The sequence below is a fragment of the Sphingobacterium multivorum genome (genome assembly GCF_039511225.1).
Classification (GTDB): Bacteria; Bacteroidota; Bacteroidia; order Sphingobacteriales; family Sphingobacteriaceae; genus Sphingobacterium.
The window spans coordinates 1,268,125-1,324,007 of sequence record NZ_CP154261.1 but is presented as its reverse complement, the minus strand read 5'-3'; the positions used below and the strand labels follow the sequence as shown (position 1 = coordinate 1,324,007).

At 39.4% G+C, this 55,883-nt stretch carries 68 protein-coding genes (2 of these 68 only partly in view); 24 read left to right on the top strand and 44 right to left on the bottom strand.

Annotated features, from left to right (window positions below; genetic code table 11):
* From AAH582_RS05440 to AAH582_RS05325, 24 genes are all read right to left on the bottom strand, one after another.
* Nucleotides 1-2,159: the 5' portion of a hypothetical protein gene (locus tag AAH582_RS05440; RefSeq protein ID WP_343321423.1), read on the bottom strand. The gene continues 67 nt to the left of window position 1, outside the view; 2,159 of the gene's 2,226 nt are visible here — the first part of the coding sequence; the start codon lies at nucleotides 2,157-2,159; its stop codon lies off the left edge, out of view.
* Nucleotides 2,156-5,119, bottom strand: a complete 2,964-nt coding sequence (locus AAH582_RS05435; protein ID WP_343321422.1) for a hypothetical protein — start codon at nucleotides 5,117-5,119, stop codon at nucleotides 2,156-2,158. Before AAH582_RS05435 ends, AAH582_RS05440 begins: the two co-directional genes overlap by 4 nt.
* Complete coding sequence (locus AAH582_RS05430) at nucleotides 5,119-5,385, bottom strand: hypothetical protein (protein ID WP_343321421.1); 267 nt, start codon at nucleotides 5,383-5,385, stop codon at nucleotides 5,119-5,121. The genes AAH582_RS05435 and AAH582_RS05430 overlap by 1 nt, the downstream gene beginning before the upstream one ends.
* Nucleotides 5,385-5,837: a hypothetical protein gene (locus AAH582_RS05425; RefSeq protein WP_343321420.1), complete on the bottom strand. Its 453-nt coding sequence runs from the start codon at nucleotides 5,835-5,837 to the stop codon at nucleotides 5,385-5,387. Before AAH582_RS05425 ends, AAH582_RS05430 begins: the two co-directional genes overlap by 1 nt.
* Before the next feature lie 153 nt (nucleotides 5,838-5,990).
* Nucleotides 5,991-6,461: a hypothetical protein gene (locus AAH582_RS05420; RefSeq protein ID WP_343321419.1), complete on the bottom strand. Its 471-nt coding sequence runs from the start codon at nucleotides 6,459-6,461 to the stop codon at nucleotides 5,991-5,993.
* Nucleotides 6,449-6,775 (bottom strand): hypothetical protein, encoded by a 327-nt coding sequence (locus AAH582_RS05415; protein ID WP_343321418.1) that lies wholly within the window; start codon nucleotides 6,773-6,775, stop codon nucleotides 6,449-6,451. Before AAH582_RS05415 ends, AAH582_RS05420 begins: the two co-directional genes overlap by 13 nt.
* The gene (locus AAH582_RS05410; RefSeq protein WP_343321417.1) at nucleotides 6,766-7,257 is read right to left on the bottom strand and encodes a hypothetical protein; all 492 of its coding nucleotides are present in this window, start codon (nucleotides 7,255-7,257) and stop codon (nucleotides 6,766-6,768) included. Before AAH582_RS05410 ends, AAH582_RS05415 begins: the two co-directional genes overlap by 10 nt.
* Entirely contained in the window at nucleotides 7,247-7,672 is a 426-nt protein-coding gene (locus tag AAH582_RS05405; protein ID WP_343321416.1) for a hypothetical protein, read from the bottom strand. Before AAH582_RS05405 ends, AAH582_RS05410 begins: the two co-directional genes overlap by 11 nt.
* Nucleotides 7,669-8,193: an HK97-gp10 family putative phage morphogenesis protein gene (locus AAH582_RS05400; protein ID WP_343321415.1), complete on the bottom strand. Its 525-nt coding sequence runs from the start codon at nucleotides 8,191-8,193 to the stop codon at nucleotides 7,669-7,671. Before AAH582_RS05400 ends, AAH582_RS05405 begins: the two co-directional genes overlap by 4 nt.
* On the bottom strand, nucleotides 8,193-8,531 hold the full coding sequence (locus AAH582_RS05395; RefSeq protein WP_343321414.1) for a phage head completion protein: 339 nt from the start codon (nucleotides 8,529-8,531) through the stop codon (nucleotides 8,193-8,195). The genes AAH582_RS05400 and AAH582_RS05395 overlap by 1 nt, the downstream gene beginning before the upstream one ends.
* 18 nt (nucleotides 8,532-8,549) lie before the next feature.
* The gene (locus AAH582_RS05390) at nucleotides 8,550-9,116 is read right to left on the bottom strand and encodes a head-tail connector protein (RefSeq protein ID WP_343321413.1); all 567 of its coding nucleotides are present in this window, start codon (nucleotides 9,114-9,116) and stop codon (nucleotides 8,550-8,552) included.
* Between the two features lie 47 nt (nucleotides 9,117-9,163).
* The gene (locus AAH582_RS05385; protein WP_343321412.1) at nucleotides 9,164-10,378 is read right to left on the bottom strand and encodes a phage major capsid protein; all 1,215 of its coding nucleotides are present in this window, start codon (nucleotides 10,376-10,378) and stop codon (nucleotides 9,164-9,166) included.
* Nucleotides 10,369-11,088, bottom strand: coding sequence for an HK97 family phage prohead protease (locus AAH582_RS05380; protein ID WP_343321411.1), 720 nt, complete (start codon nucleotides 11,086-11,088; stop codon nucleotides 10,369-10,371). Before AAH582_RS05380 ends, AAH582_RS05385 begins: the two co-directional genes overlap by 10 nt.
* A gap of 235 nt (nucleotides 11,089-11,323) precedes the next feature.
* Complete coding sequence (locus AAH582_RS05375) at nucleotides 11,324-11,485, bottom strand: hypothetical protein (RefSeq protein ID WP_343321410.1); 162 nt, start codon at nucleotides 11,483-11,485, stop codon at nucleotides 11,324-11,326.
* Nucleotides 11,486-11,600: 115 nt separating this feature from the next.
* Nucleotides 11,601-12,464 carry a phage minor head protein gene (locus AAH582_RS05370; RefSeq protein WP_343321409.1) on the bottom strand — a complete coding sequence of 288 codons (864 nt, stop codon included), beginning with the start codon at nucleotides 12,462-12,464 and terminating at the stop codon, nucleotides 11,601-11,603.
* A complete protein-coding gene (locus AAH582_RS05365; RefSeq protein ID WP_343321408.1) occupies nucleotides 12,461-12,676 on the bottom strand; it encodes a hypothetical protein in 216 nt (71 codons plus the stop codon). The genes AAH582_RS05370 and AAH582_RS05365 overlap by 4 nt, the downstream gene beginning before the upstream one ends.
* A complete protein-coding gene (locus AAH582_RS05360) occupies nucleotides 12,677-12,853 on the bottom strand; it encodes a hypothetical protein (protein WP_343321407.1) in 177 nt (58 codons plus the stop codon).
* Nucleotides 12,850-13,062, bottom strand: coding sequence for a hypothetical protein (locus AAH582_RS05355; RefSeq protein WP_343321406.1), 213 nt, complete (start codon nucleotides 13,060-13,062; stop codon nucleotides 12,850-12,852). The genes AAH582_RS05360 and AAH582_RS05355 overlap by 4 nt, the downstream gene beginning before the upstream one ends.
* Nucleotides 13,063-13,216: 154 nt before the next feature.
* Nucleotides 13,217-13,543, bottom strand: coding sequence for a hypothetical protein (locus AAH582_RS05350; RefSeq protein ID WP_343321405.1), 327 nt, complete (start codon nucleotides 13,541-13,543; stop codon nucleotides 13,217-13,219).
* Nucleotides 13,544-13,554: 11 nt separating this feature from the next.
* Entirely contained in the window at nucleotides 13,555-14,937 is a 1,383-nt protein-coding gene (locus tag AAH582_RS05345; protein WP_343321404.1) for a phage portal protein, read from the bottom strand.
* Nucleotides 14,938-14,948: 11 nt separating this feature from the next.
* Nucleotides 14,949-16,382: a hypothetical protein gene (locus AAH582_RS05340; protein ID WP_343321403.1), complete on the bottom strand. Its 1,434-nt coding sequence runs from the start codon at nucleotides 16,380-16,382 to the stop codon at nucleotides 14,949-14,951.
* Nucleotides 16,354-16,878: a terminase small subunit gene (locus AAH582_RS05335; protein WP_343321402.1), complete on the bottom strand. Its 525-nt coding sequence runs from the start codon at nucleotides 16,876-16,878 to the stop codon at nucleotides 16,354-16,356. Before AAH582_RS05335 ends, AAH582_RS05340 begins: the two co-directional genes overlap by 29 nt.
* 114 nt (nucleotides 16,879-16,992) lie before the next feature.
* Complete coding sequence (locus tag AAH582_RS05330) at nucleotides 16,993-17,352, bottom strand: hypothetical protein (protein ID WP_343321401.1); 360 nt, start codon at nucleotides 17,350-17,352, stop codon at nucleotides 16,993-16,995.
* Nucleotides 17,353-17,400: 48 nt separating this feature from the next.
* Nucleotides 17,401-17,730, bottom strand: a complete 330-nt coding sequence (locus AAH582_RS05325) for a hypothetical protein (protein ID WP_343321400.1) — start codon at nucleotides 17,728-17,730, stop codon at nucleotides 17,401-17,403.
* A 104-nt stretch (nucleotides 17,731-17,834) separates the two neighbouring features.
* Between AAH582_RS05325 and AAH582_RS05320 the strand changes: the two genes are divergently transcribed.
* Complete coding sequence (locus AAH582_RS05320) at nucleotides 17,835-18,056, top strand: hypothetical protein (RefSeq protein WP_343321399.1); 222 nt, start codon at nucleotides 17,835-17,837, stop codon at nucleotides 18,054-18,056.
* On the opposite strand, the gene AAH582_RS05315 is transcribed toward AAH582_RS05320, so the two are convergent.
* From AAH582_RS05315 to AAH582_RS05265, 11 genes are all read right to left on the bottom strand, one after another.
* Nucleotides 18,044-18,892, bottom strand: coding sequence for a DUF6371 domain-containing protein (locus AAH582_RS05315; protein ID WP_343321398.1), 849 nt, complete (start codon nucleotides 18,890-18,892; stop codon nucleotides 18,044-18,046). The genes AAH582_RS05320 and AAH582_RS05315 overlap by 13 nt on opposite strands.
* A gap of 248 nt (nucleotides 18,893-19,140) precedes the next feature.
* Nucleotides 19,141-20,187 (bottom strand): AAA family ATPase, encoded by a 1,047-nt coding sequence (locus AAH582_RS05310; RefSeq protein WP_343321397.1) that lies wholly within the window; start codon nucleotides 20,185-20,187, stop codon nucleotides 19,141-19,143.
* Nucleotides 20,165-20,584: a hypothetical protein gene (locus AAH582_RS05305; RefSeq protein ID WP_343321396.1), complete on the bottom strand. Its 420-nt coding sequence runs from the start codon at nucleotides 20,582-20,584 to the stop codon at nucleotides 20,165-20,167. Before AAH582_RS05305 ends, AAH582_RS05310 begins: the two co-directional genes overlap by 23 nt.
* Nucleotides 20,577-20,933 carry a hypothetical protein gene (locus AAH582_RS05300; protein ID WP_343321395.1) on the bottom strand — a complete coding sequence of 119 codons (357 nt, stop codon included), beginning with the start codon at nucleotides 20,931-20,933 and terminating at the stop codon, nucleotides 20,577-20,579. Before AAH582_RS05300 ends, AAH582_RS05305 begins: the two co-directional genes overlap by 8 nt.
* A gap of 109 nt (nucleotides 20,934-21,042) precedes the next feature.
* Nucleotides 21,043-21,402, bottom strand: a complete 360-nt coding sequence (locus tag AAH582_RS05295; protein WP_343321394.1) for a DUF3127 domain-containing protein — start codon at nucleotides 21,400-21,402, stop codon at nucleotides 21,043-21,045.
* A 37-nt stretch (nucleotides 21,403-21,439) separates the two neighbouring features.
* The gene (locus tag AAH582_RS05290; protein ID WP_343321393.1) at nucleotides 21,440-21,646 is read right to left on the bottom strand and encodes a hypothetical protein; all 207 of its coding nucleotides are present in this window, start codon (nucleotides 21,644-21,646) and stop codon (nucleotides 21,440-21,442) included.
* Nucleotides 21,647-21,772: 126 nt separating this feature from the next.
* Nucleotides 21,773-22,192, bottom strand: a complete 420-nt coding sequence (locus AAH582_RS05285; RefSeq protein WP_343321392.1) for a hypothetical protein — start codon at nucleotides 22,190-22,192, stop codon at nucleotides 21,773-21,775.
* Nucleotides 22,192-22,848, bottom strand: coding sequence for a hypothetical protein (locus AAH582_RS05280; protein ID WP_343321391.1), 657 nt, complete (start codon nucleotides 22,846-22,848; stop codon nucleotides 22,192-22,194). The genes AAH582_RS05285 and AAH582_RS05280 overlap by 1 nt, the downstream gene beginning before the upstream one ends.
* A gap of 50 nt (nucleotides 22,849-22,898) precedes the next feature.
* On the bottom strand, nucleotides 22,899-23,591 hold the full coding sequence (locus AAH582_RS05275) for a hypothetical protein (protein WP_343321390.1): 693 nt from the start codon (nucleotides 23,589-23,591) through the stop codon (nucleotides 22,899-22,901).
* 245 nt (nucleotides 23,592-23,836) lie between these two features.
* On the bottom strand, nucleotides 23,837-24,133 hold the full coding sequence (locus AAH582_RS05270) for a hypothetical protein (RefSeq protein WP_343321389.1): 297 nt from the start codon (nucleotides 24,131-24,133) through the stop codon (nucleotides 23,837-23,839).
* A 34-nt stretch (nucleotides 24,134-24,167) separates the two neighbouring features.
* The gene (locus AAH582_RS05265; protein WP_343321388.1) at nucleotides 24,168-24,377 is read right to left on the bottom strand and encodes a hypothetical protein; all 210 of its coding nucleotides are present in this window, start codon (nucleotides 24,375-24,377) and stop codon (nucleotides 24,168-24,170) included.
* Between the two features lie 119 nt (nucleotides 24,378-24,496).
* Here AAH582_RS05265 and AAH582_RS05260 point away from each other — a divergent pair, with 119 nt between their 5' ends.
* The 4 genes from AAH582_RS05260 to AAH582_RS05245 are packed head-to-tail and all read left to right on the top strand — an operon-like array spanning nucleotide 24,497 to nucleotide 26,488.
* Entirely contained in the window at nucleotides 24,497-25,198 is a 702-nt protein-coding gene (locus tag AAH582_RS05260) for an XRE family transcriptional regulator (protein ID WP_343321387.1), read from the top strand.
* A gap of 2 nt (nucleotides 25,199-25,200) precedes the next feature.
* Entirely contained in the window at nucleotides 25,201-25,836 is a 636-nt protein-coding gene (locus AAH582_RS05255) for a hypothetical protein (protein WP_343321386.1), read from the top strand.
* A gap of 21 nt (nucleotides 25,837-25,857) precedes the next feature.
* The gene (locus AAH582_RS05250) at nucleotides 25,858-26,235 is read left to right on the top strand and encodes a hypothetical protein (RefSeq protein WP_343321385.1); all 378 of its coding nucleotides are present in this window, start codon (nucleotides 25,858-25,860) and stop codon (nucleotides 26,233-26,235) included.
* Between the two features lie 4 nt (nucleotides 26,236-26,239).
* Nucleotides 26,240-26,488: a helix-turn-helix domain-containing protein gene (locus AAH582_RS05245; protein WP_343321384.1), complete on the top strand. Its 249-nt coding sequence runs from the start codon at nucleotides 26,240-26,242 to the stop codon at nucleotides 26,486-26,488.
* 4 nt (nucleotides 26,489-26,492) lie between these two features.
* On the opposite strand, the gene AAH582_RS05240 is transcribed toward AAH582_RS05245, so the two are convergent.
* The gene (locus AAH582_RS05240; protein ID WP_343321383.1) at nucleotides 26,493-27,647 is read right to left on the bottom strand and encodes a phage integrase SAM-like domain-containing protein; all 1,155 of its coding nucleotides are present in this window, start codon (nucleotides 27,645-27,647) and stop codon (nucleotides 26,493-26,495) included.
* Nucleotides 27,648-28,112: 465 nt separating this feature from the next.
* Nucleotides 28,113-29,186, bottom strand: coding sequence for a class I fructose-bisphosphate aldolase (locus AAH582_RS05235; RefSeq protein ID WP_046674011.1), 1,074 nt, complete (start codon nucleotides 29,184-29,186; stop codon nucleotides 28,113-28,115).
* A 111-nt stretch (nucleotides 29,187-29,297) separates the two neighbouring features.
* On the opposite strand from AAH582_RS05235, the gene rsmI reads away from it, so the two are divergent.
* The 4 genes from rsmI to AAH582_RS05215 all read left to right on the top strand — a co-directional run bounded on the left by rsmI (nucleotide 29,298) and on the right by AAH582_RS05215 (nucleotide 33,757).
* Nucleotides 29,298-29,963: a 16S rRNA (cytidine(1402)-2'-O)-methyltransferase gene (rsmI, locus tag AAH582_RS05230; RefSeq protein WP_083663502.1), complete on the top strand. Its 666-nt coding sequence runs from the start codon at nucleotides 29,298-29,300 to the stop codon at nucleotides 29,961-29,963.
* Between the two features lie 36 nt (nucleotides 29,964-29,999).
* Complete coding sequence (locus tag AAH582_RS05225) at nucleotides 30,000-30,761, top strand: PH domain-containing protein (RefSeq protein ID WP_343321382.1); 762 nt, start codon at nucleotides 30,000-30,002, stop codon at nucleotides 30,759-30,761.
* A gap of 23 nt (nucleotides 30,762-30,784) precedes the next feature.
* Complete coding sequence (gene lnt / locus AAH582_RS05220; RefSeq protein WP_343321381.1) at nucleotides 30,785-32,410, top strand: apolipoprotein N-acyltransferase; 1,626 nt, start codon at nucleotides 30,785-30,787, stop codon at nucleotides 32,408-32,410.
* A 210-nt stretch (nucleotides 32,411-32,620) separates the two neighbouring features.
* Complete coding sequence (locus tag AAH582_RS05215) at nucleotides 32,621-33,757, top strand: cysteine desulfurase family protein (RefSeq protein WP_343321380.1); 1,137 nt, start codon at nucleotides 32,621-32,623, stop codon at nucleotides 33,755-33,757.
* A gap of 578 nt (nucleotides 33,758-34,335) precedes the next feature.
* Here the strand turns inward: AAH582_RS05215 and AAH582_RS05210 are convergent.
* A complete protein-coding gene (locus AAH582_RS05210; RefSeq protein WP_046674006.1) occupies nucleotides 34,336-34,755 on the bottom strand; it encodes a copper resistance protein NlpE in 420 nt (139 codons plus the stop codon).
* Nucleotides 34,756-34,839: 84 nt separating this feature from the next.
* Entirely contained in the window at nucleotides 34,840-35,172 is a 333-nt protein-coding gene (locus AAH582_RS05205; protein ID WP_046674005.1) for a tetratricopeptide repeat protein, read from the bottom strand.
* 401 nt (nucleotides 35,173-35,573) lie between these two features.
* Here AAH582_RS05205 and AAH582_RS05200 point away from each other — a divergent pair, with 401 nt between their 5' ends.
* The 5 genes from AAH582_RS05200 to AAH582_RS05180 all read left to right on the top strand — a co-directional run bounded on the left by AAH582_RS05200 (nucleotide 35,574) and on the right by AAH582_RS05180 (nucleotide 40,829).
* A complete protein-coding gene (locus tag AAH582_RS05200) occupies nucleotides 35,574-36,311 on the top strand; it encodes an electron transfer flavoprotein subunit beta/FixA family protein (protein WP_046674004.1) in 738 nt (245 codons plus the stop codon).
* 20 nt (nucleotides 36,312-36,331) lie between these two features.
* A complete protein-coding gene (locus tag AAH582_RS05195; protein ID WP_343321379.1) occupies nucleotides 36,332-37,306 on the top strand; it encodes an electron transfer flavoprotein subunit alpha/FixB family protein in 975 nt (324 codons plus the stop codon).
* A 115-nt stretch (nucleotides 37,307-37,421) separates the two neighbouring features.
* Nucleotides 37,422-38,048: a bifunctional nuclease domain-containing protein gene (locus tag AAH582_RS05190; protein ID WP_046674002.1), complete on the top strand. Its 627-nt coding sequence runs from the start codon at nucleotides 37,422-37,424 to the stop codon at nucleotides 38,046-38,048.
* A gap of 45 nt (nucleotides 38,049-38,093) precedes the next feature.
* Nucleotides 38,094-39,464, top strand: a complete 1,371-nt coding sequence (locus AAH582_RS05185) for a nucleoside permease (protein ID WP_046674001.1) — start codon at nucleotides 38,094-38,096, stop codon at nucleotides 39,462-39,464.
* Between the two features lie 39 nt (nucleotides 39,465-39,503).
* Nucleotides 39,504-40,829 (top strand): mechanosensitive ion channel family protein, encoded by a 1,326-nt coding sequence (locus AAH582_RS05180; RefSeq protein ID WP_343321378.1) that lies wholly within the window; start codon nucleotides 39,504-39,506, stop codon nucleotides 40,827-40,829.
* Between the two features lie 405 nt (nucleotides 40,830-41,234).
* Here the strand turns inward: AAH582_RS05180 and AAH582_RS05175 are convergent, their stop codons facing one another.
* From AAH582_RS05175 to AAH582_RS05165, 3 genes are all read right to left on the bottom strand, one after another.
* Nucleotides 41,235-42,794: a calcineurin-like phosphoesterase family protein gene (locus tag AAH582_RS05175; protein WP_343321377.1), complete on the bottom strand. Its 1,560-nt coding sequence runs from the start codon at nucleotides 42,792-42,794 to the stop codon at nucleotides 41,235-41,237.
* Nucleotides 42,795-43,142: 348 nt separating this feature from the next.
* The gene (locus AAH582_RS05170; RefSeq protein ID WP_343321376.1) at nucleotides 43,143-43,646 is read right to left on the bottom strand and encodes a hypothetical protein; all 504 of its coding nucleotides are present in this window, start codon (nucleotides 43,644-43,646) and stop codon (nucleotides 43,143-43,145) included.
* A gap of 91 nt (nucleotides 43,647-43,737) precedes the next feature.
* Nucleotides 43,738-44,310 carry a C40 family peptidase gene (locus tag AAH582_RS05165; RefSeq protein WP_046673998.1) on the bottom strand — a complete coding sequence of 191 codons (573 nt, stop codon included), beginning with the start codon at nucleotides 44,308-44,310 and terminating at the stop codon, nucleotides 43,738-43,740.
* Between the two features lie 307 nt (nucleotides 44,311-44,617).
* Here AAH582_RS05165 and AAH582_RS05160 point away from each other — a divergent pair, with 307 nt between their 5' ends.
* Nucleotides 44,618-45,514: an EamA family transporter gene (locus tag AAH582_RS05160; RefSeq protein ID WP_343321375.1), complete on the top strand. Its 897-nt coding sequence runs from the start codon at nucleotides 44,618-44,620 to the stop codon at nucleotides 45,512-45,514.
* Between the two features lie 177 nt (nucleotides 45,515-45,691).
* On the opposite strand, the gene mtaB is transcribed toward AAH582_RS05160, so the two are convergent.
* Nucleotides 45,692-47,014, bottom strand: a complete 1,323-nt coding sequence (gene mtaB / locus AAH582_RS05155) for a tRNA (N(6)-L-threonylcarbamoyladenosine(37)-C(2))-methylthiotransferase MtaB (RefSeq protein ID WP_046673996.1) — start codon at nucleotides 47,012-47,014, stop codon at nucleotides 45,692-45,694.
* Nucleotides 47,015-47,280: 266 nt separating this feature from the next.
* On the opposite strand from mtaB, the gene AAH582_RS05150 reads away from it, so the two are divergent.
* From AAH582_RS05150 to AAH582_RS05135, 4 genes are all read left to right on the top strand, one after another.
* Nucleotides 47,281-48,102: a thymidylate synthase gene (locus AAH582_RS05150; protein ID WP_343321374.1), complete on the top strand. Its 822-nt coding sequence runs from the start codon at nucleotides 47,281-47,283 to the stop codon at nucleotides 48,100-48,102.
* A 61-nt stretch (nucleotides 48,103-48,163) separates the two neighbouring features.
* Nucleotides 48,164-48,658: a dihydrofolate reductase gene (locus AAH582_RS05145; RefSeq protein WP_343321373.1), complete on the top strand. Its 495-nt coding sequence runs from the start codon at nucleotides 48,164-48,166 to the stop codon at nucleotides 48,656-48,658.
* Between the two features lie 4 nt (nucleotides 48,659-48,662).
* Nucleotides 48,663-49,307, top strand: coding sequence for a hypothetical protein (locus AAH582_RS05140; RefSeq protein ID WP_343321372.1), 645 nt, complete (start codon nucleotides 48,663-48,665; stop codon nucleotides 49,305-49,307).
* 22 nt (nucleotides 49,308-49,329) lie between these two features.
* The gene (locus AAH582_RS05135) at nucleotides 49,330-50,574 is read left to right on the top strand and encodes a serine hydrolase (RefSeq protein WP_343321371.1); all 1,245 of its coding nucleotides are present in this window, start codon (nucleotides 49,330-49,332) and stop codon (nucleotides 50,572-50,574) included.
* A 115-nt stretch (nucleotides 50,575-50,689) separates the two neighbouring features.
* Here AAH582_RS05135 and AAH582_RS05130 read toward each other — a convergent pair whose 3' ends face one another.
* On the bottom strand, nucleotides 50,690-51,697 hold the full coding sequence (locus tag AAH582_RS05130) for a D-alanine--D-alanine ligase family protein (protein ID WP_343321370.1): 1,008 nt from the start codon (nucleotides 51,695-51,697) through the stop codon (nucleotides 50,690-50,692).
* 146 nt (nucleotides 51,698-51,843) lie between these two features.
* On the opposite strand from AAH582_RS05130, the gene AAH582_RS05125 reads away from it, so the two are divergent.
* The 5 genes from AAH582_RS05125 to rpsA form a co-directional block, all read left to right on the top strand.
* Nucleotides 51,844-52,830, top strand: coding sequence for a PASTA domain-containing protein (locus AAH582_RS05125; protein WP_084823161.1), 987 nt, complete (start codon nucleotides 51,844-51,846; stop codon nucleotides 52,828-52,830).
* Between the two features lie 192 nt (nucleotides 52,831-53,022).
* Nucleotides 53,023-54,063, top strand: a complete 1,041-nt coding sequence (gene mltG, locus AAH582_RS05120; RefSeq protein ID WP_343321369.1) for an endolytic transglycosylase MltG — start codon at nucleotides 53,023-53,025, stop codon at nucleotides 54,061-54,063.
* Nucleotides 54,063-54,470, top strand: a complete 408-nt coding sequence (locus tag AAH582_RS05115) for an acyl-CoA thioesterase (protein ID WP_070564999.1) — start codon at nucleotides 54,063-54,065, stop codon at nucleotides 54,468-54,470. The genes mltG and AAH582_RS05115 overlap by 1 nt, the downstream gene beginning before the upstream one ends.
* A gap of 1 nt (nucleotide 54,471) precedes the next feature.
* Nucleotides 54,472-55,437 (top strand): YihY/virulence factor BrkB family protein, encoded by a 966-nt coding sequence (locus AAH582_RS05110; RefSeq protein ID WP_343321368.1) that lies wholly within the window; start codon nucleotides 54,472-54,474, stop codon nucleotides 55,435-55,437.
* A 224-nt stretch (nucleotides 55,438-55,661) separates the two neighbouring features.
* Nucleotides 55,662-55,883, top strand: partial view of a 30S ribosomal protein S1 gene (rpsA, locus tag AAH582_RS05105; protein WP_286849831.1) — the 5' portion only. The gene runs 1,710 nt beyond the window's last position; only the first 222 of its 1,932 coding nucleotides appear in the window; its start codon is at nucleotides 55,662-55,664; the stop codon falls past the right edge of the window.

The window sequence follows — 55,883 nt, the reverse complement described above, 5'->3', positions numbered from 1 at the left end:
TCAATTGCGATAAGGTTGACTTCATTCCTTTCGGTGTTGTATGTTGGCGTGAGTGGGATAAACCTGCCATCGGTCTCAACGATATCGTAGTTATCCAAATAGCTCCAGTCGTATCCCCTTGTGTTAATTGTACCATTGAAGATATCCAGTGGCATATTCCTTGATTTCATGATAGATCTCGCATACTGAGCTGTAAGCGATCCAACATAACCGTCGGTATCTTTGAATAGATAGTCTTCATTAGACTTGCCCCAGGTACGCATAAAGTTGCTGTAATAGAATCCACTGAATGCTGATGAAATCTTGAGTGAGTATTCCTCAACCTTAGCACTGTCATTCAATGTGGCTTTGTAAACATCACTATTGGTGTTTACGCTCATCCATATCTCATCAAGGACATAGTGCTGTGCTCCCTCGATCTTGAACTCCATCATAAGTTTGCCTACAGCTGAATTTGTTGAAGCGTTGAGGATTCCCGGATCGGGGATCTTAACCTCCATACGGCCGTTGAACTCAACATTGGCAATATCGTTAAGTTTGAGGTTGGCAACTGTGATTCTGATGTTTTCAATAGCATCCTGAGTCTTAGTCAGTCTTGCATAGTTTTCAGGAACGTCAGTGACATCATATATGATAAATGCTCTATATCCTGTTTGTCCGATAAGTTGCTGAGTGTTCGGAATAAGATTTAAGAATATTGTTACAGCTTCGTCAGGAGATTTAGCCTCGTTAAATGTATACTCATAATATTCTATAGATCCGTTTCTGAGAAAACTGAATTTTGCTAAGTCGCCAGGAAGGAAAAGTACATTGTCATAAAATAATACACAGAAATATGTCAGAGGTGGAACTATAAAGCCATAATTAAATTTCTGAAGTGTAGTTGCATTTTCCTGGTTCCACCAATACCCAAATTCATTTAAATAGTAGTCTACCGGATTCCCATCTTTTAATATTGTATATCTTACCGATACTTTCAATGGACTTTGTTCCCAATTAATAAATCCATATTCGTTAGTATTGAAACCACTTAATGGAAGTATAGAAAATCCCCATGATAAAGTATTATACAATAAATGGGCGTCAATAGGTAACGATTGTTCCATTCTAAATGATCCCTTAGTCCCGCTATTTAAATATAGCTCTACTGAACTACCTGGACGGCCAGTTATAGGACTATATTGTTGCCACCCAACGTTACTATCTTTAGTCCAATGAAGAGGGTTTATACCAAGTGACCACACATCCAAACTACCATTATAAATAATGTTTTCATTTTGGTCCTGCTCGTACTTAACCTGAGCACCTGAAAGTGCTGGTTTAATCAGAAACAATGAATCCTCTTTAGCAAATCCATAATCAATACCAATTGTCTTCTTGATATTTCTTGTATGTGTCGTAATAACCGGATCACCATAACTGTTGGCACATTCGCTATAATTAACTACATCGTTCATATGTTCCATGATATCAAGCACCCACCAAGCACCATCAGCCTGAAATATACGGCACTGTAATGCTTTGCATATTCCCTCAACAATATAATCGCAGTATTTAGCCTGTGTACCATAATCAGCAAATCCTTCACCGGTCTGCGCCCATGTTAAACTTGTCATAGGATCACCATTGATCAATGGATTATTATTACGTAAACGCATTGACCACCTTATCGGTATATCAATACCAAGTAATACATTGCTCATCAATATTCTACGTAGGTAATTTAATGGAATACGTGTTCCAAGCTCACCCCCAAACCCTACATAAGGAATACCGCTCAATAAATTGAGCCCACATGTTGCTGATATCTGAACGTCAAAAGGTGGAGCATTGAAAATACGTTGCATATTATCCACAATAAGATATCCTGAAAACTTCAGTTCATCATTACGATAAAGCATGTATCTGAACTGTCTATCCTTTGCGCGCTGTATCTCTCTTACATCAACCTGACCTGTGCTCACCATAGTGGTAAGCATATTCGTATTGACAACCGGTGATTCCCACAATTCATCTGTAGTACCATCAAATGACATGATGCCAGCTTCATCAGCTTTACCATTGACGAATATCGGATCACCTGTATAACCAGGTATGTCGATATCTACTCGCCACTGGGTTTCATCATAACTTTTATATGGTATTGTGTACTTTATCATCTCGCCCCTCCGTTCCTGTCTAAAATAACCTTGATATCTTTACCTGCTATAGTCGCAATAAGCTGTCCTGTAGCACTTCTATCCACCGCCGTGATAATACCATCAACTGTTCTTTGTCCAGCGATGTTGCTTTGGTATGAAAGAGCGTTTTGATATTGTAGAAGTAATGTTTGTTTCTTTGATTCAGATAACTGCTGCTCAGCAATCTTTTGCTGCTTCTGAGCATTTTTTGCTCCAAAGAAACCAGCAGCACCACCTACTACAGCACCTATTGCTGTTCCCCATCCAGGTAAAATCGCTGTTCCTGCAGCTGCACCACTGAGGGCTCCTCCCGCAATCTGTCCACCTGTACTTGTCTTGCCTGACATGCTGGAAACAAGTCCACCTGCAATACCCAATCCTGCAACAACACCTTTTGATACGCCTTCACTCAATCCTCCGATCTTAAATCCTTTGCCATCTTTCCCCTCAAACAACTTACTAAAACTGTTACCTAACTCAGTCGCTATAAGGTTCTGGAAAGTCTTGATGACACTATTTGATAACTTATTGAATGTGTTACTGAATACATCATAAAAATTGCTACCCAAATCGTCAATACTATCGAATATTGAGCTAAATCCCTGACGGAATCCAGATTCAACAACTTTAGACAAACGCTTATTCAGTTCGGCATCATCCCTATCTTTTTGGTTAGGAGCATTACCAGTAACTGTATCAAAACTCTGTTTCAGCCCCCCCATGATAGCACTGGTATCCTTAACACCCATAGCTTTAAGTGACTCGTCAATCTTTTTATAGATATCCTCAATAGCAGCCAATCGATCAGCTATAGCCTTCTTAAGTTCATCACCTTTTAAGTTCTTGGCGAATGGCTTATTTTCCAGCTTCTCTATTTTGTCATACATCTTCTTGACACCCTCATAAGCCTTAGCATCAAACTTCTCATTGATTGAAGCCTCAGCGAGCTTACGTGCTTCAGTTATTGCTTGAAGTACTGTAGAATTGTTCCTATATTGATTTTCTAGTTCGTTGAAATAGTTCTTGCTTGCATCAAGCTCCTGTTGTCTCGATTTCACCCTGGATATGCCCGCATCATTAAGAATCTTAGTGATAGTATCCTGAGTGGATGTATTGTAGTCTAACTCTATCTGTTTTGCCTCTGCTTCCCTATTAGTTACTAGATCAATCCTCGTCTTATTGATAGCATCCTGAGTAGCTTTTGCATTAGCAATATTTTTCCCTTTATTTTCTTTCTCAAGCTTATCGAGTTCATCCAAGAATCCTTGATACTTTTGCTTATTTCTAAGCAACAACTCATCTAATCCAGTAGCTTGTGACACCTGAACTGAAAATTGACCTTTCTGCCCTACACTTTGAACCTGATCAATTAAATTCTTTGGAACAGCTGTGGAAACTCTAGCACCTCCAACTTTTTTTAACCCCTTTTCAAGTTCAGCGAGCTGCTTTTTATACTTGTTCGTCTCCTGGATGTTAGCCTGAATATCTTCCTTAGTCTTTAAGAAAGGTCTTTCTTTGTTAAGCTGTTTAAGTTTATTCTTTACCTCACCAATTAAACCAGCTTGGTCTTCTAAAGGTGATTCAAGGCTTTTAAGCTCATTCTTAAACAATGTTGTCTGCTTAATATTTTCCTGGATATCCTCCTTTGTTTTTAGGAAAGGACGCTGAGCTTCTAACTTTGATATTTTATCCTGAAGCTCACCAATAAGGCCAGTATTCTTTTGCAATGCCGGAGCGGATTCTATAGCAACCTTATTAAACTCGTCCATGTTTTTACGAGCTTCGGCACTCGTAGTAATGAAAGTTTTAGTTTTATCATTAGCAGCAGAATACTCCCTTCCAAGTTGGTTGATAATAGTATTCAGCTGTGTAATAGCTAAGGAATTATCTTTTTGTACTTTGAAGTTTACGCCATTTACCGTTATTGTTTGTCCAACATATTTTGCAGCATCTCTCTCCAATAAGTTTTTAGCAGCAATAGCTCTATTGTACTCATGAAATAGTTTGGTAGCATCCTTTGTAGCCTGCAAACCAGCAACAGTATTTTTTACGTAATCTTCAGCTGCTTTAGCGCTCAGATTCTTTGCTGCTTCTGCAATACCAGCTTGAATTATACTATTCTTTAATCGGTCATATGCTCGCGCTCCCTCATCAGCAAGAATTGCCTCACGAGTCATGTTTGCAAAAATATCAGGATATAACTTCTGTAACCTCTCTACAGCAATTGTTTGCTGTTCGCGTGTTGATGTACCTGACTTGATTATCCCGAATAGGATATTCAGCTCAGTAAATTCTTTGGCATAATTAGCGGATGCCTCTGCTGAGCTCCTATTTACTGCATTAAGAGTTTTAAGGTAATTTTCAACGGCATCGCGTTGTTTCTGTATAGCATCAGTTAGATTATCTGTTTCCCTTTTGGTTTTTTGGGAATGCATCTGCCACATGGTAAAACCTGTGATCACTGCACTGACACCTAAGGAAATCAAGTTGCCCGTAGATAACAATGAAGAGAAAACGGATTTTATTGCAATAGCTGTACTACCAGCCTGTTGCCTTACTGATCCAAACAACTCAAAAGCCCTAGTAATATTGTTACCAACAGATCCAATATTATTGGCAGCATAGGGAAGATCCTGAATGATCCTTGTAAACTCTACAGCTACCCCGCTTCCTGCTTTTACTGAATTATTTAGCTTATTTACACTGACAACAGCTTCCTGTGATGATGTTGACACTTCTTTTGTGGAAGCATTAACTTTACGCAAAGAGGCATTATACTGTTCAAAACTGTTCCGCCTTGCTGCAGCATCCCATTGTTCAGTTGACAATTTAGCCGCCTCAAATGATTTAGAAACACTTGTCGCTGATTGCTCAGCCTGTTTCATTGCATTTGTCAACGAAGTAGCATCACCTGTTAATACTGTTTTTAATTGAGCCATTACATCCCCTCTATTAATTCCCTCGCTTCTTCTACCGTTGTAATCGGCCTTACAATATTCTCATCATCCATCCTCAGATGTATTACCTCAGATGGGCTTATTGCTTCTGTGGTCCCAAATCCTGAATGGTTAATAACTGTTGCAATCAATGTTCTTGCTATGTTCCAGTTATCCTCATCCTTTTTGTTCTGAGCTTCCATGACCAACATAACATCGTTTAAAGTCATGGTTTCAGTTTCTGCAAGCTTATAGCCTGCCTTTAACATCAGGATTGTGGCTTCACCCGTGGTGATGCCTTTTTTTTTGCTTTTGGAGCTTCTTTTGTTGGCTCAGGAATACCATAGTACACCCTCATCTTTTTACCCAGGTAATTACTATCTAGGTATTGGTCCATTAGCTTGTTGCTTTCTTCTTGATCAGCATTATCAAGAAGTATTGTAAATTCATCAACAGACAGTTTATCACCACCATTGATATTACAATGCAGATCATTTGCAGCCTTCAACATGATAGCCCAACGGTATGATGATTCCATCAGATCAATTTGACGAAAAGGTATTTTTAATCCATCCTCATCTAGGACAGGCTCCCCTTTTTCATCAACAATAAATTCTGGCAATAATGCCTGCTCGAAATGTTCGATATCATGCCCTGTTATCTCCTTGTACCTTCTGAACGCTCCTAGGCCAAATATGTAGCCCCTCTCTGATAACTTCATTTGCTTGTTTTTTCGTTAATTTTTTACTTGTCTGTAATAGCCATACCTTGTGCTTAATCGAACAAGGTTTACAGGATTCCACCCACACATCATAGAATATATGAACATGGGTGGAGTTTATCCTTTTGACCTTTGTTACCTCAGTAGCCATGACTATGGCGCTACAGGTACCAATGATTGAGTTGGCTGTCCATTACCAGGGAACTCATATTGTGCTGTTGCTTTACCGGTGATCGGAGCCTCAAGGTTGATAGATCCAATTACCACATTACCAGTAACAATATATTCGTTCTCCAAAGCATGCTGCCCTGGTGTTGTACAAACCTCAATCTCAGCATTAACATTACCAGCGATATTCATCGCGATGATGTCAGCTGGAGTAACTTCAGCTCCTGCCAAATCATCTAGGAACATTCGCTGATTTACAGAAACAGACCAATCCTGGGTGTTTAATGTCCTTTCGATCCATGTTCCCTCAGATTGAATAGTTTCAGCAGATGGCTTACAGCCTTCCTCCTCATCATAGTTGTTCGTAAAATTCAATGTACAATCGGCTTGGCACTTGAAATACTTATCCCCGATCTTCACTCTAAGCAGTTTACCTGCAATCCCTACACTAGCCATTCCTTAGCCCTCCTTATTATTTCTTTGTAATTATTATTGTCGTTAATCAACTTTACTGTGCACCTAACTTCTGAGAATCTTGTTACCACACCGTCATAGCTTCGTTGTACGCCATCATCCCCTTTCCAAGCTACTTGCACCTTATCATCTTTCGATAACTTCCCAAATGGATCTATAATGATCGCTACTCGGTGGTTTAGCATCTGCTTACCTGTAGGGGTATCAATGATATCTTTCTCTATGTCGATTGTTGAAACATTGCTTACTAATACAACTTTGTTGCCCACAACCACAATATTTCCGTTTAGCTCCATTCTGTTGTATCTACTATTGTTGGTTTGTCTGCATTTGCCGGCTGAGCATTTATGATCAACCAGAACTCTTCCCAATCCATGTTCAGTATTCCGCTTCCAATGATCACCATGTTGCCTGTTGCAAGACCGGATCTCGGTGCTGAAGCATCCCCTGATTTCAGGTACCCTTTACCTTCAAAAATCAGGAACTGATCAACTGAAAGTCTTGTACGGAAGGATACATTCAGCAGAGTGTCATTCAAATAGGCTTCAAATAGTGTCTTAAAGTCTTGAGGTGCCCTTGATTTAAGCAAAGCCATGTTGACTGTGATCTGCCAATTGCGTTTACCTGGGACATATTCAGCCCACTTTCCAGATTGTACCGATGAAACCGGTATCATATCTTTATCGAAGTTGAGTGTTGAATCAAGTTCACAGCTGATGAACTGTCCTTCTGCAGTCACACCCATCATCTTTCCGTAAAGCTTAGTCCTATCCTTCATCTACCGACACATCAAACATTAAAATCCTTCTCAATATGGTGTACGTTCCATCGTGGTCCGTTAAATCTTCCGATCCTGTGTAGTCAAAATCCACCAATCCTATGATCTGTGGCATTTCGACCATATTTTTTACAACCAGTATCTGTAATACCTGGTCTTCTAAGTCATCGAGTACATTAAAGTCTGTACCATCAACTGACCTGTATACTATTTCAACATGCAGCGTATTATCAGTACTGAAATACTGCTTACTGCTTGCATTGTCCCTGCGTTGGGTTGGAATGTAGTAATAGGTACCTGAGTTGCTTACTGGAGGTATTTTCGCATATCCTTTCAGTGCAACACCACCGAGCTTTATCTTTCCAAGCAATTTAGATAGTGTAGCGGTCCGTATTTCTGCATTCTTGTTTTTCATTTATCTAACCACCTTTGAATTACTGCATTGACATCTCTTTGAATTGTCGGCTCAACCTTTTTTATTGCTGGCCCCATAAATGGTCTTGGATGGATACCTATATTCATGATCTTAGCCATTATTGGCCATAAAGCCTGTTCAGGTATACCCTTTCTTTTTATCCATTCCGCAATAGCTTGTTTAAATGATTTGTAACTTGCTTTGCCTGAGTTTACAGAAACAGCTAGATCCCTTAAGTCAGGGGGTACTTTTGCCAATGTCTTTGTACCGAATTCTTGATAACTGGCATAGTCTGCTGTAACATCTATCATCCAGGTCAAATCTTTACCATCAGTTTTAATGCTATTTCTCAAAAAACCCTGATCAACAGACACCCTACTAACTGCTTCATTTCTTATTTCATTGGCCTTTACTTCAAACTCAGCTGATACCTCACCAAGGAGATCTCGTTGTCCTTTAGGACCTAGTTTTTTAATGAGCTTATCAAGTCCATCAGTCCTAATGTCAAATCTTTTTGCCATTACATCTGTGTTGTTTCGTTATGCATCCTCGCGATGATAACAGTTTTTGTCCTCAGTGAATCAACATTGAATGAATGGATCTTGAAGTTTCTTCCTCGCCATTCGATACGGTCACCGATATGATAAAATACCTCAGGATTATATCTCATAGTGAATATGGCAACTTGGCCAATATTATCCTGCGAGGCGATCACATCAATACTTGCGTCTTTTTCCTCCACTTCGCAAAAAGGAGAGTGTAACATCGTCCAAGTCTTGCTGATGCTCCCGTCTGGTAACTCTACCTCTGTGGCTCTTAGGACGTTTATCCGCTCGTTTAATCGGTTTGCTGAAATCATCTTTATTGTGCTTGTACATTACAAAAAGGTTACGTTTCCGTACTTCATTACCATTTTCTCAGCTTCATCTAGAAACTTTTGAGGCTCCTGGATAACATTGTTTACTGAGAATACCAAACTCTCACGAACCATATACAGCCCAGCACCATACCGGCATACAGCAACTACTATATCCTCAGGCAAACCAATAGGCCACTTGGTAGTGTATTCTATAGTCACATCAGTTCCACCACTGTTGGTTATGATGTCTTTGCCAAACTTGGTATAAGGTGCTGTTACCGTATCAACTGGACCATACATAACCTTCCAGTTATCAACCATAGATAAGGCCGTCATTCTTACAGTGCGTTCACCAAAGGATAGCTGTGCTACTCTTTCAAGGTGTTGACGCGCTGCCTTTAAGTAACGGCTCAACAAAGCATCATCCATGTTGTAATCAACACGGCAATGGGCTTTGAAATCTTCAAGCGTAACAGGTTCAGCAGCTAAGTCAGAAAGGAACTGGTATTCCACACCCCTTACTGGTCGATCACTGCCACTAACCTGCATATCGCATATCTTATCTATGTTTTTGTAATAGTCCATGTTGCAAAGAAGGGGAGGTTTTAAGCTCCCCTAATTAAGAATGAAGATTAAGGCGTAACAACAGTTGAGCCTTTGATGATCGATGTTTTGTCTAATACCAGAGTAGCGATTCTTTCCTCTGCACGTACAGTGATTAAGTTTTTGATAACGTTGTCACGGTCTTGCTCAAAGAATCGAACTTCAGGGGACAATCTGCTAGCAAACAATGATTGTCTAGCATCCATAGCGAAGAAAGTTCCAGCTGTAAATTGAGGCAATCCTATAACTGGGACACCACCTATTCGCAAAATTCCACCTTCGAATGTTACTACTCCTGCTGGTAAATCATATTCACCTGATCCTGTCGCTTTGTTAAATAGAATTTTCAAAGCCTCACGGTTATTCATAAGAATATGTGTAGGCATGTGGTAATTGTCTTTTAATTGACCTTGAGTAGCATCATAAACCTTCTCAACCAATGGGGCATTTGCTCCAGCACCATTGTCATAAGGTGTAGAGTTGGCATTCAGCGTAGCTAATATCATCGCATTCTCAGCCATGAATAAACCTCGTTTACCGTAAACCAATTGCTGCGGGATGTAAGTACTTAAGAAATTAACATCATCCAACATCTCACGCTTTATACGAGTAATACCAGCAATCCATTGAACTTTAGCTGATTTGTCCTCAAAGTTGAAGTCAACTTCTTGTTTTGATAACAACTCAGCCACTGCAGCCTCACCATCCCAAATAGCAGCTGCTCCTGCTGTGGCATTTGCGGTTGGATTTTCCTGTAGATAGTCAATAGTTTTACTTGTTGTAGAAATGTTAGGTAAGATATTACGTAACCAAAGTTGATCCCAAGGTGTTGCATAAATTCCAGGTAACAATTGTGATGTTAGCTTATCATACGCTCCAGCAGTAAAATTGTCGAAATCCATGTCTTTCAACTCCATATTGAAATCCAACTTTTCTGTTGACTTTTCAGCATGACCGGCAAACTTGTCTTTGCCTTCCATGATCATAGTACCAAAAGAAGTTTTAAAGTCAGAGACATTTTTATCTTTACCTTTACCACCCTCTTTATATTCTACTACGAATGTTTGAAAGTCTTTTTTTAGGGCTTCTAAATCAGTAGATAATCCACCCATTTCCTCAATCTTGGAGAATTTGGCAACTAAATCATCAATTGCCGTTTTTTGCTCCTGAATAGTCTTGTTAGCATCGGTTTTAAACGTTTCTAATCCCGTCTTTACCTCCTGCACTAATACGTCTAATTCCATTTGAATGTATTTTTTAATTCAACTAATAGTTTTTTACTCTCATCCAAACCGGTGCTACCAATGTGCGACCCACCCGCGTGGCCTTCATTGGCCGGCGCAAGAAATTCAGATATTGCTTTTTGAATAGTTTTGATTCTTATCTCCAATAGACCGAATGTCTCATCAGAGTATGTCCCATCACGGAATGCCTTGTACAAGTTGTCTAACTCGTCCATAACATCCTGCGGATTCTTCAATAGTGATTTACCCACACTAACAGTGTAAGTATCTTCGTTGGCACCCCATAACACAGATGATCCCTCAAACAATTGGATCTGTTTAATCAATCGGTATTCAGGGAACTTCTCAACCTCAATAGGTCTAAATCCAACGCTGTGCTGCTTGATAACACCATCCTGGTACAATTTCAATACATCATTACCAAGTGTGGTATCAGAGGCGATGGTTACAGCCTGAAGGTGATTACCAACAATTGATAACTGTTGAACTGATCCAACAATGTTTTTAATGGAAGCCCAGTGGTCAATAATGTGATAGATTAGGTTTTTCCCCTGGGGACCACGTTCTTTAATGGTCTTATCGAATGCATTCTTATGAATGACATCATCGTCAAAGTCTTTGTTACCAAGACCTGACCAATTGGCTACAATACGGCGAGAATTTGAATCTACATCAACAATTCCACCTTCAAAATCCTTATACTCCAACATGCCCATACATCACAATAAAAAAGCCCTAACATTGCTATTAGGGCTTCCTCCACAAGAGTAATTAAAAATCAAACTCACAAAAATCCCTCAGCACTAACCAAATATAATACAAAATTCTTATACTACAATATGTAGTATAAAATATTTTTATTTTTTTCATAAAAAAAGCCCTGGTGATGGGCACCAGAGCTTTAAACTAACCAATTATAAACCTAAATTATGAAAAGATGTCTTTTTATGATAGCCTTTTATTCTTACTATCTAATTCTTTTATCAGCCCTTCAACTGTTTTATTAATTCTTATAAAGTCAGCTTCAAGATTCTTGTTATTAGCTTTAATTTCCAATGACTTGATCTTAGTTTTCAATTCTTGCAATGTTTGAATCTGATTTCTCATAATCTTATTTCTTTGTGAAATACTAAAATAATTAGATTCAATCCAAAATCAAAACTTTTAAACACTAACATTTATATCAAATGTAGCAAAATTTATTTATACTACAAATTGTAGTTTAAATATTTACCGCTAAACTTTCAACAGGTATCGGACTATTGCGCCTTACTGGCCTTCCCTCTTCATCCCTCAATACCTCATACATTTCGGTACAGCGACAATTGATAACGTTTTCAGCACTCAGTACTGGATCACCTGGATATTGCCCCTGTTCCAGTTGTCCATTCTTATTGATAAGCCAATACGGATCTTCCAGATTGCGATAATTCTCAGTTGCAATAAGGCGATGTGACAGCCTTGTGCGCTTATCCGGTGTATCTAGCCATTTCTTTTGCCAGAGTAGATTAGACGACATCATTGACAGCCTTCTGCCCTTATTCATCGCCTGCATTGTCTCGGTGCGAGCAATGAGCACCGCCCGCTGCTGGTTGACTTCACCATCTGCGGCCTGTTCAATGGACTTGCTGATCTCTGCGATACTGCTTCCTTCAGGATCATTGAGCTTATCCTCTACAACCTTGGCAATAGCTCGCTGTGTCGTCTGTGCAATATCCTGGATCTTGGTAAGGATATTGAGGTTTAGCCATTCTCTTGCTGTATCGCGCCAAATCCTTATCCATTCGCCTTCCGGTGTCGTAATACCAAGTATCTGCATCAGTGTATCAAAGAAGTCCTTACGATCACTAGCAAGTGGCTTAACAAAGTCTTTCCATGCCTGCTCCGCTTCCCTCGGCAATACCTCAGTATAAAGCTTTATGAGCACCGGCCTGTAATCCTCAGGGTTCACAGTGTACTGACTTGGATATGCTGCTGCAGCTTCCTTGTATTGCTTTTTGAGTACAGCAAGGAACAAGCGGGCATATCGCCTTTCGTACACTCCTTGACGTTGCAGGAACTCTCTATGGATTGTTTTTGGGTTCATAACTGACCGTGTTTTTTTATATACAGTTGTGTATATAGAATATTTTGAATAGCATGAATATGATGCCTCAAATCGTTCATATCATCAGGATGCACATCATCAATAGCTAAAATGCTTTGTAATTCATTCCATAGATCACCAGTAAGTTTTAAGCAGTTTTCTTGAGCTGTTATAGGATCTTTCTTTGGTAGTGGTAGTTTTGGTGTCATCATCTACCCCCCTCTCATCACTCGGCACACACCATAAACCAAAAGACAAAGCACCAATAGCGCACTGGGTGCATGGTAAAGCTCAGGTAAATAGCAGATAGCCTGCCATAGGCCAAGCCCAATGATTACCACAAGCATAAAGAATGCTATCAGTAAGCTAAATTGTTCTACTTGTTTCATTTGTTCCTGTTATTATTTGTTTTTAATGCAGATGTATTACCTTTTACCTCAAAATAAGCATCATAAGCATCAATCAAATGACTACCCACCATAAAAGGCACACAGACAACCTCAACATCGGGAACAGATGCATTGATCTTTTCCTTGATGATCTGTTCTTGACGTGCTGTGAGCACTCCCGATACTCCGACTAATAGTTTCTGTTTCATTTCTTCTTAACTTTAGTTTTCGGCTTCGGCTTATCCTCAGTAACTACCTCAGCAACATTACATCGCACTAGATATTTGGCCTTTTCCTCAGTTTCCTCTATCACATCACCAGCCTTGCCAAGTACGTGATCCTTTAGCAGTTTTATTTTCATTGTTAGCTGGATCTATATGAAATACGATTGAATAAATTAGACTTATTAGTATCTATCAGATACCAATATCCCATTTGAAACTTTAAAGATTCCTTGAAACGTTCAATTCTGCCTTTGATTGGGAACATTAGTTTGAATTCTGACACATGTACTTTGTCAACTCTTTCTTTGTCCTGCATTAAGCTCCAATATGGATCCATAGCGCCCTGTATCAGCATTGCGCTTTCCCCTTTGTAAATAACAATATCTCCTAAATGAGGTCTATTAATCCTTTTAAGAGCAAACAATACATACTGGATTAGTACTACTAGTTTTCTAAGTGTTTTCATTTTTATTTTATTTAAAGTGCATCATTTTCATCCAACAAATTCAAATCAACCTCAGTCCCTGGATTGACCACATCAGCAAATGGAGCCATGCCCATAGGGACCAACATCACATCACCATCAGGAACCTCATCGTAATCCATGGCACGGCGCTTCTCGTTAACCTTAATCCACCAAGCAGTACCTAGCCATTCTGCAAGCTCCTTCATGTTCTGCTGTAACTCAGGGTAATATTGGGTATCGCTGATCACAACAAGTGAGTCATCACCATAAGCCTCCCTTACATAGAAAGTCATCGTATCATCGAAGTCACGTAGCAATGGTAATACACATGATGTTATCACCTGCTTATCTGCCTGTCCTTGTGATGCCGTGTTTTGGCTTCCTGTAATACGTTCTTTCGGATAGTTATACAACAACGCACATAACTCCTGTAGAAGGTCTCCTTTGGCTTCTATGAGGTTAAGATCAACAGGACTGATGCCTAATGCTGTAAACTTTACATCGGCAGGGGTTACTACCAACTTTCCGCCATTCACTACACCTGTATGTTTCTGCTCAAACTTATCTTGAATTGATATTGCTGTTTCTTCGTCTGGTCCATTGTCAGCATTACCTGATATAATACCAATGGGTCCCATATTCTTGAACAACGTCCCCTGTGCTCTTTCTGCCTGCTCAAACTGGCCAACAGTAGCACGCCCCGAACTAAGACGACCAAGGCCATAAAGCCACTGGTTACCCGTAACATCAGCAACTAGGTTTAACTCCTTGAAATGGGCTATTTGTTTTGGATCAATAGCATCATCAGCATAATAACTTACTTTGTAGCCTTTGACTGGATTAGTCCTGTCACCTGCAACGATATTGACACAAGGCGACGGAATACACCACAACCGCACAGGAGCAAAACCATCTGAATAGTTACCTCCCAATACCGATGCATACATGTAACTGTTACCTGTGACGATCTTATAGCCGTGTAGCTCACGTCTAAGCTGTTTTCCTGTTTGATAGGTGTTCGGTTTACCGTTAATGAGATTAGCGAACTCATGGCCTTCTATTTCATCAAATGCCTGAGCTTTAAGCACCATTGCTTTCTTGAATACTTCGTCACTCCACTGACCTTTGGTGATCGCCTGGAATGCCGCTGCTTTCTTCTTGTCCTTGATCCGGTATACGGTAACCGGTGCGTCACTTGCTTTGTCAGCTATATGGTCCGTAATCGCCCGGATATAGGAGTTTGCCTTCCATGCCTTGTTGATGTAGTTACGGCCATCGTCATTCATCTGCACCCACATATCCCCTATAAACTGCCAAGAGGGATATGGTAGACCATTCCCTTTCACACTGCCACCACTCATGAGTGACCTAATCCCTTTCACTATATCTACCATATTTCTTGGTGTTATACTACAAACATTGCTTTTTTACCTAATATTCTTTGAACCGCTTGCACTAGAGCATCTTGTAAGTCATCATGTTCATTGTTTGGAAACTTCAATATACCTTGTCTTTCACATGTGTATAAGAACTCAAGCAATGAAGCCCTGCAGTAAACCGAACCACGTTCAGCGTATGGAGTTGCCATGTGTGCCCTAGCTTCCTTGTCACCACCTATTACCTTGACTTCTTTAGCTGCAATACCTTGGTTGACTAAAGTCTGTTTAGCAGACTTACCACTTGCTTTAGCCTCAATGTAATGTGGTGACTTTCGTTTCTTCATGTAATCGATCAACTTTGGGAACTCAAGCCAATCAAAGCCCATATCAGTGATGTACATGTTCTTTTCATATTCCCCTGCAGTGACAAATGCACTCGCACTGTTCTTATCATTTTCAGTGTAGGCCAAATCCCAATCGGTTCCTATCTTCTTTATCTGATTCTGAGCAAGCATACCATCCAGTACATGATCATCAATTGGGATAATCCACCTTTTCCAGATACCACCATCGGAAGGAGCCGGATCTTGGTCGAACTGACCTGCATACCCATATTCACCTAGATCGAGCCTCTGATCCTTTAAAACAGCGTCAGAAAGCCTAACAGGATCGAGTAGACCATCAACATATCTTTCTGATAGTTCCTCGGGTACTGGACGAACTTTCGAAGTGATACGCCCTGGCAGTTTAAACCACCTTAGTGCCTTTCCCTTCTTACTCGTCCAATTACCTGTTGGATCTAGCTCATGTAATCGCTGCATCACTAGAACAGTTGGTGTAACAGCCTTATTAACCTTACGGCTTGACAGCGTTGTATCCATCCATTCGTTAGCACTCGACCGTTCGACATCACTAGATGCCTGTTTAGGGTTGAGCGGATCATCAATGATAATCAAGTGAGCGTGTATACCGGTTATCGTACCACCTACAGATGTGGCGTAACGTTCGCCGTTCTTGGTATTCTTGTACTGCGTCTTATTATCCTGGTCCTTCTTGATCTGAACCTCAGGAAACAACCGCCTGTACTTCTCTGACTTAATGATATCACGTGACTTAACCGCATGGTCTGTAGCTAATGAGGCCGAATAAGACCCTGTGATTATACGTAGTGTTGGATCAACAGTCCATGCCCATGCTGGCAACATAACAGTACATATCGTTGATTTGGTCGTGCCTGGGGGAATGTTGATAATCTCGTCATATAGCTTATCCTGTCTTCCTTTTACCCTAAGTACTGTTTCCTGTAGTTTTTCACATAAAAATGGAATATGCCAGTTGTATACAGGCATCTCAGGAATGATTACACTCCAAAACTCTTTTACAAACTCAAAGAACGATTCCCGACATATATCGGCTGTGAGTTGATCTTCATCAATCGATAGTAGTTCCTCCGCTGTCATCCCCTCTCACTTTCTTCTGCAAATCCCTCAGCGTAATCTTTTCTTCTAATGATAACTTGGATAGGTCAATTTTGGCTTCTGTCGTCACATCCGCTTTCACCTCTGCTTTGATCTCCTGTTTATCTGAAAGACCATTTAAACGCTGTGTGATGCTGGCATTGTAAACACCAAGCAATCCACCTATGATCTGATTCTCCCTGATTTCTTCCCTTATACGCGAACAGATAACTGTGAAGTCTCCATAAAGGCCATCATAATTATCAAAGTAATTCTGTACATCACCATAATTCGTTCTACAGAAACGTTTGAATCCTTCTAGGGTCATTGGTACTTTCATTGGATCAGATACACGGTTGGCATCCTTTCCGACATACTGAACGTTCATCCATTCTTTACCCTGTTCAATAAGATCTTCCTTGAACAGCTCAAATGCTGCTTCAAGTTCTTCAGGTGTCTTGAAAATACGTGTAGGATGGATATTCCCGTTCTTTGCCATTATAATTTACCTCCAACACAAATTTAACCAATAAAGTTTATACTACAAAATGTAGTATAATAAAAAAGCCCCAACTTTTCAGAAGGGGCCATAGTTATGTGGTAAGTTATGAAGTTACATTTCTAAGTCTTTTAAATTTATTTCAGTAATTATACCACCCTCATAACAGCTGTTATCTGTATAAAAAATTATCTTATCATTATAAGGGCTGGTAGGTTCTAAAGGCAATTTTATACCTAATACGAATAACTGTTCGCCATTATGAACGCCGTTAAGAGGATGGGACATAAATTTATGCCATTGTCTTTTACTCATGCTTTTTATACGTTCAAGTGAAATTTCTGAATACAAAACTTTTACATCCTTTGGTTGAATATGGTTATTGATGAATAAAATATAAACATTCAGAAAAGCATCTATAAACTTATCATAGTCCAAAAATTTATAAATGCCTGTATTGTTACCATTTTCCATAATACAAATATAATTTAAATAAGGCGGCTTTTACACCGCCCTTTTATTTTATCCTTTAATTTTCTTGTACAACTTGTTGATCCTTGATCTTACTTCCTCCGGCTCTCCTTTCTCAGCTGATAGCTTGTAAGCTTCTTGTAGGATTTCAAGTAACTGATCAGCTTCCTTGTCGTCTATAACCACCGATCGGCTTCCGTCTACTGGTTCCACTTCCATGTTGTACTTTTTGGTGTAGTGGTAGATCCGGTTACGCTTTCCGGTTTCCAGTTCCTCGATCATAAGGCTTTTCTTTTCCTTGTAATCTAATTTAAAGGTCTTCCCTTTTAACTTATCCAGGAAACGGAACTTTTGACCTTTTTGCAATTCAAATAACTTCATAACTTTTTTTGTTTTTGTTTACTCTACAAATATATAACATTTGTAATATATAATCCAAACAAAATATATATTTTTTGTAATATATTTTTTCATACCTTTGTTTTATGGACTTAAAGACGTTTTTAGACGAAAACCCGATTATCACTAAGGCGGAGTTAGCTAGGCTAATGTGGCCCGATAGTAAGAATGCAAGGATCAAGCTAGGCAATAAGCTTGCAGGAACCCAAAACAAATCTGGTGTGCAGCGTGTGACTGAGGATGACGAAGCAAGAGCCAAAGAGGTGCTTAAGGAGGTCATCAGCAAAATATCCGATTACACCAAGTAGTCCGCTAAATCTAAACCTTGTTCCCTTTCCTCAGCCGTTGCTCTATCCTCAAGTATACGGCTGATATTCCAACCATACTCCTGAGCCTTAACCTTCCATTTGTCGAATGCTCCTAAGTCAGGAAACAGCGTCACATTACGGTGTTTAAGTACTTTCGACTTATCATAGCCCAATCCCCCAACAGATCCGCTAGCTAGCCAAATGAAGTCAGGCAGAAATACCGAAGCAATACAGGCCGTTTTCTCGCTCTCTACAATAGCGATCCTTTTGTTTGGGTACTCTGATATCAAATGTTCGCCAAAATAGCACTGTGTTACCTCAAACGCGTTGTATTTTTGATTTAACTTATGATACCAGGTGGACGACTGTGATTTGTCCCTATGTCCATCCGGATTATATTTCATCAGTTTACCACCACGGCATCTGTCCTGAACATCAAACTGCCACCATATTGTCCAATTGATCGTACTGGGATTGGACTGGTCCATACCAATACGGTATTTTGATATCAGGTCAACCGTCGCCTGTGCTCCTAGCTTCTCAATGAAATACCTAATCAATGTATTTTGCTCAAGTTTATAAGAAGTCTTGATTGCATCTTCATAGTCAATGAACATCAGTGGTTTTTTGCTCACCTGCTTAGGCTCCACTATTACCTTTTCAATATTTGGTATGCTCAGGTATCCGCAATGTATTTCCCGGTCGCATCTTCCGTCATTTGTCATCAGGTAGTTTCCTTTGATGTCACGGTACCGAACAAATGTTTTCTTTCCGCAGTTAGGGCACTCAAACTTTTTGCTGCCCGTGTCAAGTTTATATTCGAAATCTACTGGCATAATTATCCTCCTTTTATCACGGTTCAGGGTTATCGTGGTTCAAGTACCCTTTATATATATAAGGGTACTTGAACCTGAACCATGATAACTGTTCGTGGTTCAATTAAACTTATATTGTTGAACCATGAAACTAAAACACTGATAAACACTTATTTATAGTATCATGGTTCAATACTTTTAATTACTTGAACCATGATACTTGAACCATGATAAAAAATACTACTTGAACCATGATCTGAACCATGATCCTAAAGATCTGATTGCCTGCCTATTAGACTATAAAAAGTATTCTTCCACTCCTTTTCACCATGTATAACATTTTGCTGCTTTAGGTGCTCTATAAATGCCTTAGCTTTAGCAACTCCAATGTTAATACCATGGGTACCATATCCTGCAATAATACCATTAACCAAGTCAGAATATTTCATTTTAGGATCGTTCTGGAATACCAATTTCAACATCAATCGATGCTCATCCAACGTATAATCCGATGGCTGTATCGATCTTTTGCCCACACTTACTTCCACATGCCCCATATAGTTCTGAATAAGCTGTGGTATACCATAACTATCACGTTCGAAAGCGAACTCCTGGAACGGCTCAGAACGTGTGTATTCAGGTGAACATACCACATTACCATAATCATCCTTGTTAACAGATATAACCGTCTCCGACTTGTTTACCATCTCAGTGCCCAAATGCCCTCTAGCCTGATCATTCCCTTTGTTGGTATGCAGAACCGTAAGGATATGGCAATCGTTGTCTATGGACAGTCTCATGATATCACCACTACGTATAGTAGCTTCATCAGGGCTGTTTATATCGTATACAAGATCCTTTATACCATCTATGATAACAAGGTCAGGGTTGAACATAGTTATAGCCTCCTGGATGATCTCATAGCGTTCCTTTGGATTATACCTTCGTACGTCAAGATATTTGAAGCTATCACAGGTTTCCGTGCCGGCTATATTGAGAATCCAGAACTGTGTCCGGCTTCCGTAATAGTCACCCTGCTCCGTATCAAGCCATAACACGGTAAGTCCACGGCCGATACACTGGGCCACCAGCCATGCTGTTGCTGTTGTCTTACCTACCTTGGCTTTACCGATGATCGTTGAAATGGATTTCTTGGTAAATACAGGAATGCCCGACAGCTCAAATACACTATCAGGACGTGGGATCTCTATACCCTGTGGAATGATGCTCGATAGAACAAGTTCAGTAATGGCAGCCTTTGAGTTGTCATCATCCGGAAACTCCTCATTTATGCTATGAACTAAATCTAATGGCATCGCGCTGTGTTTTAAGATGTGCTATCAATTTTATTACCCAATCATAGAAAGACTGGAAGTCCTTTGCTATCCAGTAAATACCCCCCGCATCCTCAACAGCCTTTTGGTAGATCTTCTGATCATCCGATTGCTTATCCTTTCCGATCTTGACCTCAATCTTTACACTCATGCCCTCAATGGTAGCAGATACATCCGCGGTACCGTTAGTTGATGTTGGCGGGATATACTGCACTGATCCTACTACCCTCATCTGCCCAATTACATTGGTTACCGTCTTCTGATTGCTTATTACCCGTCCCGATGAGCTGACACGTTCAGCCTGATATCCGATGAGCCTAAGGAAGCTAATTATAGCCTTTGTGAGATCGTTTGCCTTGCGGTCTGACCATTTATCCAAACAAGGATAAGGATTGTTCGGGTACCGCTTTATTTTGGATATCTTTTGGAGTTCTTTTGCGACTCTGAGCCCCACTCCCTTTTGCGCCAGGTGCGCTGCGTTCCATTCGTCCCTTGTTACTATCATTGTCGTTATTTTTTGTGGTTATTTTGACGGACTCAGGAGATTGATTATCTTTGTGGTCCGTTATACTCTTTGTGGTTATTGAGTATGCTGGCTTAGAAATGGCCATGTCCTGCACTAACAGAACATGGCCTCTTTTGTCTATTACTCTTACTTCATCACCCTTCTTTCCAAGTAAAACACTTGGATTCACATACAACACTATATCCTCTGTTAAGTAAGGCATAATCAAAAAATTTAATTATATTTGACCTTGGTAGGCAGCCGCCCAACCATCGTCAGTTTCTTTGTGGTTATCGAAATTGTCATGTACTTGGGTTCTGCCTACCATCCTTTTAGAATGGTAAGTCGTCATCGTCGCCTCCTCCCGAATTAAGGTCAACAGGTGCCGGCGCTGCTGCAGGGACTGATCCTGCACCGAGCTTGGTTACTCTCCATGCCACAAGACTATTGAAATAGGTGGTTACACCATCCTTATTTGTCCATGGCCGGCCACGAAGATTGAAAGATACCTCAACCTCATCACCTACTGATAGGTTATCGAACTTGCTTGTATTGTCCTGAGTCGCTTCGAACTTCAGGTACTCCACAAATTGCGGATTCTCAGCATAAGCGACAATCATATCGCGTTTTTTGAAAGACTCGGTTACCTGCTGAGTATCGCCGATCTCATGTACTTTACCTTTGATTTCCATTTTTACTTAAATTTTTATTAAACTTTTTACTTACTCTTTACTTAGGATCATTCTCAAAAAAATGAGGCGCTAAATCTCTTTTACTAGATACTTCACACATTAGATGATTTGGATATTTTTTTTCCAAACGATTCCATTCTAAATCAACACCTTTTTTGTTTAAATGGGATATATCCACCTGTGCACAACTAAGGTCAAGTCTTGATTTTTTAACCTCGATCCATTTGAATGTTTGTTTTGCCATTTTTGTCCTACTTGTTGTAATAGTTATACATCCATTGATATGAGGATATTACCCACATTGCAGTCACCCATTGATGACCTATTAGCATCACCAAGAAGGTGAATAGGTGTAATGCTGTTAGTGCTATCATGATGCTTTGTTTAATTCTATGTTGAAATACTCCTTTGTTTTGTTCCTTACGAACTGGGCAACTTCCTCCTGGTCTTTAAGAGACATATAACATATCTCATTGAATATGTCGCCTAAAACAAATGCCATAACCTCAATATCGTCCTGTCCTTTAGGATTCACGAATACCTGATTGATGACCTTGTTTATCTGCTTAAGATCACGCAATACCTTTGTACCCTTCTCAAGAATATATTTAGGTGCATCAATCATAGTGGCCTGCCCTTCCTGGAAGGACACAGCATTTTGTGTCATACGAATTTTGCCTATCTGGTTGCGTAAGGACTCCTCGAAGTACTTCGCCGAATTTATCACTGATATTGCCGCCTTAAACATGTCCAAGTATTCAGGGGGCACACCTTTGAATTGATTCTCCATTATGAAACCTGTCTTAAAAATGATTGTGAATAAAAACCTGTACTTTCAATATACTCCCGGCATACCAATACACGGTCCTGTATATCTTGGATGCGTTTTTCATTAAATGAAACATCAAATACCTTCAATCGCAGTATTGGAGGAAGATCTGAATACGTCATATCCTCTTTTACCTTTTGGTAAACTTCGGGTGGAACCTCTCCCCGATATCCTTCTTTCCATGATAACTTTGACATTTCCTTTTTCATCAGGTCCAAAGGAGCATCCATTAGACAATAAACCAATTTAGAGTTACGATATCCTGTAAGCTGCATATAACCGTTAAGCTGATCCTCATAACCATCAGTTGGTATTTCTTTGTCGTATAGAGGAAATGTGAAGCAGTCCCATGAGTTCTTAATGTCAGCGATGAACTGCTGGCGCTCATGCATGATATCCGGTGTTCCCTGAAAGATATCATCTTCGAACCATTCCTCATTCTTATAGACAATACCCCACTTTAGGTTTTCAGCAGCAAAAGCGATCGCGTCGTTCTCGCATGCATTACCTTTGTCAAAGTATTTTGATGCAAAGTCTTTTCTACGGTTGTAGATCTGCTCTTTCATCCATTCATCAAGGTATGTTTGACCTGTCTTACCAAGACCTTTAACGCCCATTATTTTACTTATACCTGAGCATCTAATTTTGAATTCTGGAAAGTCGTTCATTATGCTGCTCCTTTCAACTTTTTGCCCAAATCTGTTGCAAGGTCCTTATAAAGATTTTGGGCTCCTTTAGGAATTGATTTGTAAATTTCTCTGACTTCTTCCGGAGTGGAGCAGGCTTCAAAACTATCAATAATAGCCTGATCAATTTCTAAAGCCTCGTTGACAGCTTCTGATGTTTCTAATACAGGTTCTTTAACGTCAATATGAGGTATATCTACTATATTCATTTCTTCAGGTGTATAAACAGGTCCACTGAATACATCAGGGCAATACCATTTTACACCGTTTGATATGGCACGAGCAAACAACATATTTTTAGGGAACTTATCCAAGTTCTTTGTTTGGGCTTTTTTAGCATCATCAATGGTAAAAGTAGAATTTCCTATTTTCTCATTACCTTGATAAAAATCAATTGAACAAATTTTTTCAGACTGTTCGATAACTCTGTAGTCATATTTACCTGATCCTTTAACTGTAGACGCTATTAGTCCAGCGCCAATTGTTGGTTTGCCTTGAATAATATGCACACCTGACATAGCCGCAAATGGGGGTATCCCTAGTTCCTGCCCAGCCATTATTTTTACAAATGCTTGGCTTGCTTGCTTAGCATCAGTGAACATTCCGCTTTCTGCGAATAATTGAGCTACCGACATAACCTCGTTCGTTGGTAACAATTGTTGTAATTTATCCATATACTCTTTGTGGTTACTTTTCTAAAAATTAATTGATAACACTACTTTACCCTTTTTCACGATCTCAAACCGTGATCGATCCAACTCGAAAGTTGTTTTGCCTACCTTGAAGATTAGTTCTCTGCCGAATGGGTGTTTTAATAAAAAGATTCTCATAACTGTTTTTACTAATGTGGTTAAACCATTTGTTAATACTCTCTGTGCTTTTGGGGTTCCAGTCATCAGGATAAACCGAAGATTGTATTCTAGGCCCTGCGTTCTTTTGCTGTGACATATAAGTTCCTTTGTTCTGATAATAATGCTTTGTTCAACTGCATAACATCAAAGTGGTACACTGCCTTATGTCCCTTTTGGATCCTGGTCAATAAACCCGTTTTCTCCAAAAACTCTATCCGCTCCCTAGTGTGTATACGAATTGCCTGTGGCCTGCTTATAGTGGGACTGACCAATCCGGCATTAATCAATGCCTGCTGTCCTCCCAGCTCAGCAGACTTGGCCATCATGTCGGCTAAGTCATATTGATTTATTTCGTAAACTTTCATGTTATCTTTTTGTGGTTATTGATAATCTGACTTGTTATTTCACGCGCCATACGGCAAATGTGCCCGCTGGCTGACCTTTTTTAGAAGTAATAAATTCGAAACCTTTGTAACGCTTCAATTCACCTGCAACCTGTTGTACAGCTGTCCTATCAGATAAATCGAAAGTGTCACTATCAGACAAGGCTATTGCTTCTAGCTTGTCACTGATTTCTGATCTTTTTGTCTTAGGGATTTGTTTTTCCATAACCGTAATGAATTATTATGAATAATTATGTATTATTGTGGTGAACAGTTATACAAACATATCAATTATTGATATTATATCCAAGTGAAATATCAATAATTGATATACATATTAATTAAATGTCTATAAATCAGAGGTTTAAATTTATCAGAAAATCGCTTGGATTGACACAAGGCGAGTTTGCAAAGCAAATAGGTGTGAAACAAAATAGTATTTCACACATGGAAAAAGATGGAAATACCATAACAGATCCAGTCAAATTAATGTTAAAATCAATATTTGATATAAATATCAATTGGCTAGAAACTGGAGAAGGAGAAATGAAATTAAATTCATTTAAAAACGAAATAACACCAGTTCCTTACGACGACTACATGATGGTTGAATATGTTGACCTGTCTGTATCAGCTGGCTATATGGGAGGATGTGACGTGAATTTATTACCTGAAAAAAAGAAAAGATTAGTACCTAAAGAATTCGAAAAAGGGAATTATTTAGTTGTCCGTGTGGATGGGGATTCTATGGACAATGGGACAAATTATTCTATTCCTAATGGAACTGAAGTCCTAGTAAAAGAATTAGAACAATCATTGAGTGATAAATTACCAATAAGGAATAATTTATTTGTAATATGCTCAAGGGAAGGAAATGTCCTAAAACAAATAGTTGAACATAATATTGAACATGAGTACGTTAGATGTAGATCTTATAATGAGAATTACCCTGATTACAACGTACCATTTGATGAAATTATGCAAATATTCGTCTATAGAAAAATAGTCTCTATGAGACCACCAATACCAGATATAAACAGTAAATAATTATGAAAGTATTTTTATTCGTTCTTTGTTCATTTATGGCATTTAAAATGGTTTCAAGTCAAACAATAAAATTGCCATCAAAAATAAGTCCAACCACTGATAAAAGCGTCAATATTAAAATTGATGGTTTCTATGGTATTTTATTTGGAACAAGTAAAATATCAAGCAAAGATATAATGAAAAAAAAAGGATGGGTAATTGATGAAGAATCAACTGACTATATTCTTTTTAAGAAAAACAGATATCTTGGAAGAGATGCTATTCTAATTCTGAAGTTTGTAAATAATTCTCTTTATGAGGGCGTAGCGATATTTGTTCCAGATTTAGAGGCAAAAATACTAGATCTTTATAATGATGTAAAAAATGATGTTTCATTAAAGTATGGACTTGCTAAATCATATGAATTGTACGATTATCCATATGAGAAAGGAGATGGACATTATTTGACTGCAATTGAAGTAGGAAAGGCTAAATTTTCTTCATATTGGCATGAACAAATTAATGGTTTAGATACAGAAGGAAATATTATAAGTTTAAAAATAACTTCAAATATGTCAGTAGTACTTGTCTTTCAAGATGACAAAAGAATTAACGATGTTATATTAAAACAAAACGAGAAAAAAATTGAAGATTTATAGTAACCTAACAAAATTTAAATTATGAAGTACCTATTATTAATAATAATCGCTATAACAAGTTTTTCATGTAGCAAGAGCGATACTCAGGTTGAGGATAATACGAAAAAAGTAAAGGTAGAATTGACTTATCTAACTGGCACCCATAACACTACTGGCACATATAGTATAAATGGTGTAAATGGTGGTTTTTCTAACGAGTATCAAGAATATACAGTAAAAAAAGATTTAAAAATTGGCGATGAAATAAAAGCAACTCTAAGTAGAACATCAACCAGTGGAACAGGAAAATTTGGCATTCTATTAATGGTAAACAATAAACTGGTTAAGATCGCAGAAAGCGAGAGCTCACTCAAATTGGAAATAAACTACAAAATAACAGAGGAAGATACAAAACAATAAATACATGGCGCTTAAGGACAAATCAAAGAACGCAAACACAGAAATCGATAGACCATATGAAGAAATTGGCGCTAGACTCAAATCCTGGAGAATCGAAAAAGGACTCAAACAGGAGGAAGTAGGCGAACAATTCAAATACAAACATGTGTACTGGTATGAAAGTGGCCGCAGACAGCCAACTATCGAATACCTTATACACATCAAGAAAACATATGGTGTTTCTATCGACTGGGTATTGACCGGCGAAGAGTAAATCCTTAATCCCTCAGCAGCGAAATCACATCGGACTGGATGCGATCCACAAGACTCCAGTCCGAATCTATGTAAACGTGTCCTATCCTACTACCTCCATTATTCAAAGCCATTTCAATATTGCCAACTGAATGCCCGAATTTGTTATGCGCTAGTGTGGCAAAAATATGCCGTGCATGGTAGAAAGTAATATCAAGGTCCTTAGCACCAACGAACATGCTCAATGTAAATGATGAAAAATTCTTATAGGTTTTCATTTTCGGTACTAGATCAACCAACAGTTTCTTTGCTTCATCCGGAACATGCACACTGATGTATGCGTTATCCTTTCGCTTGTTCCTGGTCTTAGCTCTCTCGTAACTTATACGGCCATTCACAATCTTCCAATCATGATGGAATATATCCTTTGCATTCATGCCACACATGTAAAACGATAGGAAGAATACATCCCGAAATAGTTTCTTTGTTCCTACAAGTTCCTTATCCCGGAATTCCTTTAACTGCTCGATGGACATATCCTGTCCTTTCTTACGGACCGGAGCTGCTTTGGGGATATCATAAAAATCAAAAGGGCTGTGTGTTATTACAGTTTGGAACTCTGTGTTGTATTTTCTCTTTATACTGTTGAACATGCTTTTAAGAAAAGACATGTAAGCATTAACTGTATTTTTCTTTAGCTCACTTTTTACCATATAGGTCTCCAAGCCCCGAAGAAGTCCTGCATTAAAATCTTTAATAGGCAAACTATCTTTCTTAATGAAAGCTTTCAGAGTATTAAGGGCAGCAGTAAAATTATACTTAGTGCTTGTTACATCAATCTCATTTATGATGAATTCAGCTTCTGTTACAAAATCAATTTCATCAAAAGATCCAGCATCCTTAGAATTTATCAAATACTCCATAAGCTCATGCGCTGTCATTGAATCAGCCCTAGCGCCTATTTTATTGAGCTTTTCCCTGTATTTTATGATATCAGCATATATATTATCTAAAATATTGGTGTCCTTAATAGATAAATCTTTTTTTAACTGCTTCCTGGATACGAAATATGGTGATTGAGAATACACCTGTTTCCGCTTGTGAGTGATCCTGAACTTGATATTTACTGTTCCGTCTTCCTTGAAATGATGCTCGAAAATTTTATATGCGATTGTGGCCATTTTGTAATACTGCTGTAATACAAATATACAAAACACGCACGTAAGGTTAGGTGTATCTTGTTATTTAGAATGGTATTTATTAGGTCAAAAAGTGGCTTACCCCTCTTAAAATGCTACAATCGAAAAAAATATTTTAATATTATATTCTAATTGCAACATAATAATGTGTTATTTAAAATAGTGAACAAACTTAGATAAATTTGCCTTTATTTACAAGCTATTTTATTCCTATACCACTATCCAAAAGGCTTTTTGACTGCTTTACGGCGCGCTATTTCCATCGCACCCGGTTAACATTCATCAATCCATTGAAGGTCTGTCTTCAATGGAATAGATCTTTACAAACCCTTATCCAAAGAAAGAGCGTATCGATTAAATGCATAATCGATACGCTCTACAATTTGATTTATACTTGCAAACCCTATGCTGAGACTCAACCTGATGAACTCAGGAGTCGCGCATTTGCTAAGCTATGCTTACTTCGTCGCATAAATAAACATCCTGAATAGCATGTAATAATGCAACACCTTCATTCATTGGTTTTTGAAAAGCCTTACGGCCGGAGATCAAACCTGTTCCACCTGCCCGCTTGTTGATAACCGCTGTTTTTACAGCTTCTTGTATGTCATTCTGCCCCGAAGCCCCGCCAGAATTGATCAAGCCTGCCCTACCGGCAAAGCAATTGAGTACCTGGTAGCGGCACAGATCAATAGGATGATCGGAAGAAAGCTCGGTATACATGCGTTCATCCAGCTTTCCATAACTACTTTTACCCATATTCAGTGCTTTAAAGCCGCCATTCAATTCGGGTAGTTTTTGTTTAATAATATCCGCTTTGATCGTTACGCCCAAATGATTGGCCTGCCCTGTCAGATCCGCTGCTAAATGATAGTCTTTATCACCCTCTTTAAAAGCAGAGTTGCGCAGGTAACACCACAATACTGTTGCCATCCCTAAGGAATGCGCTTCTTCAAATGCTTTTGCCACCTCTATAATCTGACGGTCGGATTCCTCAGACCCAAAGTAAATCGTTGCTCCTACCGCAAGAGCCCCCATGTTCCAGGCTTCGCGAATTGTTCCGTACAAGATTTGATCGGCTCGATTAGGATAGGTCAATAGTTCATTATGATTTATTTTTACCAAAAACGGAATCTTATGTGCATACTTTCGGGCAACAGCGCCCAAAACACCAAAAGTAGAAGCCACAGCATTACAATTTCCCTCCAGAGCCAGTTTGACAATATTTTCTGGATCAAAATACTGTGGATTTGGCGCAAAAGAAGCTCCTGCACTGTGTTCGATTCCCTGATCAACAGGCAATATCGAAAGATACCCGGTATTGGCTAATCGACCCGTTCCAAAAAGCTGCCCTAAACTCCGTAAAACCTGAGGACTACGGTCACTCGAACTGTATACTTGGTCAATAAATGCGGCTTGTGGAAGATGAAGCATTGTTTTGGAAACTGCGGGTTGATCAAATTCTAACAAATAACTCGCTTCAGCACCTAGATGTGCCTGTATTTTTTCAATGTATTGCATAATTTATTTAAAATAAAGTGATGGAGTTTACCATAATCTTTAAAATAAAACTCCAAAAAGCACAGAATGTTTTAGCGCATATTATATAGTAAAAAAAACTTAACTTTGACCATGTTATATTTAGTTCCAACACCTATTGGCAATCTGGAGGACATGACGTTCCGTGCGATCAATGTCCTGAAAGAAGTGGACCTCATCTTGGCAGAGGACACAAGGACCAGCGCTCCGCTTTTGAAGCATTTTGGAATCGACAAAAAAGTATTTGCGCATCATCAGCACAATGAACATAAAGCGGTATCAGAAATCATTAAATTCTTGAAAGAAGGGCAAAACATTGCATTGATTTCGGACGCAGGGACACCGGCGATCTCAGATCCGGGTTTTTTATTGGTACGTGAGGCGATCAAAGAAGGACTCGAAGTGCAGTGCTTACCAGGCGCAACAGCATTCGTACCCGCGCTTGTCAATTCGGGGCTTCCCAACGACCGTTTTTGCTTTGAAGGCTTTCTACCCGTAAAAAAAGGGAGACAAACACGCTTAAAAGCTTTGGCAGAAGAAAAAAGAACGATGATCTTCTACGAGTCGCCACATCGTATTCTCAAAACCATCGAAGAATTTATCACCGTTTTTGGAGCTGAAAGACAAGCTTCGATATCGCGAGAACTAAGCAAACTTTATGAAGAAAATGTTCGCGGGACATTAACTGATTTAAAATTACACTTTGAAAACAATCCGATTAAAGGAGAATTTGTATTTTGTGTAGCAGGATTGGAATAAATTTTGACAATCTTTAGGTATTAAAAAGTATTTGACATGAACATGGAACAATTTGCACAGGATGGGCAGGACATAAAAATCATTGAAAAATTGGTGACTAAAGTCCAAGATATGCTTACTCCAGGAGAAAAAATAGATTATATTGCAGTTCAAAAGAAACCTGCTGTAACCATTTTACCGGATAGTATCACGATTAGTAATAAACGCATTTTTATGTGCGAATTTACCAAACTGGGCTTGGCGACTGATTTTGAAATCTTTGGCTGGCAAGACATCAAGGATATCGCCTTCAAAGAGGAGATATTTGGTTCAAAAGTGACCGTTATCCCTTTTACAGGAGAAAATCTGAGCATAGATTATATCCCGAAAGTTCAAGCAAGAAAGCTTTATCAATATATTAAAGCTGCACTTGAAAATTATAAAAAAGCCGAACTGGCCGCCGAAAAAGAAAAAATAGTCATTGCTCCAACAGTTGCAAAGGAAGTGATCATCGAGCGACAAGAAAGTAATACAGCGGTTCAGCCAGCAGTTAAAGCGCCTGCTCCGTCGGCACCACAGTCCTACGTATCGGGCCAGCAAACTCCACCGGCGTCAATTCAGGCACAGCAACCGACCGGATCACCCCCTACTGTTCCTCCCGTTTCGGCAGCCCCTATCGTCCCACCCGCTCCCGCCAAAGAAGAGGAAGATGATGAGATTACCTTAAAGCTCAAAAAATTAAAAACACTCTTCGACAAACAATTGATTACCCAAGAGGAATACGAGAGTAAAAAGAGAGAAGTTTTATCCAGTTTATAATCATAAATGGGAGAAAATATATAGTGAAAAATAACTATCTACTGGCACTTTTAAGTGCCTTTTTATTGTGGTTCGGCTGGCCTCCAATCCCCTATTCCAGTCCACTGTTATTTATTGGGTTTGTGCCACTACTCATTGCAGTGGAAAATATTATCCGGAGTGAAACTTTCAAAAAGAAAGGCCGAAAAATATTTCTTACTGCAGGACTCACCGCAGTTATCTGGAACACGGCCTCCATTTACTGGGTATACAACTCCATTTCGGCAGTTATGCCGCCTTTTGCAGCTGTTATCATCAGTCTGATCCCTTTTTGCCTTGGCGCCGCTTTAATGGCGCTGGCGCTCAGGCTATATATGCAATTACGACGTAAAACGAACATCCTGTTATCCCTTTTCGGATTAATGGGATTCTGGATAAGCTATGAATTTCTACACGAATCCTGGGATTTAGCCTTCCCCTGGATGACTTTGGGTAATGGTTTCGCCAATTTCCATCAATTGATCCAATGGTATGACATCACAGGGGTCTATGGCGGAACAATATGGATCTGGCTGGTCAATATCTTAGTATTTACACTTTACCTCAATCGAAAAGGACTTTATCCGATCAAACATAAGATTGTCCCGATTGCTTCTTTGGCTGCAGTCTTATTAATTCCCAGTACCTACTCGCTGATACGTTACTTCAACTACGAAGAACATCAGAATCCGGCACAGATTGTCGTCGTACAGCCTAATATTGACCCTTATATTAAATTCAATTTAAGTCCTGAAGAACAATTAAATACCTTATTCTCTTTATCAAATTCGGTCGCCAAACCCAATACAGAGTTTTTTATCTGGCCTGAAACTGCGCTTTCACAGAACGGCGATTTTGATGAGGAAAACTTTAGGGAAACTTATTCTTACCAGCGCATTTTAAAATTTTTAGATCAATATAAAAATGGCAATGTACTTTCCGGTATTGAAAGTTATCAATTGTACAACTATGCAAAAACACCTACTGCGCGTGAAATAGCTCCTAATGTATACCAAGATAATTTCAATGCTGCAACATTGATCGATTACTCCTCCAAACTACAGTTTTATCATAAGTCCAAACTCGTGCCGGGCGTAGAGCAAATGCCTTTTGGCGCAGCGATGAACTTCCTGAAACCTTTATTTAAAGCATTCGGCGGTACGACAGGTGGCTACGGAAAACAGACTGAACCTTCGGTATTCTATGCCCAGAGCGGTATTGGTGCCGCCCCCGTAATCTGTTACGAATCCATCTGGGGAAATTATGTTTCCAAGTACGTCAAGAAAGGCGCTCAGTTTATAGCGATCATCACCAACGACGGCTGGTGGGGCAATACTTCGGGTAAAGACCAGCATTTACAGTATGCCAAACTGCGCGCGATTGAAAACAGGCGCTGGGTTGCCCGATCAGCAAATACAGGGATTTCAGGCTTTATCAATCAACGTGGCGATATTGTACAACAGACCAAATGGTGGCAGCCTGCAGCCCTAAATCAGGAAATTAATTTAAATGAAGAAATTACGTTCTACACGAAAGCGGGTGATATCGCTGCCTACTTGGGTTTGGCGCTCGCACTAGGAGGAATGATAATACTCATCTTCGTCAGACCAAAAAAGAACTTATCTAAATAGAAACGTGGCGCCAAACTGAAATAATAGATTGGCGCTATTTTTTTAATCATAACTGAAAAATACGCATCTTATTCCTTTCCAGGCAAAAAGAGCCTAATTCTGATGAGCCCCCGCTATGCCAGCACTATCATCTATAATTAGGAAAATAAAATGATAAAAATAAGTCATTTAATACCTTCAATTTACTTGAGAGATTTGTAATTTTGCAGCATGCAAGTATATTTTGATAATGCAGCGACTACAGCCTTAGATCCTGAAGTAATAAAAGTAATGGTCGATGTGATGGACAATAACTTTGGAAATCCATCTTCTATCCATAGTCACGGACGACAAGTAAAAACAATTGTAGAAAAAGCACGTAAAACGATTGCCAATCTACTTCATGTATCTCCGGCAGAGATATTCTTCACATCGGGTGGAACCGAGGCGGACAATATGGCTATCGTTCGGTCAATCGCCGACTTTGGGATAACCCATGCCATCACCTCACCGATAGAGCACCATGCTGTATTACATACGTTAGAGGAGCTTGAAAAAGCCGGTAAGGTGCACCTCGACTTATTGGAAGTTGACGGAAAAGGTAATTTAAATCTCAACCAGCTGGAAGAACTTTTAAGTACCAATCCGCGTACCTTCGTTTCCATTATGCATGCCAATAATGAGATCGGAAATCTCAACGATATTCAACGTATCTCCGAGTTATGCCAAAAGTATAATGCGATATTCCATTCGGACACTGTACAGACCATGGGGCATTATCCACATGATCTTGGTAGCCTCAAAATAGATTTTATAACAGGGGCTGCCCATAAATTCCATGGCCCGAAAGGAGTTGGTTTTCTTTACATCAATGCGAATAACAAGATTAAACCGTTAATCTATGGTGGAGCACAAGAGCGCAACATGCGTGGTGGAACAGAAAATGTCTATGGAATAGCGGGTCTTGCCAAAGCTTTAGAACTTGCCTATGAGCACATGGAAGAACACCACGCTTATATTCAAGGACTCAAATCTTATATGATCGACGAGTTGCAAAAAGCAATTCCTGAGATTGATTTTAACGGTGTTATTGAACCTGATAAATCACTGTATACCGTACTAAATGTTTCTTTCCCATGTAGTGACCTTGCCGACATGCTTTTGTTCAACCTGGATATTGCGGGTATATCCTGCTCTGGTGGCAGTGCATGCAGTTCAGGAACAGATATAGGCTCGCATGTATTGGGTGCAATCAAATCCAGCTCGGAACGACCTTCAGTTCGTTTTTCATTCTGCAAGCATAACACCAAAGAAGAAGTTGACTTCGTCGTAGCAACCTTAAAAGAACTTTGCACTAAAAACAACTAATATTTTAATAGTTGACAACAGACAACGAATAAAATCGCTCAATGTAGAGCTAATTAAAAATTCAAGCAAGAATTCTTAATTAGCTCTACATTGAGTTAGATAAGTTTAATCTTGCTCCAGCGCGCTATTAGAGCAGCAAGCTGGAGTAAGAGGACTTCCTCATCCAACAGCAAGTTACACTGCATATTTGTATTCGCTAAACCGTTCTGGATACGTCCTCCCCCATTTTCGACAACTACCCTAATTACCTGAACTTATCCATCATACCAACTGATGTCTAATAACAATTTTCAATCAGTTTTTAGACAGTGATCAGTCACTCATTATTCAGTTCATACTGAGCAAGCACTGAACGAGCACTGAACAATCACTGAACAATCACTGAACAAGCACTGTTAAAAGAGCCTATTTGATCCTAACTTGATGCGATTAAAAATTAAAGAGAAGAAGGGAAGAAAACTTTCTGTATAATCCCAATTAAAGATTGTAATACTGGAAAAAGTGAATAATTTCAAAAAAATAAAAAAGCCGAAAATAGATTCGGCTTTTTTATTCTTCATACATCTTTTATGCTAGATTCAATTTTTTGTCAAGACATAATATCTGGAAATATCTCCCGTAATGTCATTTCCGGAAAGATCCAATTGACTCAGTATTCGATTTCCTAATTTAAACTTATAGTCGACGCCGTCCAGTGTAATGATGTTGCCATCCAATTTCCATTTTCCTTCACGCATAAACACATCATCACTTTTATTAAGGTATTTAGATGAATATTGGTAGGTGTTGTCCGCATGCAATGAAATAAGTGTTTCTATACCATCACAATCCGCACAAGGCATCACACCTTTGTATTCACCAATCACTACTTCCGCCTTATCCCTACCTTTTAGGTCCTGTAAATTATCTTTATAGACCGCAACACTTTGTTTGGGATTATCACATCCCACCATTCCAATTGTCAATAACAAACCCACAATCCAAATATACCTTTTCATCTCATTCCAAATTCAAAAAAATCAGCATCTAACAGTTACACCAATAAATTCATAACAAATTAAATACCAAAAATTTAGAAAAGATTAAAAATCATCTTCATCATCGTCTGTCAAGAATGACAGTGCACCTTGTAACTCGCCCAAAGCATGGAAATTACGCGTCTTGCGAGCGATCTCAATCCCGGATCTATAGGTATTAATCGCGGACTCCTGTCTATTCAGTTTTTCGTACAATTTACCCAAATGATAATACGTTCCTACATAATCTGGATTCGTATGTACTAAATTCTCAAATCTTACCATGGCCTCTTGTTCATCTTCCTGCTTGAGATATTCAGCTGCAATCGCGTATTTTAAAAATGGATCTTCGGGGCTCTCTTTCAAAAATTCATTCAGTTGATCCAATCGTGTCGACATATCTTTTTTATTTCAAACTTAGACAAATTGCATATTATATGCAATTTAATTGTATATCCATTAAAACAATTCCCCGCTTCTCCATATCACACGAAAGGTTCTTGTAAACAGGAACCCCGAATGAGGTGCGATGTTATATAAAATTACTATGCTAGCATATAAAATGACAATTTACTGACGTAATAAATCTATTGTCAAGAACCGGCTATTTAAAATAAAAAATTACAAAAAAGACAACAAAACACCTCAATATTATATCACATCAAAAAAAATACAAGAAAACAACTGGCAAAATTACAAATTCATCAAAATCACAAGACAACTTTTTAACAGCATTTAAAACGCCTTAGCACTTTTTAATTGAAAGAAAATATGGTAAGTTTGAGTAAAACCAATCGTATATGAAAATATTAGTTTGTATAAGTAATGTCCCTGACACTACATCCAAAATCACTTTTACAAATGACAACACTGCATTTAATACAGCTGGTGTACAATTCATTATAAACCCTTATGATGAAATTGCTTTATCCAAAGCAGTTGAGTTGGCCGAAGGTGGAAAAGGAACCGTAACTGTCATCAATGTGGGCGATGCATCTACTGATGCAACCATTCGAAAAGCATTGGCAATTGGTGCAGACAATGCTGTACGGATTAACGCCGTTCCGCGCGATGCTTGGTTTGTTGCGAATCAGATAGCACAATATGCCAAAGACAATGCATTTGATTTGATCTTAACCGGCCGCGAATCAATCGACTATAACGGTGCTCAAGTGGGAGCAATCGTAGGAGAACTGCTGCATATCCCTTCTGTTTCCATTGCCAAAAAAGTTGACATTGCAGGCGACGCAGTCACAGTTGAGCGCGAGATTGAAGGTGGAAAAGAAGTATTGACAGCAAAGCTACCCATCGTCATTGGCACTGCCGAAGGTGTTGCCGACCCCAAAATACCGAATATGCGTGGTATTATGAGCGCACGGACCAAACCATTGGATGTGCTGGAACCTTCCGCAATAGACGTTCTTGAACACATTGTCAGCTATGAGACGCCTGCTCCACGGGGTACGGTCAAACTTGTTGACGCTTCCGAGGTAGAAAAATTAGTTTCCCTTCTTCATGATGAAGCTAAAGTTATTTAATCTTTAAACGCTAAAACACTATGTCTATACTCGTATATGTAGAAAATACCGATGGAAAATTCAAAAAATCTGCTTTTGAAGTTGTTTCTTATGCAAAATCCATCGCCGATAACATACAGACTGATCTTGTGGCTATTTCAATCGGAAATGTCGCTGAAGGCGAACTTGCTGGTTTGGGCAAGTACGGTGCTTCCAAAGTATTAAATGTCAATAATGAACAACTTGCTTCTTTTATAAACCAAGCGTATGCAAGCATCATTGCTGAAGCCGTAAAAAGTACCGGTTCAAAAATACTTGTGCTGTCCAACTCATTCTCAGGTAAGGGACTCGCTCCACGTATTGCAGCCAAATTGGAGGCTGGTCTGGCCGATGGCGCACTCGAATTGCCCACAATCAATGGCGACAAACTGACTGTCAAAAAAACAGCGTTCTCCAATAAAGCGTTCGCTACGCTCGAACTAACCTCGGATATAAAAGTCATCGCACTTAGTCCAAATGCATATGAAACAAAAGAGACCGGTGGTAGCGCAAATGTCGAAACTTTTGCTCCGAATATTGACCAAACAGATTTTACAACTATGGTCAAAGAGATTGTTCGTGCAACAGACAAAATATCCCTACCGGAAGCTGAAATCGTCGTCTCTGCCGGCCGTGGTCTAAAAGGACCTGAAAACTGGGGGATAATTGAAGAACTCGCCGATGTGCTTGGCGCAGCTACAGCCTGTTCAAAACCAGTATCCGATGCTGGCTGGCGCCCGCATTCGGAACACGTAGGCCAAACAGGTATTGTAGTGAGTCCCAATCTCTATATCGCAATTGGTATCTCCGGAGCGATCCAGCATTTGGCGGGGGTAAGCTCTTCTAAAACAATCGTTGTCATCAACAAAGATCCAGAAGCGCCCTTTTTCAAGGTGGCCGACTATGGAATTGTAGGCGATGCCTTCGACGTCGTTCCGAAATTAACGCAGGCATTGAAGGCTTACAAAGGTATTTAAAGCTTTCATCCGATATATTCTCCCCATTTATCCAAAATGAATGGGGAGTTTTTAGTTGTTATAATTGCATATAAAAGCAAATTTATCTAAGTTTGTAGACCGCTTTGGAATTAAAATGAAGAAAATCAGATTAGATATCGTTGGTTTATCCTATAGTCAAACACAGTCTGGGGCTTACGCCCTTGTATTGGGAGAAGTGGAGGGCAACAGAAGATTGCCCATCATCATCGGCAGCCATGAGGCTCAAGCTATTGCTATTCGGATAGAGAAAATGATTCCTAGTCGTCCGCTCACACACGACCTATTTCAATCTTTTGCAGATTCTTTTGGTATTAAACTCATTGAAGTACTGATCTATAATTTGATTGAAGGGATATTTTATGCTAAAATTATCTGTTCCGACGGCAACAAGATTGTAGAAATTGATGCCCGGACATCCGATGCCGTTGCACTGGCTGTACGGTTTGAAGCTCCGATCTATGCCTACGAATTTATTATGTCCTCTGCTGGAATTATCATTGAAGGACATGAGTTTGCATTTTTGGAAAACCTGGACAAATCCAACAAAGTTCAGGATCCAAGTGTTGTTGAGGTCGAAGAAAAAACACCTTCAAAATCCCCACAAAATCCTTTCTCCTCGTTGACAGATGAGCAACTGGAGCAAGCACTTAATCAGGCATTGACCGAAGAAAACTACGAGCAGGCTGCCTTGATTAGGGATGAGATTTCCAAAAGAAAATAACTCCTTTCATTAAAGCGAAATAAAAATTTTAAATAACATCGATTTATGTCTATTAAATTAAGATTGACCATTATGAGCTTCTTTCAGTTCTTTGTCTGGGGAGCATGGTTGATTACAATAGCAAACTATTGGTTTGGCACAAAACAATGGGATGGTACACAATTTGGAGCTATTTTCGCAACCATGGGGATCGCTTCTTTATTTATGCCTACCCTGATGGGAATTATCGCCGATCGTTGGATAAATGCCGAAAGATTATATTTTATCCTTCACTTATGTTATGCGGGTGTTTTATTCTATTTACCGCAAGTAAATGATCCAAACACTTTTTTTTATGCAATGCTAGCGGCGATGTGTTTTTATATGCCCACTTTGGCCCTATCCAACTCCATTGCATATACGGCATTGAATGAAAATAACTACGATTTGGTCAAGGCATTCCCCCCTATCCGGGTATTCGGAACGATAGGCTTTATCGTCGCCATGTGGATCACCAATTTAACCGGCAACAAGGCTACAGCTTACCAATTTTATATCGCCGGAACCGCAGCGCTGGCTTTAAGTCTCTATGCTTTTACGCTACCTAAATGTCCACCAAAAAAGTTACAACAGGAAGATGCTTCCTGGACACAACTATTAGGCTTAGAAGCATTTAAACTTTTCGGAAATTATAAAATGGCTTTATTTTTTATTTTTTCCATGTTCTTGGGGGCCGCACTCCAATTGACCAACGCCTACGGTGATGTATTCTTGGATGAATTTAAATTCTATCCTAAATTTGCAGAATCTTTCGTTGTGAAATATTCGACCATCATTATGTCGATTTCCCAGATATCCGAGACACTATTTATTTTGGCTATTCCATTTTTTCTTAAAAGATTCGGTATAAAAAAGGTCATGCTGATTTCGATGTTAGCCTGGGTATTACGTTTTGGATTATTCTCCTTTGGTGACCCTGCAGGCGGACTTTGGATGATTGTATTATCCTGTATCGTCTATGGTATGGCATTTGACTTCTTTAATATCTCAGGTTCATTATTTGTCGAAACCTCGACAACATCAAGTATACGCAGCTCGGCACAAGGTTTGTTTATGATGATGACAAATGGTTTTGGTGCCGTTGTAGGCAGTTTTGCATCGGGTTGGATCATTGACCACTACTTTACCAAAAGTTTTCAAAACAGCAAAGATCTCGCACAATATTTAGATACAACAATCGACAATACCCACTTCCTACATTTTCTGCAGGAAAAGAGTATCTCAATCTTACCTGACGGCATGTTAAGTGGTAACCTCATGCTAAAAGACTGGCATGACATCTGGCTAGCTTTTGCCATCTACACCTTGGTTATAGCAGTCCTTTTTGCGGTCTTCTTTAGACATAAACACGAGCGTGAACCGCTCAATTCAAAATGACAAAAAGCCGCTAATTGCGGCTTTTTGTATATTTGTAACATGCAAAGCACAGCAACGGAATTATTCAAAGATTCTCAATCCCACATCTATAATTGGACATTTCAATGGATTAAACAACTTGGCCTTGATAATCAGGGCAGTCATTTTGTTAACTCGATCCTTTTACTCCTACTGGTTGTCTTGTTTTTGATCATCATTGACTATTTCACCAAAAGAACATTACTCCTGTTAACAATCAAAGCCATTAGACGCAGCACAAATCGCTTTGATGATCTATTGATCCGCAATAAAACACTGAAACTTGTTGCTCATTTTGTCCCGATCTTAGTGGCACAATATATCATGCCCATTATCTTCATGGGGTTTCCAACCTGGAAAGAAAACAGCAATAAAGTACTTGACATCGCGACGACTGCCGTCAGTTTGCTGATTATTCATTCGCTTCTGAAGAGTTTACGGGATATGCTGCGCATGAAAAAATCTTTTGCCGACAAACCCCTGGAGAGTTATTTACAGGTCTGTCAAATCATCCTATTATTTATCGGTGGGACGATCTGTTTCTCCATACTGACAGGAAAATCTCCCTGGTCCTTCTTATTATCCTTAGGTGCTGCGTCAGCGATATTGATGTTGGTATTCAAAGACACTATACTGGGATTTGTTGCTAGTATACAAGTTTCGGCCAACGACTCCATCCGTGTCGGAGATTGGATAGAGATGCCCAAATATGGCGCCGATGGAACGGTCAAAGAGATTAACCTCAATAATGTAAAAGTACAGAACTTTGATAAGACCATTACGACGATACCGACACATACGCTATTGTCGGATTCGTTCAAAAATTACAGGGGCATGCAGCAGTCGGGCGGTAGGCGCTTAAAGCGGGCCATAAATATCAAAATTTCCACGATTCGATTCTTGGAAAATGAAGAAATTGAAAAACTCAAAAATATACAGATCCTGCGGCCTTATATCGAAGAGCGCGCCAGGACAATTGACCAATTCAACACCCAACAGCAGATAGATCAGTCAAGCCCCATAAACGGTCGCAAAATGACCAATTTAGGGATGTTCAGAGCTTACACACTCACCTATTTACGTCAAAACCCCAATATCCACAAGACCATGCCCCTGATGGTGCGTCAGCTTGCTTCAACCGAACACGGTGTTCCAGTCGAACTTTATTTCTTTGTAAACGATATCCGCTGGGAATATTACGAAGGAATTGTTTCAGATGTATTCGACCACCTATTTGCCGCCACAAAATACTTCGACCTGGAGATCTTTGAAAATCCGGCATCGGATGATTTCCGTCATGTTATGCGGCAACAAAGCCTACATGACTTCGCAGACCGACAACGATAAAAGCGAACGGAATGTTCTTTCTGGCCAATAACATCAGACACTTTCAGAAGAAATACCACGGCCCAACTAAGTGTTCATCTACTAACTAAAGTTCATATACCAAACGAATTGCCCTACAAAACCTTGTCTGTACAAATCGAATGAACTTTAAGAACAGGCCACCCAAAAGCATTTAAATACTGGCGCCGTAATTTAGCCTGAACGGTCCAAAAACAGTGAAAGGTAATCTGGGGAGATTACCTTCACTTTAAAAACAAACTAAATTTTCAGACGTGTTTCACAACAGATCTACACATTAACCCTAACTCTTTATGAATCAAAAATTACTCTACACAAATATAGGATGGTTATGTTAAGTGCATCTTAAGCTATCTTTAAACTTAAAACAACTCTACAAATGGTTATTTATCTCACCTCAATAGTCTTCGTTGCCAGGTGTACTCTATTGAAAAGATCAACCGCCTGAACCTCAATCTGATATTTACCAGCTTTAAGTTTTGGCAAATTAGCCATCCACAAGTGGCTGGATTTTTCAGGGTTTGAAGGTCTACGCGTATTCTTTAATTCAGTTGCTGTATCGTACTTAGCAAGAGAATTTAGAAATGCTGGATCGTTTTCATTGACAAAATCCATTTCCTTCCATTCGCCCTGATTAATTCTATACGTTACCTTGTCACCTTCCTTTCCAATGAAAAAATTAGCGTATATCGGATATCTCTTTGTGTATTTTTCTGGGACTACCGTAGCGCCATATAAATCGATCTGATACGTTGCTGGCTTACCGACAACCTTATAATCAAAACTGTATTGGTTGCCCTCTATTTTTAAAATGGCATACCCTTTTGGTGTACCATCGCGCATTGTAGAAACAGGAATTCCTTTGTCATTCAACTCCCCCGAATACCAGTCGCCAGAGGTTGTACCTACGTTATATTCGTGATGTGGCTTTTCTTGTTTCCATCCGTCTTTTTGTCCATAAAAATATTGCCGCTGAAAGTGTGTATGTGCCGATAAAGACAAGCTGTGCTTAAAGGGAGCCAAAATATCGAACAGACGTTGTCTATCTTCGTTACGAAAGACATCCGAGTTTTGATGATATAAAGGAATGTGAAATGCCAACACAATCAATTTGTCTTTAGCAACGTTTCTTAAGTCATTTTCCACAAAATCAAGCTGATCTTTACGGAATCCGCCTAAATAACCTTTACCTGTCCGTGGATTCGGATAAATGATATTATCAAGAATGATAAAATGCGTATTTCCATAGTTGAACGCATAATTATTGGGGCCAAACGTCCGCTCGAACGATTCATCGGAGAGGCTATCCACTTTAGCATCATAGTTCATATCGTGGTTTCCCATGACATTATACCATGGCAGGCCCATCGTGGAAATCACCGATTTATACTTTGGCTGAAGTGAAAGATCGTCACCTACCAAGTCGCCCAAGCTTATTCCGAATTTCGCAATTGTCTTATCGGAAATTTCATTGATCACACCATTTTTGAAATAGGCCAGTTCTTCCTCCGTGTAAGCCTGTGGATCACCAAAAACAAAAGCTGAAAAATTAGGATCCTCATCTTGTTGATACAATGCAAAATTTACAGCAGCAGGGATTTTTCCTGTAGCAGCAACAGCAGGGTATTTTGAAACTGGACTACCGTTTACCTTATGGATATAATAGAATTTTGGGTGGTTATTTTCATCCAAGGGCAAAGCATAGCCTGTTGGTTTAACCACAAAAATGATGTTGTCATTTCCAACGGGCAATTGGTAATTACCATCTTTATCAGTCGTTGTCACTTCACGCCCGTTACTAACAGAAACAGACGCAATGCCTTGTTCGTTTTTATCTAATTTTCCGTTCTTGTTTACGTCCAGATAAACTTTTCCTTTTGCAAAATCTTGCGCCTGCACAGCGTTTACGCATGCCCAGGAAATTGCTAGTGCCAAAAATGCTTTCATATGAAATTTTGTTTTGGCGCTAAAGTATTCGATTCAGGTTAACGGAGTATAAAGAGAATATAAAGAATTTATCAAAAAAACAAAGGAAGCCATTTAATACTCCTGTATTAATTAATCCATATTTGGCAGTATCGTTATAGGGACCTTATCCGTGTTTTATACGTATTCATCCGAATGAGGTCCCTATCAGGTCCCTATTAGCTCCTATAAAATCCCTATTAGAAATAATATTGTTAGCTACTTAAATCCTTCTTCCACCCTTTGTTTTCAGACGGATATTTGGCACAAAAAAAGAGAAACCATTGCTTTGCTTGATTTCTCTCTTTACCCTTAGGGTTTATTTCTTAACTATCTGGCTTGTGCTGTCGCCAACATGCGGTTGACTTCATCGATCATTGATTTTGCAGCGTCGTGCATACGAGGGTTACCTGCAAAATCTGCATCCAAAGTAATATGCTTGGACTTATCTTTATAGTTGAATTCCAAATAAAAACGTGGGACTTTGGAATTTGTTGAATCCTGCTGCCATTCGGATCCGGTCATATCGGTGTCCAAGTTCCAAAAGCCGAGTTCCATTGCTTTGCGGTGGAGGTATAATAAATCGTCTTTTGTAAATTTTACAGTATCGGTAATTAGAGAATCTTTTTTGTCTAAATATTTATAGATACGTGTTTTTGAATTGTATTCGTTGACCATGTGGTTCGGCTCGCCATATTTGAATTCAATGGATTCAAAATCGGCAAAACGAAAAGGGGCATTTTTGATCATATTACTGTAGTAATAAACACAATACATCAAAAACGGCACAATAATACAAAGGCCCAAAAAAATCTTCTTACTCTTGATTGTCATTTCTATAAAATTTTGACAAAAATAAGGATTTATACAGGGTATAAAAGTTTATATCAAGATATGACATAAAACCTACATGAAATTCACGCGTTTAGATATTGGGAGAGCCCGCGTCAACAAAGGTCTTCGCATACCAACTGTCGGAAAGATCAGAGATAATAACACCTTTGCGGGTCGAAACATGAACGAACTTGTTATTATGCAGGTATACACCAACATGATCTATTCCATTTCGTCCGAAAGAAAAAAACACGAGATCTCCTTCTTCAAGTTTATCGACCTTTTTTCTCTTTACTATTCCTTCCATGTCACGCGAAGTCCGCGGCAAATTCCCTTTGTATACTTCAATATAGAGCAAATTAACAAATCCCGAGCAATCTACCCCCGATTTGGTCTGTCCACCCATACGATGCGGTATCCCCATCCAATCGTCAATAAAGGAATAAAGGTGCGGATTTAATTTTTTGGTACTCACATTGAGTAAGTCTGCATAATTGTCAAGTTTGGATCCCGAAAAAGTTTTTCCACGCGCTGAGCTCGCATCTGTCAAAACCGAACCATTGGAAGAATGTGTTTTTGAGCTAAGTACCTTTTTCTTCGTTGAACAACTGCTCAAAAATAGAACTGCACCTAAAAAGAAGATAAAATAAGATCTGACACCCATGCTGTTCGATTTACGTTCTTGCTTAACAAACTTACTTGCATAACAAACTTAATTAAATTGCTGTTGATATCCAATAAATTTGCCTACTGCTAAAAAACAATTTACTCCGATGACTTCTGCTATAAAACTGTCCTCCGCAACGTACTACGACGAACAATACAGTTTCCAGCCTGTAAATTTCACTTGTTGGACGCATTTAAGCAGTACTGTTAAGCTTGCCCCCGGAGACTGCTTTTCTTGATAAGAACGTCAGATAAGAAAAAGAATTGTTCAGAAATCGTAACTTTGACGCCTAATTTATTTGAGAATGGAAAAATTAAAAGGTGCATTAGCTGTCTTTTTAGGTGCGAGTAGTTTTGGGATACTATCAACGTTTGTTAAAAAAGCCTATGGTAAAGGGTTGAATTTAGGAGAGGTAACGGGAATTCAGGTATTGTTTGGCATGCTTATCCTTTGGCTTATCTATATCATCATCAAACTCTTTTCAGCAAAGTCATTTCACTCTTCAAGCAAGAAATCTTCATGGATCAAGATATTAATCAGTGGTACTTCGACCGGTTTGGTGAGCATTCTCTATTACAAATGTGTACAGCTCGTCCCGGCTTCGTTGGCCATCGTACTGCTCATGCAGTATATCTGGATCGGTGTGGTAATCGAATTTATCTTTTTCAAGGCAAGACCTTCAAAAAACAACCTGATTGGTATCGGCATTGTACTCATTGCAACATTATTAGCGACTGGACTTCTTGAAAAAGGCTTGCAACACCTCAACCTGACAGGTGTCTTATTTGGTCTTTTAGCAGCGACCGCCTATTCGGTCTTCATGATCGTGAATGGCCGCGTCGGCAATGACTATCACCCCATTCAAAAAAGCGCTATTATGGTAACGGGGGCCTGTATACTGGTCTTCACCTTGTTTCCACCTGCTTATTTATGGAATGGTCAATTTGATGGTAACTTCCTCTATTTCGGCTTGATCCTCTCGCTATTTGGCACGGTCATCCCGCCTTTATTATTTGCCTATGGCCTACCGAAAACGGGCTTCTCCTTAGGCGGAATATTAAGTTCGGCGGAGCTACCCGTAGCCACCTGTATGTCGTTTTTTATACTTCATGAAAGTGTATCTACGATACAATGGCTCGGCGTACTTTTGATCTTGGGTACCGTCATCTGGTTAAATGCAGCAAAGAGCAGTACGCATTAGGCGACCGATCCACTTCCGGTCAGCGTACTACAGTCAATTTGATCAGAAACACAACTGTATGCTGCAATCAATAGGGAAATTATGGAATTCCCTTTAACGAAAAAAAGGCAATCTTCTCTAATAAGATTGCCTTTTTTGTATATTATAAAATCTAAATATGGTATAACCCTACAAAGATTAATGTGTCAGTGTCTCCGGAATTTCTTCTACTTCCACTTCACAGGAATCCGTTACTTCCATAAATTTAACCGGCACAACCTCATTCACCAATAATGGATCGTATAAGGTCCGTACTTTGACATAGTTTTTAGAAAAACCATGCATATAACCATCTTTTTCGTCTGCTTCAAACAAGACATCACCAGTCTCACCAAGCTGTGACTCATAAAACGCACGGCGCTTCTTCTCCGAAAGGATGTGCAACATTTTGCTACGATCGCTGCGTTGAGCTCCCGGTACAGCACCGTCCATTTGAGCAGCAATCGTATTCTCCCTTTCTGAATAGGTAAAGACATGCAGGTAAGAAATATCCAAATCATTCAAGAAATTGTATGTATCGATAAAGTCTTCACGTGTTTCTCCCGGAAATCCGACAATAACGTCAACACCGATACAGCAATTAGGCATCAATGACTTGATAAAAGCGACGCGCTCTGTGTAAAGCTCTCTTTTGTACCTTCTGCGCATTAAACTCAGAATTTTATTGCTTCCAGACTGCAATGGCATATGGAAATGTGGAACAAAACGTTTTGATTGGGCCACAAACTCAATAATATCATTGGAAAGAAGATTGGGTTCTATTGAGGAAATACGAATTCTATCAATCCCTTCAACTTCATCCAATGCTTGCACCAAATCCAAGAACCGGTCTTCGCGCTTACCATCCCGAATACCAAAATCGCCAATGTTTACGCCTGTCAACACGATTTCTTTGACGCCTGAAGCTGCAATTTCTTCTGCTTGACGCACAATATCTTCGATCTTGCCCGAGCGACTTCCGCCACGTGCCAAAGGAATCGTACAAAATGTACATGAATAATCGCACCCGTCCTGTACCTTTAGGAACGTACGCGTACGATCGCCAATCGAATAAGCCGAGACAAATTGATTGGTCTCATCGATTGGACCATTATAAACGATCGTTTTTTCCTGTTTCGTCAAATCATTGATATGCTCAATAATATTAAACTTTTCAGCTGCACCTAAGACCATGTCCACTCCGGGAATCTCTGCAATCTCTTTCGGTTTTAGCTGCGCATAACAGCCAACAATCGTAATATAGGCGTTGGGAGAGTGCTTTAAAGCTTCCTTCACTACTTTTCTACACTTCTTGTCAGCATTATCCGTTACCGAACATGTATTGATTACATAAACGTCTGCACGGCTATTGAACGCTGTGGTATCATAGCCTGCATCTTTAAATAAACGACCAATGGATGATGTCTCCGAATAATTCAGTTTACATCCAAGTGTATAAAAAGCTACTTTCTTATTCTCCATAATATTTTGCAAAATTACATTTTTTTTCAGTAACCCCTCTTATCATTTTAAGTTTTGACTTTCTCGTTATAAGGATTTTCCTTAGTTTTGACTATCTTGAAAGGTTGAATGCACCGGCGGCTTAATACGGACAAACTAAATTAGAGCCGGACATGATGTATTCAAATATTCCCCGATTGAGAATCAGACACATAAAATAGTGCTATTCGTTCTATCCAGTTCGATTATAGCATTGATATTTGGTATTTAATAATTACTTTTTACAGATGAAACAATATTTAGATTTACTCAGACATGTATATACGAATGGTGTTGTAAAGACAGATCGTACGGGCACAGGTACCAAAAGTGTCTTTGGATATCAGATGCGTTTCAACCTTCAGGAAGGTTTCCCTTTGGTAACGACGAAGAAATTACACCTGCGGTCCATTATTCATGAATTGATCTGGTTTCTTAAAGGTGAAACCAATATTCAGTATCTCAAAGAAAATGGCGTAAGCATTTGGGACGAGTGGGCTGACGAACAAGGAAATTTGGGCCCTGTATACGGATCACAATGGCGCTCCTGGCCAACACCTGATGGCCGTCATATCGATCAGATCACACAGGTTATCAACCAGCTAAAAAATTCACCGGATTCACGCCGTATTATTGTATCGGCATGGAATGTTGCCGAAATAGAGCATATGGCATTACCTCCTTGTCATGCCTTTTTTCAGTTTTATGTCGCTCCGGCACAACCTGAAAAAGGTATCTTAAAGCCGCAATTGTCCTGTCAACTCTATCAACGTAGTGCCGATATATTCTTGGGCGTTCCTTTCAACATTGCGTCTTACGCTTTATTGACGATGATGGTCGCACAGGTTTGCGACATGGAAGCCGCAGAGTTTATCCACACCCTGGGCGATGCACATATCTACAGTAATCACTTCGAGCAAACGGAGCTCCAATTGAGCCGCGAGCCAAAAGCGCTACCCCAGATGAAAATAAACCCAGAAGTAAAAGATATCTTTAATTTTAAGTTTGAAGATTTTGAATTGTTAAACTACGAATCCCATCCACATATCAAAGCTCCGGTGGCCGTTTAACAAGGAAGGTACCTGATTTTGTAACATATTTTAGCGAACGAATAATCACCTTATATCAAAAATGAGCAACCCAACGATCACATTAATCGTAGCTGCGTCGGAAAACAATGCCATCGGAATCGACAATCAGATGCCTTGGCATTTACCCAACGACTTTAAATATTTTAAGAGAAATACCGTTGAGCACTCTGTCCTAATGGGTAGAAAGACTTTTGAGGCCATAGGCAAAGCATTACCAGACAGAAGGAATATTGTCATTACACGTAACGCGAATTTCCAGGGAGAAGATATTGATGTTGCCAACAGCATCCAAGAGGCACTCTTGTATTGCCGGGATGAACGTGAGGTATTCATCATTGGTGGCGCAAACATTTATCAGCAAGCGCTACCCTTGGCAAATAAAGTGCTTCTGACGCGCGTACATACCACCATCAAAGGTGACGCTTTCTTTCCTGAATTACCCTCAGAAGAATGGGAATTAGTTGCTTCAGATTCGCATCAAGCCGACGAGAAACATGCATTTGCTTATACCTTTGAAGTTTATACGAAAAAATAAATCCATGGGTATTAAAACCAACAGGCAAACATACACTGGAACGCCCAAGTATGTGCTGCCTATTTTATGCTTCGGACTTGTTTTGCTGGGTAATTTGTCGCAAGTTTTTGCGCAATTCCGTGCACCGTATACGATACGTACGCCAGGTGGTAATATTACAATACCAGGATCGTATTCGCCGATCCTCTATTCTTTCGACCGCGAACCGATCAGCAGTAGGTATAAATTTTATATTGTTTTAAAAAATGACAGTACTGTCGTTTCAAAAACCAAAATAAAATTGAGAACGGCAACCAAACCCAGTGAGATATCTTGGCGGGAAAAAGGCAAAAAATACACTGTAACACCAGATCAAACAAAAGAAATTTATCGGATAGATTATTGGAATAAGAAAATTAAAGGCATTCCACAAGATAGCTGCTGGTTATTCCTGGTGGACACTGTTAGTTATGAAAGACGAATCCGTCGCTATAGCATGACCGCTGATATCAATCAGCCTGCGATATCGCATTTCAAGATGGAAAAGTCGAATGAAATTTTACCAATGAAAAAAGAAACCCTGGAGCCTTATGTGGAGGGAAATGAAAAAGCCAAAAAACTGTTATCAAAAAACCAGCTGTTAAAAGCCATAGAGGAGTTTAACCGATAGTAAATAAACACGATACTTGGATATGCGCAAATACCTCACCCTATTTCTCACCCTATTTATGTCAGATCTATACGCTCAAAAGGTAGATACCATATACTTGGAAAAGCTACTCCAAAGCCATCCATATCTATTTCAGAAAATATTAAGTCACCCTACTAAAAACGAGGTACAGATCCTTTACACGCAGATCGATCGTGATAAATCCAATATTCCACATTTCAGGTCGTATAGCTATCGCCTTAATCCACATTGGTATTTTTATCCGGCAAGCACCGTAAAACTTCCGACCGCAATTTTGGCTTTGGAAAAAATCAATGACCTCCATATTGCCGGTTTAACCAAAGATACTCCGCTCCGCATTGATTCTGCTTTTGAAAAGCAGACTAAGGTTCTTGTGGACGAATCGGCCGCCAATGGTCTTCCCTCTGTTGCACAATACGTAAAAAAGATACTATTGACCAGCGATAATGATGCACAAAATAGGCTCTTTGAATTTATTGGTCGTGGAGAACTGAATGCGAAACTTAAAAGATACGGCACTAAATATAGCCGCATTGTCAACCGTCTTGCTATTGGCGACAAAGGCATATGGGCCAAACATACCAACCCCGTCACCTTTTATAAGGGGAAGGATATTATCTATAAACAAGAAGCACAGTTCGATCCCAAGGATTATACCATCAAGCTGTCCAATACGCTTCAGGGGAAAGGTTACATAAACGATAAAGATGAACTTGTTCATGAGCCTTGGAGTTTTGAAGGATTAAATGTATACGCTTTGCAAGATCAACAGCTGATATTGAAGAAATTGTTATTTCCCGAAACATTTCGGCCTAAGGAACGATTTAATCTGAAAAAAGATGATTACGCGCTCCTCTATGACTATATGTCACGCTATCCCTTTGAATCAGATTTCCCAAAATATGATCCAGCAGAATTCTGGCCAACGTATAGCAAGCTCCTTTTTTATGGCCGTGAAAAAAACGCGACCTTAAATCCCAACATCCGGATTTTCAACAAGTATGGCGATTCTTATGGCTATAATATTGATAATGCCTATATCGTCGACTTTGAACATGGGGTGGAATTTATGCTCGCCGTTGTTGTGCAGTCCAATGAAAATGGCATCTATAACGATGGACGCTATGAATATGAAACAGTAACCTATCCTTTTTTAAAAAATATTGGTCAGGTAATTTATCAGGAGGAGCTGAAAAGAGCTAAAAAGTTTAAACCTGATCTATCCAAATTTGATTTCAGAAAATAAAACATAAAAAACGGCTTTCAAGTTATGAAAGCCGTTTGCCTGCGTCGCTATCGCGGTATATTTTTATCCGCCTTGTCCTGAAGGCTGCTTGCTTCAAGGTATTTTTGAAATAGAACTATTTCGATTGTAAGGCTGTTTCGATCAATTCGCCGTAAAAATCTCCCTCCTTCATCCCAAAAGCCCGTACTTGCTGCGGAATAAAGCTTTGCGCAGTCTGTCCAGGAATAGTATTAATCTCGATAAAATAAAATTTATCGGTACCAGTTTCCAAAAAGAAGTCTACACGAACCATACCCTTACAGTTCAATCTCACATAAATTTCCCTTAAAATACGTGCAGCACGCGCCTGCTCTTCTGTCGTCAGCGCTGCCGGTGTAATCTCTTCGGTCAATCCGGGCACATATTTGGCTTCATAATCAAAAAATTCACGTGTAGTACGAACTTCTGTAGCAGGTAAAACAACGAGCTCGCCTTTTGAATTGCGAAAAATTCCCTCGGAAAATTCGCGTCCAGTCACAAATTCTTCAACAATCACCTGTTTCCCCGTATTTTCCGCATCAAAAGCTTTATCAATCGCTTCCTGTAATTGTGCAGATTCCTTTACCTTGGTCATTCCGATACTACTACCACCGGCATTAGGTTTCACAAAATAAGGGAGTGAAAGATTGCTTTCGACGATTTTGATCGCTTCTGGGCGTTGCGATTCAAACAATAAGACCGATTTTGCCAAATGCAATTCCGGAATATCCGATAAGATCGCTTTTGTATACCCTTTATTCATGGTCAATGCGGAGGTCAAGGCATCACATGAGGTATAAGGAATGTCCAATAAATCAAAATAGCTCTGAAGTCTTCCATCTTCCCCAGGCACACCATGCACCATAATAAATGCTAAGTCAAAGCTTAAGGTATCTCCGTTCAATGGAAGCGTAAAATCTGCTTTTGAAATCGGATGCCGTTTACCTGCTAAATCTTCGTAGTACCATGCTTCTTTGGTCACGGTAATCAAATACACATCATATTTGTTGTGATCAAGTTGAGAATTGACGAAGGCAGAACTTTTAAAAGAAACTTCAGCTTCTCCTGTATAACCTCCAGTTATTAATGCTATTTTTGCTTTCATAAATTTTAGCGATTCGAATAGCAAATATAATTTGCTATACACGGAAAAACGAATAATTTTGTGAGGAATAATTTTATTTAATCATTCTGCAAACTTGGCTTTAATATTGCGGTTCTATGCAGAATTAATTTTTATCAAACAGAGAAATGTCCAAAGTCGTACAATATCTTCAGACCCCCACTTTTAGGAAAAATCTTATTGCCGCTCTTATCGCGATAGTATGTGTATTCCTTTTCGTATACGTTGGACTGAAAATATATACCAAACATGATGAATCTATAGCCGTCCCTAAAGTGAAAGGTCTTCATATCAGTGCTGCTATCCAGGCGCTGGAGAACGCTGGGCTCGAATATCAAATCGATTCCGTTTATCAGATGGATGCCAAACCCGGCATGGTCATCGAGCAGGATCCCGAACAAGGCTTCCATGTAAAATCAGGCCGGACGATCTATTTGACCATTATCACGCAAGTAGCTCCTGAGGTTGCTTTTCCGAATATAAAAGACAAAACATTGATCGAGGCAACAGCAATCTTGAAAAACCATAATCTTAGAATCGGAGACACTTCCTATGTGGCAGATATTGCCAGGGATATCGTGTTGGACGCTCAATTTGCGGGACAATCAATCCGTAACGGGCGCATGATCCCTAAAGGTTCACGTATAGACCTAGTTTTGGGAAATGGACTCGGTGCTAATGAAGTGGAAATCCCCAACTTAATAGGCCTTCCGCTAAACGAAGCGAAGTTTGCCTTGTCGGGAGCTGGGCTAGGACTAGGTACCGTGACCTACGATCCAAATGTAACGGATACAGCTACAGCAGTCATTAGTGTACAATCGCCCGGAATAGAAAAGGGCTTAACCAGCTTAGGCGCTAAAATAGACGTAACACTCTCGCTCACGGCACCGACACCATCAACGGGAGCGACAACTGGAGGTGTCACAACAGCTAAACCACAGGCAAACCAACCACAGGGGAATCCGCCAGCGGCAAAACCTCCGGTTCAATCCAAGCCTGTTGCTCCAGCGAAAAGTACCACAACAAATACCCCGGCAGCTAAACCGACAACGACAAATCCGGCTGCAGGACAGAAAAAGGAAAAAGAGAATAAAGGGAATAGTCTCGGCTTTTAAGTTTATTGACTCAAAAATGAAGCTGCATGGCATGTTCTCCATAATCATGGATTAGCGTTCTCGGCAGATTCAGAAATAATATAAAATCATGATGAAACCGATCTACATGTGCGCGATTTCATCAACCATTGACCGCTAAAGGCTGTATGAATACCCTAAATAGCGAACAACAAATGAATAAAAAATTTTAGCATGGAAAATAAAAAAGGAATACCAAGTTGGTTAAAAATCATTGCTCTGATCGCTATTGTTGTTGGAGGTTATTTTGCTTGGACATTTTATAAAGCATTTTATGCTTCGAATGTATCTGGAGAGAAAAAGTACCTGTACATACACGAAGGTGAAAAATATGAAGATGTGCTGAAATCAATCAAGGATTCAAATTTAGTGGATGATATTGCTTCATTTGAGCGTGCCGCACAATATAAAAAATATGATCAAAGTGTAAAACCTGGACGTTATCTGTTAACTCCAGGAATGAACAATAGACGCTTAATTGGCAATTTGATTGGTGGCTACCAAGAACCTGTAAAATTCAGATTTTCCAATGTGCGATTGAAAGAGAATATGGCCGCACTGCTTGGAAAAAGTTTTGAGGCAGATTCTGCACAATTTATCGCTGTACTGAATGATGAGGCTACAGCACAGAAATATGGATTTACAAAAGAAAATCTGGTTTCGGTGTTCATCCCCAATACGTACGAAATTTATTGGAACACCAATCCCGAAAAAGTAATTGCCCGTTTTGATGACGAATGGAAAAAGTTTTGGAATGCAGATCGTATTGCGAAAGCAAAAGCGCTCAATTTGACGCCACAACAGGTTAGCACATTGGCTTCTATCGTCAAGGGGGAAGCCTTACATCAGGATGAAATGCCCATGATAGCCGGATTATATTTAAACCGCCTCAAAAAAGGGATGTTATTACAGGCAGATCCTACTGTGATCTTTGCAAACAATGACTTTACAATCAGAAGGGTATTGAATAAGCACCTCCGAACAGACAATCCTTACAATACTTACATCTATAGAGGCTTGCCCCCAGGTCCTATTTCAATTCCAAGCATTGCTGCAATTGATGCGGTCTTAAACTTTAAGCAACATGATTATATTTACATGTGTGCCAAAGATGATTTTTCAGGGTATCATAATTTTGCAAAAACAGAAGCTGAGCATTTGATCAATGCACGTAAATTCCAACAGGCATTGGACGCCAGAAATATTAAAAAATAATGTTTGTATTTGACCATCAGATTCGTGTCCGCTATGCAGAAACAGACCAAATGGGTTATGTTTATTATGGAAATTATGCTGCATTTTACGAAATAGCGCGGACTGAAATGCTGCGGAGTACGGGGATATCGTATAAGGAGCTGGAAGAAATGGGGGTCATGCTCCCCGTTACGGAGATGAAAACAAAATACCTGAAACCGGGCAAATACGATGATTTGATCACAATACGGGTAACAATCCGCCAGAAACCTGCCGTCCGTATTATTTTTGAATATGAACTGTTCAATGAAAGCGGAGAACTACTCAACCAGGGCGAGACAACTTTGGTCTTTGTCAACATGGAAAAAAATAGACCTTGTATGCCGCCACAGGTTTTCTTGGATAAGATGAGTAACTATTTTAATTGATATGGGGAAAATCCACCAATGGCTATTAAATATTGAACCTTATTTTAGATTAATCGAATGGAGTAAACGTGTCGTACTACCTGGCTTTGGCTCGCTACCACTCTATACTGTGGCTGTATTTTTCTTTCAGGAGCTATCGAGAGATTCCATTGTCAGCAAGGCTTCTTCCCTTTCCTATAGCTTTTTATTGGCCATTTTTCCGGGTATCATTTTTTTATTTACATTGATCCCTTATATTCCGATCAATAATTTTCAGGAACAGTTGCTGGACTTTCTGGCCGTGGTTATTCCCAAAAATGCTTTTCTGGTTGTTGAAACAACTTTGGAGGATATTATTAAAAACCAAAATGGTGGATTACTTTCTTTCGGTTTTTTATTTGCGGCCTATTTTGCAACCAATGGTATGGCCTCTCTGATGAATGCCTTCAATAAGGCTTCCCTCATGACGGAAAGAAGGCCATGGGTCAGAAAACGTTTGCTTGCCTTAGCCTTGGCTTTCCTAATTATTTTTGCGTTAACAGTGGGAATGACGATATTTACCCTAGCTGGCATTACCATAGACTACCTCAAGGAAACCACAGGTATAAAGTCGAGCTTTTGGGCTATACTACTTAAAGTAGCCCGATGGTTGATTATATTTGCTATTTACTTTTTCACGGTAAGCTGTATCTACAAATTTGGTCCCTCCAACTCCAATAAATGGAAACTCTTCAGTCCGGGAGCGTCCATGGCGACCATTTTAGCGATATTGACGTTTTCCATATTTACCTTTTATATCAATCATTTCGGCGCATATAACAAACTTTATGGATCCATCGGGACATTGATTGTCATCATGCTGTGGATTTACCTGAATACACTTATTTTATTATTGGGCTATGAGCTTAATGCGGCAATAGCACTGTCTAAACAAACCATTGTTATTGCCAAACCACGCATTTTCAACTCTTTTAAGAAAGACGAATAGGTGTATTACAATGGTTTAAAAGCCTAATTTACCCATCAGTCTTGCAACATATGAATGGTAAAAGGTGCCAAACGACCGTTCCAACAGTCAGTTTCGTCATCTTACTCAAAAGGCCCGTATAACTGAAAGTCTTTCAATAAAATAAGAAAAATAAAATTTTGCATTTAAAGTTTTTTTGTACCTTTGCAACTCCTACAAAGTAGGAAAAAGGAGAAAATTAATTAATGGCAAAAAAACAAGAAGCAGAAAAAGAATTAGCAGCGAAAAACGCAGAGCTACAAGGTGCTGACACTAAAGTAGTGAAAGACACTGAAAAAATTGAATCAGAAGCTGATTCAAACTTAATCGACGAAATCAAATCAAACACTTGGATCACACCAGAAGGTGAATTTGACTGGGATGCAAATGATAAAGGTTTCGGAAATTATAGCGAAGCTGAACGCGCT

Bases quoted from the DNA above. Each gene is read 5' to 3' on its own strand.
- AAH582_RS05435 (WP_343321422.1), bottom strand. From the start codon at position 5,119: ATGGCTCAATTAAAAACAGTATTAACAGGTGATGCTACTTCGTTGACA.
- AAH582_RS05430 (WP_343321421.1), bottom strand. From the start codon at position 5,385: ATGTTAAAGGCAGGCTATAAGCTTGCAGAAACTGAAACCATGACTTTA.
- AAH582_RS05425 (WP_343321420.1), bottom strand. From the start codon at position 5,837: ATGAAGTTATCAGAGAGGGGCTACATATTTGGCCTAGGAGCGTTCAGA.
- AAH582_RS05420 (WP_343321419.1), bottom strand. From the start codon at position 6,461: ATGGCTAGTGTAGGGATTGCAGGTAAACTGCTTAGAGTGAAGATCGGG.
- AAH582_RS05415 (WP_343321418.1), bottom strand. From the start codon at position 6,775: ATGGAGCTAAACGGAAATATTGTGGTTGTGGGCAACAAAGTTGTATTA.
- AAH582_RS05410 (WP_343321417.1), bottom strand. From the start codon at position 7,257: ATGAAGGATAGGACTAAGCTTTACGGAAAGATGATGGGTGTGACTGCA.
- AAH582_RS05405 (WP_343321416.1), bottom strand. From the start codon at position 7,672: ATGAAAAACAAGAATGCAGAAATACGGACCGCTACACTATCTAAATTG.
- AAH582_RS05400 (WP_343321415.1), bottom strand. From the start codon at position 8,193: ATGGCAAAAAGATTTGACATTAGGACTGATGGACTTGATAAGCTCATT.
- AAH582_RS05395 (WP_343321414.1), bottom strand. From the start codon at position 8,531: ATGATTTCAGCAAACCGATTAAACGAGCGGATAAACGTCCTAAGAGCC.
- AAH582_RS05390 (WP_343321413.1), bottom strand. From the start codon at position 9,116: ATGGACTATTACAAAAACATAGATAAGATATGCGATATGCAGGTTAGT.
- AAH582_RS05385 (WP_343321412.1), bottom strand. From the start codon at position 10,378: ATGGAATTAGACGTATTAGTGCAGGAGGTAAAGACGGGATTAGAAACG.
- AAH582_RS05380 (WP_343321411.1), bottom strand. From the start codon at position 11,088: ATGTTGGAGTATAAGGATTTTGAAGGTGGAATTGTTGATGTAGATTCA.
- AAH582_RS05375 (WP_343321410.1), bottom strand. From the start codon at position 11,485: ATGAGAAATCAGATTCAAACATTGCAAGAATTGAAAACTAAGATCAAG.
- AAH582_RS05370 (WP_343321409.1), bottom strand. From the start codon at position 12,464: ATGAACCCAAAAACAATCCATAGAGAGTTCCTGCAACGTCAAGGAGTG.
- AAH582_RS05365 (WP_343321408.1), bottom strand. From the start codon at position 12,676: ATGATGACACCAAAACTACCACTACCAAAGAAAGATCCTATAACAGCT.
- AAH582_RS05360 (WP_343321407.1), bottom strand. From the start codon at position 12,853: ATGAAACAAGTAGAACAATTTAGCTTACTGATAGCATTCTTTATGCTT.
- AAH582_RS05355 (WP_343321406.1), bottom strand. From the start codon at position 13,062: ATGAAACAGAAACTATTAGTCGGAGTATCGGGAGTGCTCACAGCACGT.
- AAH582_RS05350 (WP_343321405.1), bottom strand. From the start codon at position 13,543: ATGAAAACACTTAGAAAACTAGTAGTACTAATCCAGTATGTATTGTTT.
- AAH582_RS05345 (WP_343321404.1), bottom strand. From the start codon at position 14,937: ATGGTAGATATAGTGAAAGGGATTAGGTCACTCATGAGTGGTGGCAGT.
- AAH582_RS05340 (WP_343321403.1), bottom strand. From the start codon at position 16,382: ATGACAGCGGAGGAACTACTATCGATTGATGAAGATCAACTCACAGCC.
- AAH582_RS05335 (WP_343321402.1), bottom strand. From the start codon at position 16,878: ATGGCAAAGAACGGGAATATCCATCCTACACGTATTTTCAAGACACCT.
- AAH582_RS05330 (WP_343321401.1), bottom strand. From the start codon at position 17,352: ATGGAAAATGGTAACAATACAGGCATTTATAAATTTTTGGACTATGAT.
- AAH582_RS05325 (WP_343321400.1), bottom strand. From the start codon at position 17,730: ATGAAGTTATTTGAATTGCAAAAAGGTCAAAAGTTCCGTTTCCTGGAT.
- AAH582_RS05320 (WP_343321399.1), top strand. From the start codon at position 17,835: ATGGACTTAAAGACGTTTTTAGACGAAAACCCGATTATCACTAAGGCG.
- AAH582_RS05315 (WP_343321398.1), bottom strand. From the start codon at position 18,892: ATGCCAGTAGATTTCGAATATAAACTTGACACGGGCAGCAAAAAGTTT.
- AAH582_RS05310 (WP_343321397.1), bottom strand. From the start codon at position 20,187: ATGCCATTAGATTTAGTTCATAGCATAAATGAGGAGTTTCCGGATGAT.
- AAH582_RS05300 (WP_343321395.1), bottom strand. From the start codon at position 20,933: ATGCCTTACTTAACAGAGGATATAGTGTTGTATGTGAATCCAAGTGTT.
- AAH582_RS05295 (WP_343321394.1), bottom strand. From the start codon at position 21,402: ATGGAAATCAAAGGTAAAGTACATGAGATCGGCGATACTCAGCAGGTA.
- AAH582_RS05290 (WP_343321393.1), bottom strand. From the start codon at position 21,646: ATGGCAAAACAAACATTCAAATGGATCGAGGTTAAAAAATCAAGACTT.
- AAH582_RS05285 (WP_343321392.1), bottom strand. From the start codon at position 22,192: ATGGAGAATCAATTCAAAGGTGTGCCCCCTGAATACTTGGACATGTTT.
- AAH582_RS05280 (WP_343321391.1), bottom strand. From the start codon at position 22,848: ATGGGCGTTAAAGGTCTTGGTAAGACAGGTCAAACATACCTTGATGAA.
- AAH582_RS05275 (WP_343321390.1), bottom strand. From the start codon at position 23,591: ATGGATAAATTACAACAATTGTTACCAACGAACGAGGTTATGTCGGTA.
- AAH582_RS05270 (WP_343321389.1), bottom strand. From the start codon at position 24,133: ATGAAAGTTTACGAAATAAATCAATATGACTTAGCCGACATGATGGCC.
- AAH582_RS05265 (WP_343321388.1), bottom strand. From the start codon at position 24,377: ATGGAAAAACAAATCCCTAAGACAAAAAGATCAGAAATCAGTGACAAG.
- AAH582_RS05260 (WP_343321387.1), top strand. From the start codon at position 24,497: ATGTCTATAAATCAGAGGTTTAAATTTATCAGAAAATCGCTTGGATTG.
- AAH582_RS05255 (WP_343321386.1), top strand. From the start codon at position 25,201: ATGAAAGTATTTTTATTCGTTCTTTGTTCATTTATGGCATTTAAAATG.
- AAH582_RS05250 (WP_343321385.1), top strand. From the start codon at position 25,858: ATGAAGTACCTATTATTAATAATAATCGCTATAACAAGTTTTTCATGT.
- AAH582_RS05245 (WP_343321384.1), top strand. From the start codon at position 26,240: ATGGCGCTTAAGGACAAATCAAAGAACGCAAACACAGAAATCGATAGA.
- AAH582_RS05240 (WP_343321383.1), bottom strand. From the start codon at position 27,647: ATGGCCACAATCGCATATAAAATTTTCGAGCATCATTTCAAGGAAGAC.
- AAH582_RS05235 (WP_046674011.1), bottom strand. From the start codon at position 29,186: ATGCAATACATTGAAAAAATACAGGCACATCTAGGTGCTGAAGCGAGT.
- rsmI (WP_083663502.1), top strand. From the start codon at position 29,298: ATGTTATATTTAGTTCCAACACCTATTGGCAATCTGGAGGACATGACG.
- AAH582_RS05225 (WP_343321382.1), top strand. From the start codon at position 30,000: ATGAACATGGAACAATTTGCACAGGATGGGCAGGACATAAAAATCATT.
- AAH582_RS05215 (WP_343321380.1), top strand. From the start codon at position 32,621: ATGCAAGTATATTTTGATAATGCAGCGACTACAGCCTTAGATCCTGAA.
- AAH582_RS05210 (WP_046674006.1), bottom strand. From the start codon at position 34,755: ATGAAAAGGTATATTTGGATTGTGGGTTTGTTATTGACAATTGGAATG.
- AAH582_RS05205 (WP_046674005.1), bottom strand. From the start codon at position 35,172: ATGTCGACACGATTGGATCAACTGAATGAATTTTTGAAAGAGAGCCCC.
- AAH582_RS05200 (WP_046674004.1), top strand. From the start codon at position 35,574: ATGAAAATATTAGTTTGTATAAGTAATGTCCCTGACACTACATCCAAA.
- AAH582_RS05195 (WP_343321379.1), top strand. From the start codon at position 36,332: ATGTCTATACTCGTATATGTAGAAAATACCGATGGAAAATTCAAAAAA.
- AAH582_RS05190 (WP_046674002.1), top strand. From the start codon at position 37,422: ATGAAGAAAATCAGATTAGATATCGTTGGTTTATCCTATAGTCAAACA.
- AAH582_RS05185 (WP_046674001.1), top strand. From the start codon at position 38,094: ATGTCTATTAAATTAAGATTGACCATTATGAGCTTCTTTCAGTTCTTT.
- AAH582_RS05180 (WP_343321378.1), top strand. From the start codon at position 39,504: ATGCAAAGCACAGCAACGGAATTATTCAAAGATTCTCAATCCCACATC.
- AAH582_RS05175 (WP_343321377.1), bottom strand. From the start codon at position 42,794: ATGAAAGCATTTTTGGCACTAGCAATTTCCTGGGCATGCGTAAACGCT.
- AAH582_RS05170 (WP_343321376.1), bottom strand. From the start codon at position 43,646: ATGACAATCAAGAGTAAGAAGATTTTTTTGGGCCTTTGTATTATTGTG.
- AAH582_RS05165 (WP_046673998.1), bottom strand. From the start codon at position 44,310: ATGGGTGTCAGATCTTATTTTATCTTCTTTTTAGGTGCAGTTCTATTT.
- AAH582_RS05160 (WP_343321375.1), top strand. From the start codon at position 44,618: ATGGAAAAATTAAAAGGTGCATTAGCTGTCTTTTTAGGTGCGAGTAGT.
- mtaB (WP_046673996.1), bottom strand. From the start codon at position 47,014: ATGGAGAATAAGAAAGTAGCTTTTTATACACTTGGATGTAAACTGAAT.
- AAH582_RS05150 (WP_343321374.1), top strand. From the start codon at position 47,281: ATGAAACAATATTTAGATTTACTCAGACATGTATATACGAATGGTGTT.
- AAH582_RS05145 (WP_343321373.1), top strand. From the start codon at position 48,164: ATGAGCAACCCAACGATCACATTAATCGTAGCTGCGTCGGAAAACAAT.
- AAH582_RS05140 (WP_343321372.1), top strand. From the start codon at position 48,663: ATGGGTATTAAAACCAACAGGCAAACATACACTGGAACGCCCAAGTAT.
- AAH582_RS05135 (WP_343321371.1), top strand. From the start codon at position 49,330: ATGCGCAAATACCTCACCCTATTTCTCACCCTATTTATGTCAGATCTA.
- AAH582_RS05130 (WP_343321370.1), bottom strand. From the start codon at position 51,697: ATGAAAGCAAAAATAGCATTAATAACTGGAGGTTATACAGGAGAAGCT.
- AAH582_RS05125 (WP_084823161.1), top strand. From the start codon at position 51,844: ATGTCCAAAGTCGTACAATATCTTCAGACCCCCACTTTTAGGAAAAAT.
- mltG (WP_343321369.1), top strand. From the start codon at position 53,023: ATGGAAAATAAAAAAGGAATACCAAGTTGGTTAAAAATCATTGCTCTG.
- AAH582_RS05115 (WP_070564999.1), top strand. From the start codon at position 54,063: ATGTTTGTATTTGACCATCAGATTCGTGTCCGCTATGCAGAAACAGAC.
- AAH582_RS05110 (WP_343321368.1), top strand. From the start codon at position 54,472: ATGGGGAAAATCCACCAATGGCTATTAAATATTGAACCTTATTTTAGA.